The organism is Pseudomonas sp. DCA-1, assembly GCF_046523955.1.
GTDB classification, from domain to species: domain Bacteria; phylum Pseudomonadota; class Gammaproteobacteria; order Pseudomonadales; family Pseudomonadaceae; genus Aquipseudomonas; species Aquipseudomonas putida_Y.
This window is the reverse complement of the sequence record NZ_CP169881.1, coordinates 3,689,191-3,745,841: the sequence shown is the minus strand read 5'-3', so window position 1 is coordinate 3,745,841 and position 56,651 is coordinate 3,689,191. Positions and strand designations below refer to the sequence as shown.

The following is a 56,651-nucleotide window of genomic DNA, read 5'->3' as shown; positions in this document are numbered from 1 at the left end:
GCCTGAAAATGTTTATTGCCTCTCGACGGGTTTCGGTGTTTTCGGGCATATTTGTCCTACAGTAATGCGCACATGGATGCCAGGGCTTGTCTTCTTGCAGGCTCACTCCACTGGTTGCGTTTTCTGGCGAGTGATTTCAGGCATCACGCTTCCCAAGCCGGGAATGAGCCAAACGCCTTCGGTTGAGGGCGAGTCTGGCAAACCAGAGTAAAGATTCCTGCGCGCTGCATCGTCAGCGAGCACAGACATTTCGCATATCGCTTTATTACTCTTTTTGCCTATCGATAAGAAATGGCCGCGCCTCCCCGAGCTTGGGTGAGGGCGGGTTGTAACCGGTTGAGGATTACTTCATTGGCAGTCAGCACACTTGATACGCATGCGTTGTTCGCCCTGGGCGACTTGCGCGGTAAATTGGCCCAACTGTTTCAGGGCCGCTTCATCTATGTCACCGAACAGAGTCCCGAAGGCTTGTACATGGCCGAAATCGACACCGAGAGTGCACTGGTGGTCGATGACAAGCAGCGCCTTGAATTGAAAGTCGGCGACCACTTTCGTGCTGCCGTATTGCCTAGCCGCGAAGGTGGCAAGCTGGAAATGCGCTTTCGCGAAATCAAGTTGAATGTGTATGGCGTTGGCGACTACGCCTTCGTTTCTGTGCCGGAAGGCGAGGGCATCGTGTTTCGTGAAGGCCATGGCGTGATGCTGGTATTCGCCGCGCAGCAACAAGTGCAGGAAGGCCTGGGCAAGTTGCTTAAAGCAGTGACCGGCAAGGTCGCCAAATGGCGCAAGGGTGAACTGACCACCTTCAAGGCCAGTGAATGATCGACAGTGACGACGCACCGGCATCGCGGGCCGAGTTTCATCGGCAGCACCAGGCAGATGCCGTGGCTGAGGCAGAACGTTTGCTGGCCGGGCGTGAGAGGCTGCAAGGCGCCTGGTTGAACTGGGTGGCGGCTGAGATCTATCGCCTTAGCCCGCCGCCATATGCCGCCATGGTCCGGCGCGAGTTGCAGCGCCTGAGCCAAGGTTGAGACGGCAAACCTTCAATTGCCACGGTCTCGGCCGCTGCTGACTTCTTCAGGCACCGGCTCTTTCGCCATGCGCTTGCGGAACAGTGCCGCCCGTGCCAGCAACAGCGTGGTGATCGGCACGGTGATCGACAGCAGGATAGGAATCAGCCACGCGTGCAGCACAGGGGTGCCCTTGAGCCACGAAAAGTAGATGATCGAGGCCAGTGCAACGCACCAGGCGCCAAGGGTCGAGGCCAGCGCTGGCGGGTGCATGCGCTGGAAGTAGTCTTTCAGGCGTACCAGGCCTATGGCGCCGACCAGGGCGAACAGGCTGCCGGTGAGCAGCAGCGCGGCCGTGACCAGTTCCAGCCAGAACGGCAGTACCAGGGCTTCAGTCATTCGATCACCTCTCCGCGCAGCAGAAACTTGGCCAGGGCAAACGAGCCGACGAAACCAAACAGCGCAATCAGCAGGGCACCTTCGAAGTAGGTGTCACTGGCATAACGGATACCCAGCACCAGCATGGTGAGCATGGCCAGGATGTAAAGGTAGTCCAGGGCCAGCACGCGGTCTTGGGCGGAGGGGCCACGGAACAGCCGGATCAGCGTCAGGCCCATGGCCAGGGCGAAGATGAACAGGCTGGCGAGGACGGCATTGGCGAGCAGGCCTGTCATTGGAAAATCTCCATCAGCGGGCGTTCGTAAGTGTCCTTGAAGTGCTGTATGAAGGCCGCTTCATCGTCCAGCTCAAACACATGCACCAACAGCACACTGCGGTCCAGTGCCAGTTCGGACCAGACTGTGCCAGGCACCACCGTAGTGATCATCGACAGCGCTGCCAGGCCGTGGGGGTCACGCAATGCCAGTGGTATGTGAACGAACGCCGAGCGTAGTGGCTGCTTGCCGGCCCGCAGTACACCACGGGCCACCAGCAGGTTGGAGATGATCACATCGATGCCGACCCGACCGATCAGCCGGGCGATGACCAGGGGGCGCCGTACGTGGGCATGCTGCGGGCGCAGGGGCGCCATCAGCAGTGGCGCCAGTATGCCAAGTGCGGCGCCCAGCAGCAGGTTGCCGGGGCTGACCGAGAGGTTCAGCAGCAGCCACAGGCCGAACAGCGAGACCGATAGCAGTGGGGCGGGGAACAGTCGGTTCATGGCTGCACCTCTACGTCGCGCGAGGTGGGGCCAGGAATCGGCCGGGCGGCCATCACGGCTTCGATATAGGTATCGGGGGCCTGCAGGCTGGCGGCAGTGTCCTGGGTGTAGCGCAGCAACGGCTCGGCTTTGAGGCTGAGGATGAGGCACAGGCCGAGCAGGATGACGATGGGCAGGCATTCATAGCGCCGCAGCACCGGTGACGGGCGCTCTTCGGGCTTCCAGAAACGCTGGATGCCGACGCGGCCGAAGGCGATCAGCGAGGCCATGCCGGACAGGATCAGCAACGCTACCAGGCCCCAGCCGGCGGCACTCAGCGGCTGCTCGGCCGGCACGCCCAGGCCCAGTGGATTGAACAGCGCGCTGATCAGGTTGAGCTTGCCGACAAAGCCTGACAGTGGCGGCATGCCGATGATCAGCAGTGCGCAGGCGATGAAGCTGAGGCCGAGGAAGGCCATGGTCCACGGGATGATCTGGCCGATTACCACCTGCTGTTCATCATCGAGGTTGATGCCCTTGGGCGGGTGCAGCGATTCCAGTGGCGGGGGCATGGCGTCTTCTTCTTCGTCCAGCGGCGCTTCATTGGCCGAGCGCGAGCGCTCGACCAGTTCGGCGAGCAGGAACAGTGCACACAGCGCAAGGGTCGAGTTGACCAGGTAGAACAGCGCCGCGCCGGTCAGTGCCGCCTGAGCAAAACCCACCGCGCCAAGCAGGGTGCCGGCCGAGACCAGGATACTGAGTGCCGCCATACGTTCCAGGCGCTGTGCCGCCAGGATTGATACCGCTGCCACCGCCAGGGTAACCAGTCCGCCGTAAATCAGCCATTCGCCGCCGAAATGCGCAGAGGCCCCGGCCTGCCCGGAGAACAGCAGCGTCCACAGGCGCAGCACGGCGTACAGGCCGACTTTGGTCATGATGGCGAACAATGCAGCCACCGGTGCGCTGGCTGACGCGTAAGCTGGCACCAGCCAGAAGTTCAGTGGCCAGATACCGGCCTTGACCAGGAAGGCCACGGCCAGGATTGCCGCACCGGCATGCAGCAGGCCACGGTCGGCTTCCGGTACCAGTGGAACCTTCAGCGCTAGGTCAGCCATGTTCAGGGTGCCAGTTACGCCATACAGCATCGCTGCGCCGATCAGGAACAGCGACGAGGCAAACAGGTTGATGGCGATGTAGTGCAGGCCGGCGCGCACCCGCGCACGCCCCGAACCATGCAGCAGCAAGCCATAGGAGGCGGCCAGCAGCACTTCGAAGAAGACGAACAGGTTGAACAGGTCGGCGGTGAGGAAAGCGCCATACAGCCCCATCAGTTGAATCTGGAACAGTGCATGGAAGCTGGCCCCTGCACCGTCCCAGCGGGCACGGGCAAACAGCAGGGCGCTGAAACCGATGACCCCGGTCAGGCTCAGCAAGAGCGCGGACAGGTGGTCCACCACCAGCACGATGCCAAACGGCGCTGGCCAATTGCCCGGCAGGTACACGCCGATCGATGCTGCCTGGCCCTGGGTGCGCACCCACAGCAGCAGAGAGACCGCGATTGCAAGGCCGGTGAAGGTTGACAGCAGGTTCAGACTGGCCTTGATATGCCTGTGCTTTTCACCCAGCAGCAACATGATCGCCGCTGTAATCAGCGGCAGCAGGATGGGGGCGACAATCAGTTGGCTCATACCACTCATTCGTCACGCTCCCGGCCATCCACGTGGTCGGTACCGGTCAGGCCGCGCGAGGCCAGCAGCACCACCAGGAACAGCGCGGTCATGGCGAAACTGATGACGATGGCGGTGAGCACCAGTGCCTGCGGCAGCGGGTCGGTGTAGTGCAGCAGGTCCTGGGTAACGCCATCCTTGATGATCGGTTCCTTGCCGATGAACAGGCTGCCCATGCTGAAGATGAACAGGTTGACCCCGTACGAAAGCAGGCACAGGCCCATGATCACCTGATAGGTACGCGGGCGCAGGATCAGCCACACTCCGGAGGCAGCCAGTACGCCGATGGCGACTGCAATCACTTCTTCCATCAGGCGGCTCCTGCTTGGCTGGTTTTTGCCGGGTTGCCCGGGCGGTAGGCGCGCACCGACTGGTGCGCCAGGGCCGTGAGGATCAGCAGGGTCGAGCCGACCACAACGGTGTACACGCCGATATCGAAGAACAGCGCGCTGGCCACGTGTACATCACCCAGCAGTGGCAGGTGCAAGTGGGCGGTATGGGTGGTGAGGAACGGATAACCCAGCAGCATGGCGCCGACACCGGTCAGGGTCGCGCACAGCAGCCCGGTACCCATCCAGCGCAGCGGCCGCAGGCTCATCTGTGCTTCGACCCACTGGGTGCCGGCCACCATGTACTGGAGGATGAACGCCACCGACATCACCAGGCCAGCGACAAACCCGCCACCGGGCTGGTTGTGCCCGCGCATGAACAGGTACATCGACACCAGCAAGGCGATCGGCAGCAGCAGGCGCACCAGTGCTGCAGGCACCATCATGAACCCCAGCGCGGTATCGGTGGCATGCCGCGGGTTGATCAGGTCGGTGACCACGTCCGGCGCCAACTGGCGCTGTTGCGCTGGCAACTGCATGCTCTCTTTCGGAGGGCGGAAGCGCCGCAGCAGGGCGAACACAGTCAGTGCCACAGCCACCAGTACGGTGATTTCACCGAGGGTATCGAAGCCGCGGAAGTCGACCAGCATGACATTGACCACATTGGTGCCGCCGCCCTGAGGCAATGCCCGGCTCAAGTAGAACGAGGAAATGTCGTTGGGCGTCGGTCGGGTCAGCATGGCGTACGACAGCACGGCCATGCCGCCACCCACCAGCACGGCCAGCAGCAAGTCGCGCAGGCGGCGCATGCGCGCGCGCTCCAGGCTGCCAGGCAGCGGTGACACGCCTTCGATACGCCTAGGCAGCCAACGCAGGCCGAGCAGGATCAGCACGGTGGTGACCACTTCCACCACCAGCTGGGTCAGCGCCAGGTCCGGCGCAGAGAACCAGACGAAGGTAATGCAGGTCATCAGGCCGCAGACGCTGACCATGATCAGGGCCGCCAGACGGTGGTACTTGGCTTGATAAGCGGCGCCGATGGCGCAGGCAATCGCGATCAACCACAGGGCGACGAACACGCCCGAACCCGGAATCTTCGGGCGGTCACCCCAGCTCAGGCCGCTATAGAACATAGGAGTGAGGCCCGCGAGGAACGCGGCGAATACCAGCATGAATAGCTGCGACTGCAGGCGCCGGGTGGTGAGCAAGCGCTCGAGGCGACGCGCCAGCAGCATCAGATGAACCTGGCCATGCTCGAACAGCCGCTTGCCATTGAAACGCTCGATCACGGGGGGGGAGGGGAAGCGGCCCAGGCGCAGTTGCTTGCGCAGCAGCAGGTACAGGACGATGCCGCCGCTCATGGCTACCAGGCTCATGACCATCGGTGCGTTCCAGCCATGCCAGATGGCCAGGCTGTACTCGGGCAGGGTACCGCCAACCACCGGCAGGGCTGCAGCGGCCAACAGGGGGCCGACCGACTGGGCGGGGAAGATGCCCACTACCAGGCAGGTGAGCACCAGCAACTCGACTGGAGCACGCATCCAGCGTGGCGGCTCGTGCGGGGTATGGGGCAGGTCCTGAGCCGTCGGCCCGAAGAACACATCGACGGTAAAGCGCAGGGCATAGGCCACGCTGAAGGTGCCAGCCAGGGTGGCGATTACCGGCAGCGTGGCCTCGACCCAGGCGGTAGAACTGATGAACACCGTCTCGGCGAAGAACATTTCCTTCGACAGGAAGCCGTTCATCAGCGGTACGCCGGCCATCGAGGCGCTGGCGACCATCGCCAGGGTCGCGGTATAGGGCACCAGGCGGACGAGGCCGCTGAGGCGGCGAATGTCACGGGTGCCGCTCTCGTGGTCGATGATGCCGGCGGCCATGAACAGCGAGGCCTTGAAGGTGGCATGGTTGAGAATGTGGAATACCGCGGCAACGGCAGCCAGCGGGCTGTTCAGGCCAAGCAGCAGGGTAATCAGGCCCAGGTGGCTGATGGTCGAATAGGCCAGCAGGCCCTTGAGGTCATTCTGGAACATGGCGGCGAATGCGCCGAGCAGCAGGGTGAGGGCACCGGCACCGCCGACGATCCAGAACCACTCCTCGCTACCGGAAAGTACCGGCCACAGGCGTGCCAGCAGGAACACCCCGGCCTTGACCATGGTGGCAGAGTGTAAATAGGCCGACACCGGCGTGGGCGCTGCCATGGCGTGGGGCAGCCAGAACTGGAAGGGGAACTGTGCGCTCTTGGTCAGGGCGCCGATGAGGATCAGGGGCAGCAGCACCGGGTAAAGCGCATGCTGGCGGATGATGTGACCGGCAGCCAGGACCTTGTCCAGGTCGTAGCTGCCGACCACATGGCCGAGCAGCAGTGCCCCTACCAGCAGGCACAAGCCGCCTGCGCCGGTTACCATCAGCGCCATGTAGGCGCCGCGACGGGCATCGGCGCGGTGGTGCCAGTAGCCAATCAGCAGGAAGGAGAACAGGCTGGTCAGTTCCCAGAAGAACACCAGCTGGATCAGGTTGCCGGAGATGACCAGACCGAGCATGGCGCCCATGAAGGCCAGGAAGAACGCGAAGAAGCGTGGCACCGGGTCTTGCGGCGACATGTAGTAGCGGGCATACAGCGATACCAGTGTGCCAATGCCCAGTACCAGCAACGAGAACAGCCAGGCAAAGCCGTCCATGCGCAAGACCAGGTTCATCCCCAGGCTGGGTAGCCACAGGAACTCTTCGCGAATGACGCCACCATGGGCAATCTGAGGGTACAGAAGTGCTACCTGGACGGTACCGACCAGGGCTACGAGCCCGGCAAGAATGGACTCGGCGTTACGTGCGTTGTGCGGCAGCACAGCTGCCAGGCAACTGCCCAAGAACGGCAGAAGCAATAGCACTATCAAGGACATAGCGGCCTATTCTGGAGAAGTTTGCAAAGAATCATACGTGCCGAGGTGTTTATCACCAACACGCAAGCTGTCGCAGAATCCTACAAACAGGCTGTGACAAGCGGTTTTTTTATAACAGTTCTTTACAAAGAATAGCCGCTGTTGACCCTTTCACAGCCCGGCCTGGCGTTCGCCTTGATGCTGCACAGCGCGTGCTTCGACGCTTTCGCGTGGGCGCCGCACCTTGAGTTCACTGACCACCACCGCGACCACGATCAGCAGGCCGCCGAGCAGCGCCACGCCCGGCAGGCGCTCGCCGGCCAGGCGCCCGACGATGCCGGCCCACACCGGTTCACCGGCATAGATCAACGTGGCGCGGGTAGGCGAGACCGACTTCTGGGCCCAGTTCATCGCCACTTGAATCACCGCACTCATTGCGCCCAGGCCGACTGCGCTGGCCAGCAGCAGCCAGGAAAAGTCGGGGATGCGCTCCTGGGTCGGCACGATCATCAGAAACGCCAGCAGCGATGCGGTGGCAAGTTGCACCACAGTCACCCGGCGCACATCGACCTGGCCGGCGTAGCGGCTGATCAGGATGATTTCACCGGCGATGGCCACGGCGCTGACCAAGGTGACCAGTTCGCCCTCGCTGAAACGCAGACTGCCGCCTTCCGGGCCGGCCAGCAGCACCAGACCGATGAATGCAAGGCAGATACCCATGCTGGGCATCAGGCCGGGCCGCCGGCCCAGCACCAGCCACTGCAGCAGCGGCACAAACGGCACGTACAACGCAGTGATGAACGCTGACTGGCTGCTGCTGATGGTTTGCAGGCCCATGGTCTGCAGGCCATAGCCGAGCATGATCGACACGCCGATCAGCATGCCGGCCTTCAGCTCGGTGAAGGTCAGGCCGGGCAGCGCTCGCGCCGAGACCACGCCAACGAACAGCGCGGCTGCTGCAAAGCGCAGGCCGACGAAGAACATCGGGCCGCTGACGGTCATCACGTTATGCACCAGCAGGAAAGTGCCGCCCCACAACATGGTGATGAATACCAGCACCAGTTCGGCCTTGCTCAGGCGGAAGGTGACGGCAGGGGTAGGCTTGCTGCTGGGCTGGTTCATGGTCTTGCACACTCGGAAAGGGCGGCGCACAATCGCCGCAAAGTGGGCAGTATACTGCGCAATCTTGATCAGTGAGCAATATAGTGCACAAGGATTCTTCGCACCGGGCATCGGTGCTGCAACATGTCAGCCTCAATGTGCGCAGTCTGCGCAACGCCGCCGGCTTGAGTCAGGCGGCGCTCGCCGAGCGTTCAGGGGTCAGCCGGCGCATGCTGGTCGCGATCGAGGCGGGCGAGAAGAATGTCAGCCTGACCACATTGGACCTGATTGCCGAAGCCTTGGGCGTGGCCTTCAGTACTTTGATCCAGGCGCCAGACCTGCGCGACCCCGGGCGCATTGAAGAGCTGGCCTGGGCTGGCGAACACCCCCAGAGCAGAGCGGTGTTGCTGGGCACCAGCCCGGCAAGGCGCGAGGTGGAACTTTGGGAGTGGACCCTGGCACCGGGGGAGTGCTATTGCAGTGAGGCCGATGCCGAAGGATGGAGTGAGCAGATTTATGTGGTCGATGGGCAACTGACGCTGATCATCGAAGATATCGAGCATCGCTTGCAGGCGGGGCGGTTCCATGTGTTCCCCAGCAATTGCCGGTATGCCTACCGCAACGATGGCGTGACGGCTGTGCGGTTTGTGCGCAATGTGGTGATTTGAGTGTGCAGGTGTTGGGGCTGCTGTGCAGCCTCAACAGGTCTCAAGCCGATCAGTTTTTCAGCAGCTCATCGGTCTTCACCACATTGGCATAGGCAAACGCCAACGCCGCCATCGCCGAGTCATGCACATGAGCCGCCGGCACCTGTTTGCCGTCGAACGCCAGTGGCAGGGTTGCGCAGGCATCGTGCGCCACGGTCACTTGATAGCCCAGGTCGGCCGCAGCCCGGGTGGCGGCGTCAATGCACATGTGGCTCATGCTGCCGACGATGGTCAGCGCCTCGACGCCATGCCGGTCCAGCGTGTGCTCGAGATCGGTGCCGAGGAAGGCATTGACCTTGTGCTTGAGCACCACGGGCTCCCCCGGTAATGGCTCGACCTTGGCGTGGATGGCCGCGCCTTGCGAACCGGGGGTAAAGAATGGTGCATCGGCAGTGTCGAACTCATGCCGCACATGCACCACCAGATCGCCGCGCTGGCGTGCTGCTGCCAGTAAGCGGGCAGCGTTGTCGGCCGCCTGGTCGGCGCCATCGAGGGTCCATTTGCCGCCCGGGAAGTAGTCGTTCTGGATGTCGATGATGATCAGTGCCTGCTTGTTCATGCTGCCTCCTGTGGCAGTAGTCGTCGAGAGACGTTAGTTATAGGCTGTGTTCACTTACCTGAGGATTGGCGCGAACGACACTATGCGGGCAAAAACTGACACCTCAGCCAACCTCGATATCGGCTTGCTGCTGTACCCCGGCGTCCAGCGCGCCGCTGTGCATGGCCTGGCCGACCTGTTCCTGGTGGCCAACCGGGTTGCGGCCGAACTGGGGGCCGTCGAGCTGCCGCACATTCGGGTCAGTTGCTGGCAGGCAGATGAGGCAGGGCAGTTGTTGCCAGCATCGGATAGCTCTGCTGTCGCCGCATCGGGCTTGCGCGTACTGATCATTCCGCCAAGCCTGGAGTCGGCTCCGCAAGCTGAGTTGCTGGAGCGTCACCGTGCGTCGCTGTGTCTGATGCACGGGCGTGGTACGGTGCTGGCGTCGGTATGTATCGGGGTATTTTTCATTGCTGCCAGCGGTTTGCTCGATGGGCGCCCGGCCTGCACGCACTGGAACTATGTGCATGCGCTTGCCCAGCGCTTCCCCAAGGTGCGGGTAGAGGCCCAGCAGCCATTGCTGGATGACGGCGACATCGTGACCTCGGCGGGGTTGATGGCCTGGACTGACTTGGGCTTGCGTCTGCTGGAGCGCTTTGTGGGGGCAACGGTGGCACAGGAGACCGCCCGCTATCTGGCGGTCGATCCGGTCGCGGCGCCGCTGCCCGGAGCTGTCTTCAGCCCGCGCCTAGACCACGGCGACGAGGCCGTGTTGAAGGTGCAGCACTGGTTGCAGGGCAATGGCGGGCAGGATGCCGACCTGAGCACGATGGCTGCCTGCGCGGGGCTGGAGGAGCGCACTTTCTTGCGGCGCTTTCGTGCAGCTACCGGGCTGCGCCCGACCGAGTATTGCCAGCAGGTGAGGGTAGGTCGGGCGTGCCGTTTGCTGGAGTTCACCCGGCGCAACGTCGAACAGATCGCGTGGGGTGTCGGCTACCAGGACCCGGGTGCGTTTCGCAAGGTGTTCCAGCGTGTCACCGGCCTTACCCCGAGTGATTATCGGCGACGGTTTGCGGTGTCCGGTCAGGGTATGTAGAAACCACTTGACCTTGACTTTACTTGAGGTTTTACCCTGCACGGCATCGCGCTGCATGCGTCCGTAGCCAGGAGACTGTCGATGTTGGCAAAACCTCATGCCTTGTGGTTCACCCAGATGATCGAATACGAAGTGCCCAGCATGTGCCAGCAGGCATTGGCCCACGCCCTGGTGGTGCGTAGTGAGGCGCTGGCTGCGCGTTGCGAAGGGCTGCAGGGTGTGAGTATCCAGGCCAGCGACGATGGCAGCCGGGTGTTGCAATACCTGCAATGGCAGTCACGCCAGGCCTGGGCTGCGGCAGCCGTGCACTTCGTCGAGGCGTCGTTTCTTGACCTGCTGGGCAAGCATCAGGCGCGAAGCATCAACTTCGCCGCCTACCAGGCCCTGCGCAGCCTGGTGCGCGGTGACGATGGCGTCCTGCATTGCCAGGTGGGCGGGCATCAGGCATACCAAGGCGCGTAGCGCTGTGTGCAATGATTGTGCTGCATGTGAAGTCTTCGTCCTGGGGCGTTCAGCGGAACTTGATCAGTGATCCTGGCCCTGTTGTAGGAAGTGTCTTGTTGGCTCAGGGTGTGGCGGGCAATGCATGCCGTATCTTGGTCGTCGCGATTGCAGCGCTCTGGCGGCTGTTCCATTATCGGTTTATTGGATAAACCGTTATGAAGCCGCAGGAGAGCGCATGAACGTCCAGACCACCCTTGAGCAAAGCGTGCCGCAGCGACTGGTGCACGTGCGCCAAGTCATGGCGGCAGAGGGCATCGATGCCTTGCTGGTACCCTCTGCCGATCCCCATCTTTCCGAATACCTGCCCGGTTACTGGCAGGGGCGTCAGTGGCTTTCGGGGTTTCAGGGCTCGGTCGGTACGTTGGTGGTCACCCCCGGGTTTGCCGGCCTGTGGGTCGATAGCCGGTACTGGGAGCAGGCGGCTCACGAGCTGGAGGGCAGCGGCATCGAACTGATGAAACTGTTGCCGGGCAAACCCGGGGCGCTGGAATGGTTGGGCGAAAACGTCGAGCGCAACGGTCGCGTGGCAGTGGATGGCGCGGTCATGGCCCTGGCTTCGGCGCGCCAACTGGATGAGCGGCTGAAGGCGCGTGGAGCGCGGCTGGTGACTGACATGGACCTGCTGGGTCAGGTCTGGGACGGGCGCCCGGCGCTGCCAGGTAACCCGGTGTACCAGCACTTGCCGCCACACGCCACGGTGAACCGGGCGGAAAAGCTCGCGCAATTGCGCCAGGGCATACAGGCCAAGGGGGCCGACTGGCACTTCATCGCGACTCTGGACGACATTGCCTGGCTGTTCAACCTGCGCGGAAGCGATGTCTCCTACAATCCGGTTTTCCTGGCCTTTGCCCTGATCAATCAGCAGCAGGCCATCCTGTTCGTGGGCCAGGACAAGGTGGACGCGCACCTGCGTCACGTGCTGGAGGTCGACGGCATCGAGGTGCGTGACTATAGCGAAGCAGGCAAGGCGCTAGGCACCGTTCCCGCGGGGGCGCGGCTGCTGGTGGATCCGGCACGGGTCACCTGCGGCCTGCTGGACAACCTGGCGGCAGAGGTGGTGCTTGTCGAGGGGCTCAACCCCACCACGCTGAGCAAGTCTTGCAAGGGTGACAACGACCTGGTGCACATTCGCCAGGTCATGGAGCAGGACGGCGCGGCCTTGTGCGAATTTTTCGCCTGGTTCGAGGCGAATCTCGGCCGGGAGATCATTACCGAGCTGACGGTGGACGAGCAATTGAGTGCCGCGCGTGCTCGGCGCCCGAACTTCGTGTCGCTGAGTTTTTCTACCATCGCCGCCTTCAATGGCAATGGCGCGATGCCACACTACCGTGCCACCGAGCAGTCGCATGCGCTCATCGAGGGTAATGGCTTGCTGCTGATCGACTCGGGCGGTCAATACCTGGGCGGCACTACCGACATCACCCGCATGGTGCCGGTCGGTAACCCCAGCCAGGCGCAGAAGCAGGACTGCACCCGTGTGCTCAAGGGCATGATTGCCCTGTCGCGTGCCACGTTCCCGCGAGGGGTGTTGTCGCCGTTGCTCGACGCCATTGCCCGGGCGCCGATCTGGGCTGATCAGGTCGATTACGGTCATGGTACCGGTCACGGGGTGGGCTACTTCATGAACGTGCACGAGGGGCCTCAAGTGATCGCCTACCAGGCGGCACCTGCACCGCAGACGGCGATGCAAGCGGGCATGATCAGCTCGATCGAACCGGGTACGTACCGGCCGGGGCAGTGGGGTGTACGCATCGAGAACCTGGTGGTCAACCGCGAAGCGGGCAAGAGTGCCTTCGGTGACTTCCTGCACTTCGAGACCTTGACGCTGTGCCCTATCGACACCCGCTGTCTGTTGCCCGAGTTGCTGACCAGGGAAGAGGTGGAGTGGCTGAACGGCTATCACGCCCATGTGCGTGAGCGTCTGGCGCCCTTGCTCCAAGGGGAGGCACTGGCCTGGATGGAAGAGCGTACTGCACCGCTGTAAGGCAGATGAAAAAGGGCAGTTTTCGAGCTGCCCTTTTCTCTATTTACAGATGACGATCATGCTACGGCTGGTGTAACCCGCCGGGTTGATGCCGAACAAGTAGTCACCCGCTTCTTCATCGTTGTCGCCCGAGCGTGCAATGACCCGGTAGCCGCGCGTGCTGCAGGAGCTTGCCGCCTTGCTGTAGCAATTGTCCCACGAGGAAGAAAGGCCGGAGCAGTTGATATGCAGGCCCTTCTTGCCCCTTTTGACCTCGGTCTTGGCTGTGGCGGCACATCCAGCAATAGCCAAGATGGCCAGGATGAGAAAAATTCGTTTCATTCCTGTCCTTAAATGCAGGGCAAATCAGTTGTCTCGACCCTGTCGTTGTCGCTTTGGTTCTTCCTGAACCTTCCCCCAGTGTCCGTGTTCGGCCCAGTAGATAGCGTAAAGATGATGATTCTGTGACAGCTTAATCAGCGAGACGGGCTGCTACAATCACTAATCCCGTCTCAAATGAAAATATTTCTCATATCAGTCTGCCGCTATGGCTGGGCTGGGCGCCTTGCGCATGGACAGGGTAGTGCCGACCGAGGCGGTAATGATTGCCAGAATCGCAAGCCATTGGGTAAGCGTCAGCACCTCACCGAGGAACAGCAGCCCGGACAATGCGCCGAATGCCGGTTCGATGCTCATCAGGGTGCCGAACGTGCGCGCCGGGATTCGCGTCAGGGCAACCATTTCCAGGCTGTATGGCAAGGCGGTGGACAGTATTGCAACGGCCAACGCCATGGGGATCACGGCAGGTGTGAGCAGAGCGCTGCCAGCGTGGGCGATACCGATGGGGGCGACGAACAGGGCTGCGACTACCACCCCCAGGGCCGCGCTCTGAATGCCATGCTCGGCGCCTGCGCGTTGTCCGAACAGGATGTACAGCGCCCAGCACACACCTGCTCCCAGCGCATAGGCGGCGCCCAGTGGGTCGAGTGCCTGGCCGCTTTGGCCTGCCGGCAGCAACAGCAGCAGGCCGGCGATGGCCAGGGCAATCCACAGGAAATCGATCGGTCGGCGCGAGGAGAGGATCGCCACGGCCAGTGGGCCGGTGAATTCCAGGGCCACGGCGATACCGATCGGCACCGTTTGCAGGGCCATATAGAAGAGGAAGTTCATGCCGCCCAGTGCCATGCCGTAGATCACCACGTTGCGCAACGTGCTGGCGGTCATGCGTACCCGCCACGGGCGCAATATAAGTAGCATGATGATGCTGGCAAAAATCAGACGCAGGGTGGTGGTGCCTTGTGCGCCGATGATCGGGAACATGCTTTTGGCCAGAGAGGCGCCGGACTGAATCGATGCCATGGCGATAAGCAGTAGGCCGATTGGGAAGAGGGTGGCGGCCAGGCTGCGGGTCTGGGTGTTCATTTAAGTGCGGCAATCCTTGGGCGGGGGAAGTGATGAGCAATATAGTGCGCAATTGGTGGGGTGGGTGGTAGCCCTCAAGTGGGTTTACCAGAAATATTTCAAATCATTGAAATTAAAGGTTGACCTTCTCGATGGCCTCCCTATAATGCGCACCACTCCAACGCGGTAGCGAAGCAAAGCTAGCCACTGTGTTGAGTCAAGTGTTTGAAGCTAAACGAGTTTCTCGCAAAGAACTTCAAAATAAACGCTTGACAGGCTCTGAGGAAAGCGTAGAATGCGCGCCTCGGTTGAGACGAAAAGCTCTTAACCAAACGCTCTTTAACAAATCGAATCAAGCAATTCGTGTGGGTGCTTGTGAGTATGGACTGATAGTCAAAAAGATTATCAGCATCACAAGTGACCATGCGAGAAATCACATAGTCATTTGAGATTGCTGAGCCAAGTTTAGGGTTTCTTAAAAACCCAAGCAGTATTGAACTGAAGAGTTTGATCATGGCTCAGATTGAACGCTGGCGGCAGGCCTAACACATGCAAGTCGAGCGGATGACGGGAGCTTGCTCCTTGATTCAGCGGCGGACGGGTGAGTAATGCCTAGGAATCTGCCTGGTAGTGGGGGGCAACGTTTCGAAAGGAACGCTAATACCGCATACGTCCTACGGGAGAAAGCAGGGGACCTTCGGGCCTTGCGCTATCAGATGAGCCTAGGTCGGATTAGCTAGTTGGTGGGGTAATGGCTCACCAAGGCGACGATCCGTAACTGGTCTGAGAGGATGATCAGTCACACTGGAACTGAGACACGGTCCAGACTCCTACGGGAGGCAGCAGTGGGGAATATTGGACAATGGGCGAAAGCCTGATCCAGCCATGCCGCGTGTGTGAAGAAGGTCTTCGGATTGTAAAGCACTTTAAGTTGGGAGGAAGGGCAGTAAGTTAATACCTTGCTGTTTTGACGTTACCGACAGAATAAGCACCGGCTAACTCTGTGCCAGCAGCCGCGGTAATACAGAGGGTGCAAGCGTTAATCGGAATTACTGGGCGTAAAGCGCGCGTAGGTGGTTTGTTAAGTTGGATGTGAAAGCCCCGGGCTCAACCTGGGAACTGCATCCAAAACTGGCAAGCTAGAGTACGGTAGAGGGTGGTGGAATTTCCTGTGTAGCGGTGAAATGCGTAGATATAGGAAGGAACACCAGTGGCGAAGGCGACCACCTGGACTGATACTGACACTGAGGTGCGAAAGCGTGGGGAGCAAACAGGATTAGATACCCTGGTAGTCCACGCCGTAAACGATGTCAACTAGCCGTTGGAATCCTTGAGATTTTAGTGGCGCAGCTAACGCATTAAGTTGACCGCCTGGGGAGTACGGCCGCAAGGTTAAAACTCAAATGAATTGACGGGGGCCCGCACAAGCGGTGGAGCATGTGGTTTAATTCGAAGCAACGCGAAGAACCTTACCAGGCCTTGACATGCAGAGAACTTTCCAGAGATGGATTGGTGCCTTCGGGAACTCTGACACAGGTGCTGCATGGCTGTCGTCAGCTCGTGTCGTGAGATGTTGGGTTAAGTCCCGTAACGAGCGCAACCCTTGTCCTTAGTTACCAGCACGTAATGGTGGGCACTCTAAGGAGACTGCCGGTGACAAACCGGAGGAAGGTGGGGATGACGTCAAGTCATCATGGCCCTTACGGCCTGGGCTACACACGTGCTACAATGGTCGGTACAGAGGGTTGCCAAGCCGCGAGGTGGAGCTAATCTCACAAAACCGATCGTAGTCCGGATCGCAGTCTGCAACTCGACTGCGTGAAGTCGGAATCGCTAGTAATCGCGAATCAGAATGTCGCGGTGAATACGTTCCCGGGCCTTGTACACACCGCCCGTCACACCATGGGAGTGGGTTGCACCAGAAGTAGCTAGTCTAACCTTCGGGAGGACGGTTACCACGGTGTGATTCATGACTGGGGTGAAGTCGTAACAAGGTAGCCGTAGGGGAACCTGCGGCTGGATCACCTCCTTAATCGACGACATCAGCCTGCTGATGAGCTCCCACACGAATTGCTTGATTCATTGTATAAAGACGATCAAGACCCAAAGTTTTACCCTTAGGTCTGTAGCTCAGTTGGTTAGAGCGCACCCCTGATAAGGGTGAGGTCGGCAGTTCAAATCTGCCCAGACCTACCATTACATGGTATTCGCCGTTGAATACGGGGCCATAGCTCAGCTGGGAGAGCGCCTGCCTTGCACGCAGGAGGTCAGCGGTTCGATCCCGCTTGGCTCCACCACTTGCTGTACCTTGATCAAACTCAGAAATGAGCATTCGTATCGAATGTTGATTTCTGACTTTTGTCAGATCGTTCTTTAAAAATTCGGATATGTGATAGATATAGACTGAACACCAGTTTCACTGCTGGTGGATCAGGCTAAGGTAAAATTTGTGAGTTCTGCTCGAAAGAGCAACGTACGAATTTTCGGCGAATGTCGTCTTCACAGTATAACCAGATTGCTTGGGGTTATATGGTCAAGTGAAGAAGCGCATACGGTGGATGCCTTGGCAGTCAGAGGCGATGAAAGACGTGGTAGCCTGCGATAAGCTTTGGGGAGTCGGCAAACAGACTGTGATCCAGAGATCTCTGAATGGGGGAACCCACTCAGCATAAGCTGAGTATCTTGTACTGAATACATAGGTGCAAGAGGCGAACCAGGGGAACTGAAACATCTAAGTACCCTGAGGAAAAGAAATCAACCGAGATTCCCTTAGTAGTGGCGAGCGAACGGGGACCAGCCCTTAAGTTGATTTGAGATTAGTGGAACGCTCTGGAAAGTGCGGCCATAGTGGGTGATAGCCCCGTACACGAAAATCTCTTATCAATGAAATCGAGTAGGACGGAGCACGAGAAACTTTGTCTGAATATGGGGGGACCATCCTCCAAGGCTAAATACTACTGACTGACCGATAGTGAACCAGTACCGTGAGGGAAAGGCGAAAAGAACCCCGGAGAGGGGAGTGAAATAGAACCTGAAACCGTATGCGTACAAGCAGTGGGAGCCTACTTTGTTAGGTGACTGCGTACCTTTTGTATAATGGGTCAGCGACTTATATTCAGTGGCGAGCTTAACCGAATAGGGGAGGCGTAGCGAAAGCGAGTCTTAATAGGGCGTTTAGTCGCTGGGTATAGACCCGAAACCGGGCGATCTATCCATGGGCAGGTTGAAGGTTAGGTAACACTGACTGGAGGACCGAACCGACTACCGTTGAAAAGTTAGCGGATGACCTGTGGATCGGAGTGAAAGGCTAATCAAGCTCGGAGATAGCTGGTTCTCCTCGAAAGCTATTTAGGTAGCGCCTCATGTATCACTGTAGGGGGTAGAGCACTGTTTCGGCTAGGGGGTCATCCCGACTTACCAAACCGATGCAAACTCCGAATACCTACAAGTGCCGAGCATGGGAGACACACGGCGGGTGCTAACGTCCGTCGTGAAAAGGGAAACAACCCAGACCGTCAGCTAAGGTCCCAAAGTCATGGTTAAGTGGGAAACGATGTGGGAAGGCTTAGACAGCTAGGAGGTTGGCTTAGAAGCAGCCACCCTTTAAAGAAAGCGTAATAGCTCACTAGTCGAGTCGGCCTGCGCGGAAGATGTAACGGGGCTCAAACCATGCACCGAAGCTACGGGTATCATCTTACGATGATGCGGTAGAGGAGCGTTCTGTAAGCCTGTGAAGGTGAGTTGAGAAGCTTGCTGGAGGTATCAGAAGTGCGAATGCTGACATGAGTAACGACAATGCGAGTGAAAAACTCGCACGCCGAAAGACCAAGGTTTCCTGCGCAACGTTAATCGACGCAGGGTTAGTCGGTCCCTAAGGCGAGGCTGAAAAGCGTAGTCGATGGAAAACAGGTTAATATTCCTGTACTTCCAGTTATTGCGATGGAGGGACGGAGAAGGTTAGGCCAGCCTGGCGTTGGTTGTCCAGGTTTAAGGTGGTAGGCTGAAATCTTAGGCAAATCCGGGATTTCAAGGCCGAGAGCTGATGACGAGTTGCCTTTAGGCGACGAAGTGGTTGATACCATGCTTCCAAGAAAAGCTCCTAAGCTTCAGATAACTGGGAACCGTACCCCAAACCGACACAGGTGGTTAGGTAGAGAATACCAAGGCGCTTGAGAGAACTCGGGTGAAGGAACTAGGCAAAATGGCACCGTAACTTCGGGAGAAGGTGCGCCGGCGAGGGTGAAGGACTTGCTCCGTAAGCCCATGCCGGTCGAAGATACCAGGCCGCTGCGACTGTTTATTAAAAACACAGCACTCTGCAAACACGAAAGTGGACGTATAGGGTGTGACGCCTGCCCGGTGCCGGAAGGTTAATTGATGGGGTTAGCGCAAGCGAAGCTCTTGATCGAAGCCCCGGTAAACGGCGGCCGTAACTATAACGGTCCTAAGGTAGCGAAATTCCTTGTCGGGTAAGTTCCGACCTGCACGAATGGCGTAACGATGGCGGCGCTGTCTCCACCCGAGACTCAGTGAAATTGAAATCGCTGTGAAGATGCAGTGTATCCGCGGCTAGACGGAAAGACCCCGTGAACCTTTACTATAGCTTTGCACTGGACTTTGAATTTGCTTGTGTAGGATAGGTGGGAGGCTTTGAAGTGGGGACGCCAGTTCTCATGGAGCCATCCTTGAAATACCACCCTGGCAACTTTGAGGTTCTAACTCAGGTCCGTTATCCGGATCGAGGACAGTGTATGGTGGGTAGTTTGACTGGGGCGGTCTCCTCCCAAAGAGTAACGGAGGAGTACGAAGGTGCGCTCAGACCGGTCGGAAATCGGTCGTAGAGTATAAAGGCAAAAGCGCGCTTGACTGCGAGACAAACACGTCGAGCAGGTACGAAAGTAGGTCTTAGTGATCCGGTGGTTCTGTATGGAAGGGCCATCGCTCAACGGATAAAAGGTACTCCGGGGATAACAGGCTGATACCGCCCAAGAGTTCATATCGACGGCGGTGTTTGGCACCTCGATGTCGGCTCATCACATCCTGGGGCTGAAGCCGGTCCCAAGGGTATGGCTGTTCGCCATTTAAAGTGGTACGCGAGCTGGGTTTAGAACGTCGTGAGACAGTTCGGTCCCTATCTGCCGTGGACGTTTGAGATTTGAGAGGGGCTGCTCCTAGTACGAGAGGACCGGAGTGGACGAACCTCTGGTGTTCCGGTTGTCACGCCAGTGGCATTGCCGGGTAGCTATGTTCGGAAGAGATAACCGCTGAAAGCATCTAAGCGGGAAACTTGCCTCAAGATGAGATCTCACTGGGATCTTGAATCCCCTAAAGGGCCGTCGAAGACTACGACGTTGATAGGTTGGGTGTGTAAGCGCTGTGAGGCGTTGAGCTAACCAATACTAATTGCCCGTGAGGCTTGACCATATAACACCCAAGCAATTTGCTGACGCAGATTGCGGTGGTGAAGACGAAAGATCCGAAAATTCGTAAGACCACAAACATCACATATCCGGATTCGCCGGGCTGTCCATCTGGACATTCTGGCTACAGAATTTCTTGACGACCATAGAGCATTGGAACCACCTGATCCCATCCCGAACTCAGTAGTGAAACGATGCATCGCCGATGGTAGTGTGGGGTTTCCCCATGTGAGAGTAGGTCATCGTCAAGATTCATTTCGCAAAACCCCTATCTGCACATGCAGGTAGGGGTTTTGTCTTTGTGGGCAAAAAAGCCAGGGCTTGTTTGAATCACTGTGGGCATGCCGTGAAGCAGGCAACTCGGTGGAGGACACCGGCTTCGCCGGTGTTCGCGGGTAAACCCGCTCCTACAGGGTTCGCGGGTAAACCTGCTCCTACAAATCATGAAATGTGCGTCATTTATACCTGAGGCATGACGGTGTAATGCTACGCTCGCGGAAATACTCAGCACGGATACTTACCATGGAAATGAACTGGCATCAGGCCCTGCAAGAGAGCCTAAGCTGGCTGGCAATTGCCTCGTTCATCACCCTTGTCAGCTTCGCTGCAGCCGCGACTCTGGCGGTGCGTTGCACACGCTGGGGCAGCCAGTTCTGGCAGCTTGCCGGGCCCTATTTCAGTTTCAGGCGCAGTTGGCGGCCGTTGCTGGTGTTCGCACTGCTGTTGGTTCTGACGCTGTTTTCGGTTCGCCTTAACGTGCTGTTCTCGTTTTGGTACAACGGCTTCTACAGCGCTTTGCAAGGCCTTGACCAAACGGCGTTCTGGTACTTGCTCGGTGTTTTCGCGGTGCTGGCCACCATCCATGTGCTGCGCTCGTTGTTCACCTTCTATGTCAGTCAGGCATTCAGCATCAAGTGGCGGGTCTGGCTGACCGAGCGCCTGACCCACGACTGGATGCAGGGCGATGCCTATTACCGTGGCCAGTTCCTTGCCGAGCCGGTGGACAACCCCGACCAGCGTATCGAACTGGACGTCAACGCTTTCGTCACCAACTCGGTCACCCTTGCCTTGGGCGCAGTCAGTGCGCTGGTTTCGCTTGTGGCGTTCACCGGCATCCTCTGGGGGCTGTCAGCACCGTTGACGGTGGCCGGGGTGGAGATCCCTCGGGCGATGGTGTTTGCCGTGTACCTGTATGTCATCGCCGCCACCTGGGTGGCCTTCCGACTAGGGCGCCCGCTGATCCGGCTTAACTTCCTCAACGAGAAACTCACCGCCAACTTCCGTTACACGTTGATGCGTCTGCGTGAGAACGCCGAGAACATTGCCTTCTACCAAGGTTCGCAAGTCGAGCGGGGCACGTTGCTGGGCCGCTTTGCTTCCTTGATCGTGAATGTCTGGGCATTGGTGTACCGGAACCTGAAGCTCAGTGGCTTCAACTTGGGTGTCAGTCAGGTTGCTGTCGTGTTTCCGTTCATTCTTCAGGCGCCGCGCTTCTTCAGTGGGGCGATCAAGCTGGGCGATGTCATGCAAACTTCCCAGGCCTTTGGGCAGGTGCAGGATTCTCTGTCGTTCTTCCGTGAGTCGTACGATGCGTTCGCGCAGTACCGCGCGACCCTTGACCGCCTCACTGGCTTTCTGGATGCCAACCAGCAGGCAAGTGCGTTGCCGCGCGTCACGACCGAAGACCAGGCGCATGCGCTGCAGATCGCGGGCTTACAGGTGCTGCGCCCGGACGGACATGCCCTTATCGCCAACCTGGACCTGAGCCTGCACGCCGGTCAGGCGTTGTTGATCAAAGGGCCGTCAGGCAGTGGTAAAACCACGCTGCTGCGTGCCCTGGCGGGCCTTTGGCCGTATGCCGAAGGCAAGGTCAGGCGGCCAACGGGCCATCAGGCACTGTTCCTGTCGCAACGCCCGTACCTGCCGCTGGGTGACTTGCGTACCGTCATTGCCTACCCGGCAGCCAGCCATCCCAAGGATGAACTGCTGATGCAGCAGGCATTGCGCCAGGTCAACCTGGCCCACCTCACCGAGCGTCTCGACGTCAGCTGCGACTGGTCACACATCCTCTCGGTGGGCGAGCAGCAGCGCCTGGCGTTTGCCCGGGTGCTGTTCAACAGGCCGCAGGTGGTGTTCCTCGACGAGTCCACCTCGGCGATGGATGAAGGGCTCGAGCATGCCCTGTATGCGTTGTTGCGTTCGGAGATGCCGAGTGCATTGCTGGTCAGTGTCGGCCACCGTAGCACGCTGGCGGTGTTCCATACCCACCGGCTTGAGGTGGATGGGCATGGCGGTTGGTCGTTGCTGGAGCAGGAAGCTGCGCTGGCCTAGTCACCATGGGCCAGTTGGCCGCTTCGATCGCCCATGAGGTCAACCAGCCGATCACTGCTACGGTCACCAATGCCAATGCAGCCGTCCGCTGGTTGAGCGCAAAGCCACCGGCGCTGGATGAAGTAGGCCTGGGACTGATCATCAAGGATGCGGACCGCGCGGCACAGGTGCATACCACCCTTGCCGAGGGCTTGCCGCAGGTGCTGGTCGACCGTGTTGAGTTGCAGCAGGTGCTGCTGAACCTGATCCTCAACGCGCTGGAAGCGATGATCGAGGTTGAAGGCGTTCGTAAGCTGCAAATAAGCACGGCCCTCGACCAGGAGGGGGTGCGGGTAACAGTGGCGGACAGCGGGCCCGGATTTGCAGTGGAAAACGTAGAACAGGTTTTCGAGCCTTTTTACACCACCAAGGCGACCGGCCTGGGCATGGGGCTGTCGATCTGCCGCTCGATCATCGACAGCCACGGAGGCCGCTTCTGGGCCAGCCCCAAGCAAAGTCCTGGCGCCCAAGTGCAGTTCACCTTGCCGGCGCTTCTGGTTGATTCAGGTCAATAGTCATCAAGCTGTCGGTTGCATGTTTCTTTTAGTTCGTATCAGCTAGATGGCAAAGAGAACCTAAGCGTGACGAGCGATTTATCAGCATGCTGATACAGCGACGACCGCTCATGTCCACCTAAGCCCGTTACAGTCGAGCTGTGCGCACAGGGGAGTCTCATTGAAAACGCCGGTGGTCGACGCAGTCGTTGAGCAAACACCAATCCCTGCGCATTCCGTGGCCTGGCACACCCTGCCAGCCGAGCAGGTGACAAACCTGCTCGAGGTCAATGCGCCTGTCGGACTGGAGGTTGCCGAGGTTCAAGCCCGTCTTGACCGCGCTGGTTTCAATCGCCTGCCACAGGCAGCACGGCGCCCGGCCTGGTTTCGATTCTTGCTGCAATTTCACAACATCCTGATTTACGTGCTTTTGGGATCCGCTGCGATTACCGCGATGCTGCAACATCTGTGGGATACGGTAGTGATCCTGGCGGTGGTAATTGCAAACGCAATCATTGGCTACATTCAGGAAGGCAAAGCAGAAAAGGCGATGGATGCTATCCGGCAGATGCTGGCACCGCGCGCCGCAGTGATTCGCGCAGGCGAACGCTTGAGTATTGCGGGTGAGGAACTGGTACCGGGCGATATCGTATTGCTGGAGGCGGGAGACAAAGTCCCTGCTGATTTACGCTTGCTGCACGCGAACAGGCTTCACATTCAGGAAGCCATTCTTACCGGTGAATCCGTACCCGTAGAAAAACATACCCAATCAGTGCCCCTTGACGCAGCTTTGGGTGATCGAACTTGCATGGCGTTCAGCGGTACGCTCGTGACTTGCGGACAAGCAACAGGCGTTGTAGTGGCGACCGCAGCAGCAGCCGAGATCGGACGCATCAGCACTCTGCTTGCAGGTGTAGAAACGCTGACCACTCCGCTGGTGCAGCAAATGAACGTGTTTGCCCGCTGGCTGACGATCCTGATTTTGTTAGTGGGCGGCTTATTGCTCGTGTTCGGCCATTATGTCGGGCACTACGCCTTCAACGAGATCTTCATGGTCGTGGTGGGGATGTCGGTAGCGGCGATACCTGAAGGTCTGCCTGCCGTCCTTACCATTACGCTGGCCGTGGGCGTTCGGGCAATGGCTCGACGTAACGCCATCGTGCGCCGTCTGCCTACCATCGAAACACTAGGCTCGGTATCCGTCATCTGCACTGACAAGACCGGTACACTGACCCGCAACGAAATGATGGTGGCAACGGTCGTCACGAACGATCTGGTCTTCACGGTCGATGGCACGGGTTATCAGCCCGCGGGAAGCATCAGTCTTGCCGATCAGTTAATTGACCTATCGTCTCACCCCAAGCTGTCTGAACTGGGACGAGCAGCAGGTCTTTGCAACGATGCCGTACTGCGCCTGCATGACGATGTATGGACGGTGGAAGGTGATCCGATGGAGGGGGCATTGCTGGCATTCTCCGGGAAAACCGGAATTGATCGAAATGAGGATCGTCGGGCTTGGCCCCGCACTGATGCCATACCGTTTGACGCTAAACACCGCTTCATGGCGACACTGCATCACAATCATGATGGACATGCCTCCATCTACGTGAAAGGCGCGCCAGAGCAGCTACTGGCCATGTGCACGCATCAGCTTGCAAGCACTCGCGAGACTGAACCGCTCAATGTGGACTACTGGCACGCAAAGGCGAACGCCATTGCTGCCAAGGGGCAGCGTGTATTGGCGTTTGCAGTAAGGCCGGTTCGGCCCGAGCACACCGTGTTGGCGTTCGGGGACGTGCAAGGAAAGTTGACGTTGCTGGGCATGGTCGGTCTGATTGATCCACCTAGACCCGAGACGTTAAAGGCGGTTCAGCAATGCCAAAAAGCGGGCATTGCCGTAAAAATGATCACTGGCGATCATGACGGTACCGCCGCCGCTATCGGTCGCCAGATAGGCTTGCAAAATCCCGACAAGGTGCTGACTGGGGTGGACCTGGACGCCATGAACGATGCCGCCCTCAAGGAGGCGGTAAAGGGCATCAACATTTTTGCTCGCACCAGCCCCGAACATAAGCTCAGGTTGGTAATGCTGCTGCAATCGAACGGCATGACCGTGGCCATGACCGGTGATGGCGTTAACGACGCACCGGCGCTAAAGCGTGCAGACGCCGGTATAGCCATGGGTGGAAAAGGCAGTGAGGCCGCCAAGGAGGCCGCAGACCTGGTGTTGGCCGATGACAACTTCGCCTCCATCGTCGCTGCAGTACGCGAAGGCCGAACAGTCTATGACAACATCAAGAAAGTGTTGAGCTGGACGCTGCCTACCAACGCAGGCGAGACCATGACCATCATTGTCGCGCTGCTCCTCGGCATTACGCTGCCGGTGACGCCGATACAGATTCTGTGGATCAACCTGATAACCGCAGTGACCCTCGGCATCGCGCTCGCGTTCGAGCCCACCGAAGAAAACACCATGCTCAGACCGCCCCGTTCACGTAAGGAACCACTCATAAGCGCAGCCTTGGTCTGGCATATGGTGCTTGTTTCCATTCTTTTCCTCTGCGGTGTTTATGGCATTTTTTCGTATGCCCTCGACCGAGGCTACTCTGTTGAGTTGGCCCGAACCCTCGCGGTGAACACGTTAGTCGTGATGGAAATATTCCACCTGTTCTTCATCCGTAACCTCTACAGCACATCGCTTACCTGGAAGGGGATTCGCGGCACCAAGGTCGTGTGGATCACCGTCATGGTGATTACCTTCGCTCAGTTCGCCATCACGTATGCGCCACCGCTGCAAAAGGTATTTGCAACGCAGGCAATCCCCTTCCTTGATGGCCTGCTGATCATCGGGGTTGGCGTTGCGCTATTTGCGGTTATCGAGATAGAAAAACAGATTCGAATCCGCTTGTCCGAGTAGAACGGGTTGAATGCTGGCGGCACCCGGAACGACAAGCACCTTCATGACCTGAAAGAGGATTTGGAACATGCACAAAATACTGGTTGCGGTCGACGGTTCCGAGCATTCGGAACGCGCCGTGCGTTACCTTATTGGGCTTATCCAAGAGGGTGGGTTGCTGGGCGGTAATGTTGAGGTACATCTGTTGAATGTACAGCCACTTTTACCCACTCGAATCGCAAATGGCATGAGCGAGGATGAGCGTGATCGCTACTATGGGGATAGAAGTGCCGAGGATTCACGAAAGGCTGAGGTGCTTCTGAAGCAAGAAGGGATTGCATTCACACTCCATAGCTTGCAAGGCGATGCAGCCAGTCAAATTGTGGCGTGTGCGCATTTCCTTGCATGTGACAGCATCATCCTGGGTTCGCATGGCAATGGTTTTTTGGCAGGGATTTTTCTGGGGTCTGTCGCGGCAAAGGTGATTCAGCTCTCGGATTTACCCATCACCTTGGTCAAATAAGAGATCGGACAAGGCACGCAGCGCTGGCGCTCCGATTTTTCTCGCGCGCCACATCGGGCCTGCGGGATCTCCAATCGAACCAGACAGCCCGTTGACGATGGTTGCGCAAGAACTGAAGCTTCTGGGTGGAGAGGTGGTATTCGAAAAGCGGCGAGCCAACGCCTTCGAAATGACTGGCCTGGCGGACAATTTGCGGTCTCGCGGGGCTACCGGTGTGGTCATCACTGGCATGAAAACTCAATACTGTGTAGACAGCACCTGCCGTGCTGCTCGTGACCTTGGCTTTGATGCGGTACTTGTCGCCGAAGGTCATACCTGTTCAGACACGCCAATGATGAAAGCTAAGGACATCGTTGCCCATCACAATGCAACGCTTGACGGGCCGTTCTGCCGGCTAGTTCGGGCTGAGGAGTGGAACTTCTAGCGGAGCCCGAAACTACAGGAATGCACTTTACTTGCCATCCTGAGCAACTCATCGAACCCAACCGTGGATCTGTCACCTTTACTCGATACGGTGGCAGACCCAAGTCCTAAAGGCCGCTCAATGGGAATGCCGCGGCGTCCCACCTTCACGGGCGATCACACGCATGTGCAGGGTGGCCGGTTCCAGGCAACCACCGGTGGACAACTGCCCGACCAATTGGCGGTAGAGCTCTTGCCACGGTGTCTGAGAGGCTGGGATGTTCGGCTTCCAGGCAGCGCGACGGCGCGCCACTTCGTTATCGTCTACCAGCAGGTCGACGCGACGCTGGTTGAGGTCGACACGCAGCAAGTCATTGGTCTGAAGGAGTGCCAGGCCGCCCCCGACCGCCGCTTCCGGCGACATGTTAAGAATCGACGGGCTGGCCGAGGTGCCGCTCTGGCGACCGTCGCCCAGGCACGGCAACGAGTCGATGCCTTTTTTGATCAGCGCCGCCGGTGGCGCCATGTTGACCACTTCAGCACTGCCCGGGTAACCCACGGTGCCGGCGCCACGGATCACCAGGATGCAACGCTCGTCGATGTCCAGTGCTGGGTCGTCGATGCGGGCGTGGTAGTCCTCGGGGCCCTCGAACACGATGGCCCGCGCCTCAAAGCTGTTTTCCTTGCCTGGCTCGGACAGGTAGGTCTTGCGGAAGGCTTCGCCGACTACCGACATCTTCATGATCGCGCTGTCGAAGAAATTGCCGCTGAGAACGATGAAACCAGCGCTGTGCTTGAGTGGCTCGTCGAACGGCAGGATAACGTCGCGGTTGCTGGTGACGGTGTCGCTGACCACCTCGCCGATGGTCTTGCCGCTTACCGTAGCGCAGGCTTCATGCAGGCGACCGGCCTTGCGCAGCTCGTGCATCACCGCCGGTACGCCGCCGGCACGGTGGAAACCTTCGCCCAGGTACTTGCCGGCCGGCATGCAGTTGACCAGCAGCGGCACGTCTTCACCGATGCGCTGCCAGTCGTCGAGCGACAACTCGATGCCCATGTGCCGGGCAATGGCGATCAAGTGGGGCGGGCAATTGCTTGAGGCGCCAAGGGCCGAGGCTACTGCGATGGCGTTCTCGAATGCTTCGCGGGTCATGATCGATGAGGGGCGTACGTCTTGCATTACCAGTTCGCAGATGCGTCTGCCGGTGACGTAGGCCATTTGCCCGCGTTCCCGATAGGGCGCGGGGATGCTGGCGCAACCGGGCAGCGACATGCCCAGGGCTTCGGCCAGGGCGTTCATCGACAGCGCCGTGCCCATGGTGTTGCAGTGGCCTACCGACGGTGAAGCAGCGGTGGTCATTTCCATGAAGCCTTCGTAGTCGATTTCGCCGGCAGCCATCAGATTGCGCGCATGCCACAGCACCGTGCCCGAGCCGATCAGTTGGCCCTTGTGATGGCCGTCTAGCATTGGTCCGCCGGACAGCACAATGGCCGGCAGGTCGGTGGTGGCGGCGGCCATCAGGCAAGCTGGAGTGGTCTTGTCGCAGCCGGTGGTCAACACCACACCGTCCAGCGGGTAGCCGTGGAGGATCTCCACCAGTCCCAGGTACGCCAGGTTGCGGTCGAGCGCGGCGGTGGGCCGACGGCTCTGTTCGGCGATCGGGTGTACCGGGAACTCCATCGGAATGCCGCCCGCATCACGGATACCGGCCTTGACCCGCTGAGCCAGTTCCAGGTGATGGCGGTTGCAGGGCGTCAAGTCGCTTCCGGTCTGGGCGATGCCGATGATCGGCCGCCCCGATTGCAGTTCAGCGCGGGTCAGGCCGTAGTTCATGTAACGCTCCACGTACAGCGCAGTCATGTCGGCGTGGCTCGGGTCGTCGAACCATTGCTGACTGCGTAGCGAGCGTTTTGGGGTATCGGTCATATCGATCTCTCTTGTATTTTTTGGCCACTGGTTAGCGTTGCGGCACACCGACGCCTAAATGGTTGTGTTGGGATGAAGCAGCACTTCCCACTGCGTCGTCCAGCGCCGTCAGGTCGCGGCCACGGGTTTCGATGGACAGGCAGGTGCCGATCAAGGTCAGCCCAGTCAGCGCCAGGGTGTATAGCGCCAGCACCCAGTAGGCACCACCGGCCAGACCGACCAGGAATATGCCCAGCAGCGGCGCTACGCCGCCGGACAGCATCGCGCCGATTTCTCGGGACAGAGCCACACCGGAGTAGCGGTAGCGGTTGCCGAACAGTTCGGTGAAATGCGCACACTGTGCCCCGAGCATGCTATTTGCAGCCAGAGTGAAGCCACCTATCACCGCGATGTACACCAATGTCGAATTGCCGCTGTCGATCATCCACCACGAGGGGAATGCCCATAACGCGCCGAACAATGCGCCGCCACGGTACACCGCCAGGCGTCCGATACGATCGGACAGAGCGCCGAACAATGGGGTGGTGAATACGCTGAGGATACTGGCGACGAGCACCGCATTGGTACCAATGGTGGCCAGGTTGGCACCTTCCTCGCTGAGATGGCTGCTGGCGAAACCGGTAAGGAAGGCGATGGATACAGTGGCATAGAGGGTCGAGCAGCCTGTTTCGGCCATGCGCATCAACGTAGTCGCTGCCAGTGGCCGACGTGCATTACGCAGCACGGCGCGCATCGGCGATTCGATCACTTGCTGGTTCTGGCTGAGCTGCTGGAACACCGGGCTTTCCTTGAGCTTGAGGCGGATCCAGATGGCCATGAATATCAGCACTACGCTGGCCAGGAAGGGGATCCGCCAGCCCCAGTCGAGCAACTCTTCCTGTGTCAGCGAGCTCTGCATCACGCGGAAAGTGATAGTGGCAAGGGCCAGGCCGCTGAATACCCCAATGAAGGGCAGGGCGGCATAGAACCCTCGTCGCTCACGCGGAGCCAGTTCGGCCATGAGTGTCGCCGCGCCGGTCTGTTCGGCACCCGCACCAAAACCTTGCAGCAGGCGCAGCAGTACCAGTAGCACAGCACCCGTGGCGCCAGTCGGTAGCAGGCCGATCAGGGTAGTAGCGGTACCCATCAGGGCGATGGTCAGCAACAAGACCAGCTTGCGCCCTTTGCGGTCACCCAATGAGCCAAAGAAAAGCCCGCCGAACGGTCGCGCCAAGAATCCTGCGCCATAGGTGGCGAAACTGGCGAGCAAGGCGCCTGTGGTGCCGAGGGTGGGGAAGAATATATGGCCGAAGACCAGCGCCGCGGCTAGCCCATAAATGGCGAAATCGTAGTACTCCAGAGCACTGCCGATTGCGCCGGTATAGATCGCCCGGCGCAGCTGACGCGGGTCGGGCACGGCGTCCTTGGCTTGGGTTTGCATGTCTTGCCTCGCTTTTTTGTTGTTATGGGCCCGGCGGAAATCCTGAGTGTTGCTACTTCAGGAGTCCTCGAGCGGCTAGGTTGTGCATCATCGCGCCGAGACCGAAGGTCCAAGGGCGAGCTTGGTCGCTTGTCGTGACTTGGTTATGCAGTTGGCCCAGAAACGGGCTGGCAATGCGCACGTGATCGCCGGGTTTGTGCGTGAAGCCGGCACCCGGCTGGTCGCGGTCCTCGGTGGGGGCGAAAAGCGTGCCGAGAAACAGCATGAAGCCGTCTGGGTACTGATGATTTTCGTTGAGGGTCTGCCGCACCAGATCTTCGGGGTCGCGGCTGATCTGGTCCATCGAACTGCTGCCAAGCAGGCGGTAGCCATCGCGACCCTGGACTTCCAGATCGACCACGCAGCGGCGCACAGTGTCCAAGTCGAAGGTCTCATCGAACAGGCGAATGAACGGGCCGACGGCGCAAGAGGCATTATTGTCCTTGGCCTTGCTCAGCAGCAGTGCGCTGCGGCCCTCGAAGTCGCGCAGGTTGACGTCGTTGCCCAAGGTCGCGCCATGAATCCGGCCGCGGCTGTCGACCGCCAGCACCACCTCCGGTTCGGGGTTGTTCCATGCCGATTTCGGGTGCACGCCGATTGCGCTGCCGCTGCCGACAGCAGCCAGCACAGGTGCTTTGGTAAAGATTTCCGCATCCGGACCGATCCCGACTTCCAGGTATTGGGACCACATTCCCTTTTCCAGCAGCAGTGCTTTCAACGCCATTGCCTGTTGAGAGCCTGGCCGCACCGCACGCAAGTTGTCACCGATCACCGTGCGTACTGTGGCACGCACCGCTTCGGCTTTGCTGGCGTCGCCGCCGGCTTGCTCCTCGATCACCCGTTCGATCATGCTGGCGGCGAATGTCACGCCTGCGGCTTTGATGACTTGCAGGTCGACTGGCGCGAGCAGATAGGGCTTGCTGGCATCGAAGGCGGCACCGCTGTTGCTCAGCAGCGCCTCGACGCTACCCAGAAACTGGCCCGGCGTGCTGCGTACTGCCTGTAGCGGATCTTCATGCTCAAGCAACTGACTGAGGGTGGCGAAGCGTTCGGAGAGGTCGAACACACCGTCATTACGCAACACTATCGGCGAGGGGCCGCCGGGTTCACCGGGCGTCCAGGCGCGGCCGACAAGGGTGCCGGCCAGGTTGTCCTCGGGAAGAGTATTAGCGGAAGTGAGCGTTATCGGCATGGCATCTAGGTCTCCTGGATCTGAAAGCTGAACGCTAGGGCAAACCGTGCGATAAACTCCAATGGCATCTTTTCACTATTCGATAACATGTGGTTATTGCCCCAAGGTGGATTCATGTCGGACCTATCTTTTTCTCACGTCTGCAACTGGCTTAAATTCCGCCACCTTCTGCTCATCGACACACTCGGTCGCACACACAACATGCATCTGGCAGCTCAGCAGATGAACCTCAGCCAGCCGGCGATCAGCAAGATGCTCAAGGAGATCGAGAACCTGCTCGGCTTCGCCCTGTTCGAGCGTCTGCCACGCAGCATGCCGCCCACCGCCCTGGGCGAGCAGGTGGTGCGCTATGCCCAGGTCGCACTCAATGATGCGCGCACCTTCGTCGACCAGATCGACAGCCTGCGCCAAGGCGGCCACGGGCATCTGAAGATTGGCGGCATCTTTGCCGCCACCGCCGTAGCGCTGCCAGAAGCCATCGTCGAGATAAAGCAGCGCAAGCCGTTGCTATCGATTGAGGTGGTGGAGCAGACCAGCGACCATCTCATGGCGATGCTGGAGGACAAGAACCTGCACCTGGCGGTAGCACGATTCACCGATGTGGCGCAGCACCAGCGCTTCGACTTCCAGCCGCTGGCGCCGGAGCCGTTCTGCTTCGTGGTCAACGACCAGCATCCTTTGAGCGATGCCGGGCCGGTGACGCTGCCTCAGTTGCTCGAGTGGCCGTGGATCCTCTACCCGAAGGGCACGCCAATTCGTGGTCGCATGGAACGCGCGTTCGCCGAGGCCGGGGTCGCGGTGCCGCGCAACACCATCGACACCATTTCGATGCAGACCTTCCTCAAGGTGCTGTTGGGCGGCCCGATGATCGGCATGCTGCCCCAGGCGATGGTCGAGCCACATCTTGCCAGCGGGGTACTTATCAACCTCGATACGCCGCTGCACCTGGATCCCCAGGATTACGGCATCTTGACCCGCAAAGGCGAGCCCTTGACCGGCGCGGCGTTGGAGTTTGCCGAGATACTGCTGGCCAACGCACGAAGGGTGCAGTTGGACTGATAACAAGCGGTTATCAGATGATCCCCAAAAGCCATTGGGCAAGAATCGCAGAGCCGCATAGATTAGTGCCCACTGTCTTACGCGACGCGAAGGGACCCTTCATGACTTCATTTGCAGGCCAACAATTCATCGGCGGTAGCCGCCGTGCTACCGGGACTGCTTCATTGCATAGCGTGGATGCGCACACCGGGCAGGCGCTACCTGGTGCGTTTTTCCAAGCTACCGAGCAAGAAGTGGATGCGGCTGCTCTAGCCGCTGCCGCTGCCTATCCGATCTACCGGGCGTTGCCCGCTCTGCGCCGGTCCGAATTCCTCGATGCCATTGCCGATGCGCTGGATGCGCTGGACGATGACTTCATTGATACCGTATGTAGCGAGACCGCCTTGCCAGCAGCAAGAATCTTGGGCGAGCGGGCGCGGACCAGCGGTCAGTTGCGGTTGTTTGCCTCTGTGTTGCGCCGAGGTGATTTCGCCGGTGCGCGTATCGACCGCGCACAGCCCCAGCGCACCCCGCAGCCACGGCTGGATATCCGCCAGTGCCGCATGGGCCTGGGGCCGGTGGCGGTATTTGGCGCCAGTAACTTCCCTCTGGCGTTTTCCACCGCCGGTGGCGATACCGCCGCAGCCCTGGCTGCAGGCTGCCCAGTGGTGTTCAAGGCCCACAGCGGCCACATGGGGACTGCGCAATGGGTGGCCGAGGCGATTGTAGGGGCCGCCGAGCGTTGTGGCATGCCTGCCGGCGTGTTCAACATGATTTTCGGTGGTGGCGTGGGTGAGGCCTTGGTCAAACACCCTGCCATTCAGGCGGTTGGCTTCACCGGCTCGCTCAAGGGCGGCCGTGCCCTTTGCGACATGGCCGCGGCGCGGCCACAACCGATCCCGGTTTTCGCCGAAATGAGCAGTATCAACCCGGTGCTGGTATTGCCCGGCGCGCTGGCGGTTCGCGCCGAGGCCGTGGCCTGCGAGCTGGTCGCCTCGGTGGTGCTTGGGTGTGGGCAGTTCTGCACCAATCCCGGTTTGGTACTGGGCGTGCGCTCTCCCGAATTCAGCACCTTTGTCGAACACATGCGTGCGCAGGTAGCCGACCAGTCACCGCAAACCATGCTTAACAAAGGCACCTTGGCCAGCTATGCCCACGGTGTGGCTACCCTCAAGGCACTGCCCGGCATTCGCCATCTAGCGGGTGCCGAACAGCAGGGCAACCAGGCCTGGCCGCAACTGTTCGCGGCGGATGCGCGGTTGCTGCTCGAGGGTGAGCCGTTACTGCAAGAAGAAGTCTTTGGCCCGGCCACGGTGGTGGTAGAACTGGCCGACCAGGCCCAGTTGCTTGCTGCACTGCATGCACTGGGTGGGCAACTGACCGCCACGCTGATCGGCGAGCAGAGCGATCTGGCCGCTGCCGCCCCACTGGTAGCGGTACTGGAACAGAAGGCCGGTCGGATCCTCGTCAACGGCTACCCGACCGGTGTCGAGGTCTGCGACGCCATGGTGCACGGCGGCCCGTACCCAGCCACTTCTGACAGCCGTGGCACCTCAGTTGGCACACTGTCGATCGACCGCTTCCTGCGCCCGGTGTGCTACCAGAACTTCCCCGATGCGCTGTTGCCCGAAGCCCTGCGCGACGCCAATCCACTAGGGCTGCTGCGGCTGGTCGATGGTCAGCCCAGCCGCGAACCGATTCGCTGACAGGTACTACCATCGGGCACTCGTGCCCGATGCTCTCTAAATAAGAACAATCAGGCGTGCACGACATGCCAAGAGGTTGGTTATGGCTCATCAAGTTGTCGACCCCATGCGCGATCAGGCTTTCGAAGATCGCACCTATCGCAAGGTAATCATACGAATCCTGCCTGTCCTGTTGCTGTGTTACATGGCGGCCTATCTCGACCGGGTGAATATCGGCTTCGCGAAACTGAGCATGCTGGAGGATCTGCAGTTCAGTAATACGGTCTACGCCTTGGGCGCGAGCGTTTTCTTCTGGGGCTACTTTCTGTTTGAAGTCCCGAGCAACTTGTTGCTGCATCGATACGGCGCGCGGTTCTGGATCGCCCGCATCATGCTGAGCTGGGCCATCATCTCCATGGCTGTGGCATTTACCCAGCCACTTGCCGCGTTCTTCCATGTCGAGTCCAGTACCATGTTTTACGTGCTGCGCTTCCTGCTCGGTATCTGTGAGGCAGGCTTCTTCCCGGGAGTGATTCTTTACCTCAACTACTGGTTCCCGACCCATCGGCAAAGCCGGGTGATGTCTGGTTTCCTGATGGCAATGCCTGTCAGCCTGACGCTGGGCGGCATTTTGTCTGGCTGGCTCATGACCAGCATGGATGGCTGGCACGGTATGGCCGGTTGGCAGTGGATGCTGCTGGTCGAGGGTGTACCGTCGGTGATCATGGCGGCCATCGTTTATTGCTGCTTGTGCGACAACATCGACAAGGCGGCTTGGTTGTCCCAGCAGGAAAAGGAACTGCTCAAAGCCAACTTGAAGCAAGAGGAGCACGGCAAGGTTTCACGCCTCAAAGATGTCTTCTTCAGCCCACGTGTTTGGCTGCTCGTATTCATCTTGCTCACGTTCAACACAGGTTTTTATGGCCTGGCCTTCTGGATGCCGTCGATCATCAAGAGCGCGGGAGTGACCAGCACCCTGGAAATCGGCTTGCTGACCGCCATCCCTTATGGCGTTGCGGTGATCGCCATGTTCCTCAACGCGCGCCACTCCAACCGCACTGGTGAACGCCGGCTGCATGCCGCGATCCCGGCGTTCATCGGTGGCTGCGGGTTGATCCTGAGTGCTGTTTTCGCACACAACGTTGTCCTTTCAATCGTGTTCCTGACCGTGGCGGCATCCGGGGTGCTCAGCCTGATGCCTATCTTCTGGACGTTGCCGGGCACGGTGCTCTCAGGTGTCGCAGCTGCGGCAGGCATAGGCATGATCAACGCGTTCGGCAACCTGTCTGGTTTCACCGGTTCGATGATTACAGCAGTGGCGGAGAACCTCACCGGCGACATCAACAACGGCACTTATGTCTTGGGCCTGTGCCTGTTCATCAGTGGAGCATTGATCATGGCGATCCCCGCCGCGATGTTGAAGCGGCCCGACTCGCAGCCCCGCGCGCAGTTGAACCTGGAGGCAGCATGAACATCAATCACGGAGCAAGCCCGCGCCAGGCCCTGCTGATGCTGGCGCCGTTGCTCGACGAGCACGAAAGTCAGCTCGCCAGGCAGTTCGACTTGGTACGTGCTTTTGATTCGCATGCCCTGGAGGCTGTTCTAGCCGACCGGCCGGAACGTTTCCGTGCGGTGGTGACCAACGGAGTAGTGGGGGTGCCAACCCCAGTCATGCGCGCACTGGTCAACCTGTCATTGATCGCTGTCAACGGTGTGGGCGTTGATTGCATTGATCTGGACCAGGCGAAAGCCCGCGGCATTCGGGTCGAGACGACGGTCGATATCCTCACGGATGCCGTGGCGGACCAAGCAATAGCTTTGCTCTTGAGCTTGCTGCGTCAGGTTTGCGTGGCTGACCGCTTCGTTCGGGCGGGCCAGTGGCGCGAGGCCGCATTCCCATTGCTAGGCACCACGTTGCGAGGGCTGCGCGTCGGCATCATAGGTCTCGGCCGTATCGGCCAAGCGATTGCCAGTCGCCTACTGCCGTTCGGAGTCAAGCTGGCGTATCACAACCGCAATGAGCTGCAGGGCTGCAGTTACACCTATTACCCCGACGCTGGCAGCCTGGCCGCGGACAGTGACATTCTTATCCTCGCTGCCGCAGGAGGAAGTGCGACGTCACGCCTGGTCAATGCGCCAGTGCTGGAAGCGCTTGGCGCGAAAGGGGTGATTGTAAACGTGGCGCGGGGAAGCGTGATCGACGAAGTGGAACTGGTTGCTCGCTTGCAGGATGGGCGACTTGCAGGGGCGGCCTTGGACGTGTTCGTAAATGAACCGCAAGTGCCCACCAGCTTGTTTGACCTGGATAACGTAGTGCTTCAGCCGCACATAGGCAGCGCTACGCTGCAGGCTAGGAAGGCTATGGGGGACTACGTCGTTACTGCGATTTGTCGAAGTACACTTTGAAGGAGAGGCAATACGGCAAGCTTGGGCCATTGAACATGACTGCTTGTTCAAATCGATGTCCAGTTTGGGTCGTATAGCGACGGTCATACCTCGACCGTCGCTATACATTTTGAGACCTCTGTTTGTTCCGCCATCTCCAATGCGTCATCGACTTCAACCCTCGCTATGGAGCCGTCTCAGCAGCTACCAGACACATTGAAGATCTGAGTGAGCCCTTGATGGTAAGTCGTGACTTTGAAATCGGGAAAACGCTGCTTGTACTTCGAAGAGTCGAACAGGTTGTCGTGCTCGTACCGTGGCAGCAGCTCCCGCAGCTCACGAACTTGCTTGGATATCAGGCCTACAGCTGTCAGGGTCAATTTGCCTAGAATTTTATAAGTAGCGTCCTTGCCAGAGATCTGAGAAGCCAGCGTGACAAGTTGTTTGTAGGTCAGCCGCTCATCGTCACAGGGCAGGTGCCAGGTTTGCCCGAACGCATCTGGCGTGTTCCCCAGCGCTGCCAGTGCCCGGCTTGCATCCGGCGTCCAGATGAGTGTTCGCTGAGTATCGTCTCGCACAGGGACGCGTGGCGTCTTGCCGGCCTTCATGTTGTCGAGGACCAGGGTATTGGTAATGCTCTGCGTTTTGCCGGGCCCATAGAACTCTGGAGCTCGCCCTATGACCACAGGAATGTCGCCTCGCGCCATCTCCTGCAACACCATCGATGCCATTCGCGCACGAACCTGCCCTTTACGACCGACCGGTTCGAAGGGCGTGTCCTCCGTCAGCAGACGATCATCCTGCGGGTACATATACGTGTTGTCGAAATAGACGAAGCTGGCATCGGATGCGCGAGCCGCATCAAGCGCGTTCCGCAGCATCACTGGAAACTGCGTTTCCCAAAGCTGTGTATCTGGCGGGAGTCCGGCTGTGAAATAAACGATGCTGCTACCCTTGACTGCCTTGGCCGCCTGGCTGGCGTCTAGCAGGTCCGCCGCAATCAGCGTGTCAGAGTCGCTGACTTTGCGCGGATTACGGCTGACTAGCCTGATATCTTCGGTAAATGTCCGGTTCAGTTCCCGTGCCAGCTCTATGGCGATCTGGCCAGTTGCGCCTAAAACGGTTTGCATTTGGTCTCCTGGAAACCTCGGTAGAAGGTTTCTCTCTACTAACTGCGATGATGATGGCCCGTTTACGTATGCCGGGCGCGACGCTGTGGCTGTCGCCCTTGGGCGCGGTACAGCAAAGTCCATGTAGCCCAGATATTTACCTTAGGCTTAAAGTAAACTTTAAGGTCAAGTCCTTATCGTAAGAGTAGGAGCGGGATGGCGGGTTGGGCCGATTTGATCAGGCCCAATTGGAGATCCGTAATGGAAGTTGGCTCTCGGGTGCCCGGGGGTTAAAGTGAGCTTCAAGGTCAGAACTTCTGTGAAGGTGTGGTATGAGGATTGGAGCGCTTGCGAAAATCACGGGTCTTGCCGCTTCGCGCATTCGTTTCTACGAGGCAAGTGGGCTGATTCAATCAGTTGAGCGCAAGGCCAATGGCTACCGCGACTATTCCGATGATGCCGTCTGGATACTGGAGATGATCACCAGCGCCCAGGCAGCAGGGTTTACCCTGGAAGAAATCCGGCACCTGTTGCCGATGAGTTCGCAAGGTTGGCGTCATGACGAGCTACTTTCCGGGTTGAAGCGCAAGGTCGAGGAGATCGAGGTGCTGCAGCAACGCTTGGCTCGCAACAAGGAACAGTTGCTGATGGTGATCGACGGCATTGAAAGCAAGCCAGACGGCATGCCGTGCGTAGACAACACCCAACGGGTGCTTGGCCGTCTGCGCGAAGACATCGCTTTGAACAAGGTGGGCGCTTCACCTGCCAAGTGAAGCATGCCAGCGTCTGATGCGGAGCAGGGCGCCGGCTCAGGGGCCGGCGCTGATAGAGCGTTCAGTTACCGCTATTCAATGCTGCCAGCGGCTTTGGAGCATAGAGGGCGCTCTGGAACTCGGGCACGTATTCGTATTTCACCATCTTGCCCAACTTTAAAGAACGGATGTACGTCGACAGGCTACCGTCGCCGAGCACCAGGTGAGCCGAGTCAGCGCTCATGCTCGATCCATGACGGGTCTGCCGAGACGTCGCATAGCCATAACTCAGCTGTCCAGCGTGATCGAGGTTGGTGAAGCTGTTAGTCACCAGGTCGGCTTCATTGGATACGTCCTCGAGCTTTTTTACCCTAAAGACGACATCGATATTGCCAGTTTGCGCGTCGACGATGTCATAGGATACGGTCGCGGCGTCCTCTCGGCGGTTGATCTCTGTCAGCCATTTCGGCAGGTTGTAGCCCACTACGCCACGGACACGGGCAAGCTCGGTATTCACCGGCAATTTGAGCACGTAGCCCCAAAAGTCCTTGGACATGGATTGCCCGATCAAGCTGAATGGCCCGAGATTGGACTTGCCTGGTTTGTTGGTGATGATCGACAAGGCAATTTCGTTGTAGCTGTCGTTGTCGCAATAATCGTAGGTGTAAGCCGTGAAAGCGATCAGGCCGCGGCCCGGCCAAACTTGCAAGGGTTGAACCTGCTTGAGTACTTCGGCAGGCATCAGCTCGCGCAGGCGATCGAGGTCTGCGGTGTAAACGGCTGTAAACCGGCTGTTCTTGTAGTAGAAGTTGGGCGAGTACGACTCGAAGCCCATATCGACCTTGGTCTTTTCCAGGCCTTTGAACCAACTGAGGTCCATGCCTTGCGCTTCGGCCTGGATCACCGACAGGGGAGGGTTGGAGCGGTATCGGTCGTACAAACCGCCTTTGACGACGGGTACCTGGTGGCCTGCGATCTCTATCATCGCGGTTTCGGCATGTTTGGGGATGCCGGTCGTGTCCGCCAGGGTGGCGTTGGCGATGGGGGTCAGGAGTGCACCTGCCACTGCGGCGACGGTTCCGAGTTTCACTTTTCAGTCTCTCCGGTGAATTGCATCACGCATTGATGAATGCGACCAGGCATCTCGCTTGGCGGCGAACTAGATGGACCTTACACATGCACCTTAACTTTAAACTTAACTTTAATGTCAAGGCGCCAAAGAGCCGCTTTTCCAGCTACTGGGCGTGGTGTCAGGGGCGGGGCCGCAGGGTGAAGGCGAGGGCAAAATCAGCCAGTTTTCCGAATGGTGCCCGGAGCAGCTTTGGCAAGTTCCAGCGACCTTGGACGAACACGCCCTTGGCATGGCTCATCGAGCGAAAACCCTCGATACCGTGGTAAGCCCCCATGCCACTGGGACCCACGCCCCCGAACGGCAGGTCGTCCACCGCGACGTGCATCAGGGTGTTGTTGATGCCGACGTTGCCGGAGGTGGTGCACCTGAGCAGCGCTTCGCTGTCGGCCCCCACATTGCCGAAGTAGTAGAGCGCCAGCGGACGTGGCCTGGCATTGATATAGCCAATAGCTTCGTCGAGGGAGCGGTAGGTACGCACGGGTAGCAAAGGCCCGAAGATTTCTTCGTGCATGACCCGTGCATCGTCACCAGCCCCCACGATCAGCACCGGAGCCAGTGTCCGCGGTCGCTCTGTCGCGCGCTCTGGCGTCACGCCAGTCTCGATCACCTTGGCGCCCCTGGTGCGGGCGTCTTCGACCAGCGACTGCAACCGCGTGTAGTGCCTGTCGCTGACGATGGAGGTGTAGTCCGGGCTGGTCGGGCCTTGCGGATAACCACGGGCGACAGCCGCACAGTACTGGGAGATGAATTCATCCAGGTCATCCTCATGGACCAGCGCGTAGTCCGGTGCCACGCAGGTCTGGCCGGCGTTGGCCAGTTTGCCGAAGACGATGCTGTCGAGGGTGCTGCGTCCGGCATGCCCTGGGGCCACGATCACAGGGCTTTTGCCGCCCAGTTCAAGGGTCAGCGGCACAAGGTTGTCACTCGCCGCCCGCATTACCATCCGGCCAACCTGGGTACTGCCGGTGAACAATAGGTGGTCGAAGGGGAGAGCGCTGAAGCTTGCGCCTGTCTCAGGGCCGCCGAGTATCACCGCCACCTCTTCGACGGTAAAACTGCCCACCAGAATGCGCTGAATCAGCTCACTGGTGCGTGGCGTCAGTTCGGAGGGCTTGATCATCACCCGATTGCCAGCCGCCAGTGCGGTGGCCAGGGGGATGAAGGTCAACGCTATTGGGTAGTTCCACGGCGCCATGACGCCGATCACGCCTTTGGGCTGGTACTCCACATGCGCGCGGCCAGTGCGGTGAAACGCCGCGACGTGACGACGCTCGGGTTTCATGAAACGGCGCAGGTGCCGCAGCAGGTAGTCGATCGACTGGACCACGCCAAGCAGTTCCATGATGTCTGTCTCATGCCTTGAGCGGTTGCCGAAATCGGCGCTGATCGCTTCTTCCACGTCGCGGCGATGGGCAAGCACAGCCGCGCGCAACTTGACCAGGTTGGTTTTGCGTCGCTCAAAACCGGGTGGCCCGTCATTGAGAAACGCACGACGCTGCTGCTCCAGCGTGGTTGCGGCGTAGATAGCCGGGATGGACGTTGCGGCGATAGTCATCTTGCACCTCTCAAGGTTATTGCAATGTAGACACTGTAAACTTGATTTCCGCCGATCATAGGAAGACAATGTTTTCACTGTCAACATGAGGGGAGCAGCCGTATGTCAGCCGATGAAATTTGCGAAGCAAAGCCCTACCACCATGGCGATTTGCGCCGCACCATCATCGACACTGCTTTGGCAACCCTGAAAGAACAGCAAGGCTGGCAATTCACCTTGCGCGAAATAGCCCGGCGAGCCCAGGTGAGCCACTCGGCGCCATATCGGCATTTTCCGGACAAGGGGGCGCTGCTCCACGAGTTGGCGCTACTGGGCTTCGAGCGATTGAATGCGGCGATGCAAGACGCGATGGGGCCAGCGATGTCAGCACCAGAGCGCTTGCGGGCGATGGCCTACGCCTACCTGGCGTTTGGCGAGGAAAATCCGGATTTGTACCGGTTGATGTTTTCGACACAGGCGGGAGACCCCGCGCAGATCCATGTCGACCCCCGAGCCCAGGCACCGTTCTACCTGGTGATCGAGGTGCTGGAGCGTGGTCAGGAGGAGGGTACGATCCGCGCCCGTTCTGCCCTGGGACAGGCCACCGCAAGCTGGGCGCACCTTCACGGGTTGACCCTGCTTTCGATCGATAGCCGGTTGGTGCCGGCGAAGGTCGGCGACCATGCCATTGAGGATGCCTTGACGACCTTGCTTGACGGGTTGGTCAGTGATCAGACGGCTCGATGACCTGCGACTCTACAGAGAACTGCTCGCCCGTATGAAGGCGATGCTTGGCCCAACCACCTACGATCAGGTACTCAGGCATGACCAAACGCATCCTGCACGTCGTTACCAACGTTGCCCATTACAGCGACCCAAGTCATCCCACGGGGTTGTGGTTGAGTGAGCTGACGCATGCCTGGCATGTGTTCGCTGGCAGAGGTTACGAACAGCACTTGGTGAGCCCGCAGGGTGGAAAATCCCCACTCGAGCCGCGTTCGCTCAAGTGGCCATTGCTCGATGGCACGGCCAAAGCCTGGTTGAACGACCCGGCGGCAATGGCACGTCTTGCCAACACCTCAAGTCCGCAAGCGTTAGTGTCATCAGACTTCGACGCCATCTATTTTACCGGTGGCCATGCGGTGATGTGGGACTTCCCTGAGGACGATGGTTTGCAGCGACTGACCCGCGAGATCTACGAGCGTGGTGGCGTTGTCTCTTCGGTTTGCCATGGCTATTGCGGGTTGCTCAATACTCGGCTGTCTGATGGTCGTCTCCTGGTCGAGGGGCGTCGTCTGACGGGCTATGCCTGGATCGAAGAAGTGCTGGCGGGCGTGGCGAGCAAGGTCCCATACAATGCCGAGCAAGAAATGAAACGCCGTGGGGCGCGCTACGAGAAAGCACTCTTGCCATTCACTTCCAATGTGGTCGTCGATGGCCGCTTGGTGACAGGCCAGAACCCACAATCTGCCAAAGCAACTGCCGAGCAGGTAGCTGCACTGTTACAGGAGAAGACTGCGTGAGATCCCTCGCTTAACGAGAGGAACGACGTCTTCGCCATAGAGTGGTACGTCTGACACTACGGTGATTCGGCACAGGCCTTTGTAGGAGCGGGTTCACCCGCGAAAGGGCCAGGCCTGCCGGCAATTTCCACCAGCCGTTCACTGTTGCCGCCGCCACGCGGGTAAACCCGCTCCTTGCAGGCGACCGCGCACGCCTTTCAAATGTTGAGCAAGACAGTTGCTCTCACAGCGGGGCGGGTAAGCCTCGCGATGCCAAAGATCAGGGTTCAGCAAAGTTCAGTTACAAACATGTAAACTTCGTAAGTAAGATTTACTCGCATTTGCGATTCTCTATATTTACCAACCCTGTTGGCCGCCAGACTGAGTGTGCGGGGCCGGTGGGCGAGGGCTCCCGGTTTCCGACAGGGATGTGCCTTTTCGCTCATGAATCGCAGGAGATGTACCCATGCAGTGTAGAACTTCACCCAACAGCCTGGCCCTGGCGTTCGTCGCGCTGGCGTCGCCGGCCATGATGGCGACCGCGGCAGAGTCCGAGGAGCGACGTGCGGGTGAGGTACTGGAAGTGCCCGTCGCCGACAACGCACTGGTGATCCAGGACACCCTGATCACCGCCGAGCGCGAGGCGCGACAGGCCCTGGGCACGTCGATCATCACCGCCGAAGACATCAAGCGCCACCCGCCAGCCAATGACCTGTCCGACATCATCCGTCGCGAGCCTGGGGTTAACCTGACCGGCAACAGTGCCAGTGGCGCACGCGGAAACAACCGCCAGATCGACCTGCGCGGCATGGGCCCGGAAAACACGCTGATCCTCATCGACGGCAAGCCATCCAGTGCGCGTAACGCCGTGCGCTATGGTTGGAACGGTGACCGTGATACTCGGGGTGAAACCAACTGGGTGCCGGCCGAAGCGGTCGAGCGCATCGAGATCTTGCGTGGCCCGGCCGCCGCACGCTACGGCTCCGGCGCCATGGGCGGGGTGGTCAACATCATCACCAAGCGCCCTTCCGACGAGCTGAAAGGCAGCGTCAGCCTGTACACGCAGCTGCCCGAAGACAGCGCGGAAGGCGCCAGCCGCCGAGCCAACTTCAACCTAGGTGGCGGCCTGACCGATAACCTTGGTTTCCGCCTGTACGGCGGCCTGGCCAAGACTGACGCCGACGATCTGGACATCAACGCCGGGCATGCCACCAGCGCCCTGGTAGCGGGGCGGGAGGGGGTGCGCAACAAGGACATCAACGGCCTGCTGAGCTGGAAACTGAACGACGAGCACCGCCTGGAAGCCAGTGCCGGCTACAGCCGTCAGGGCAACATTTTTGCCGGTGACACCATGAACAGCAACGGCGGCGGCGACGTCGACTTCGTCTCCAGCCTCTACGGCCACGAAACCAACGTGATGCAGCGCAGTACTTACGACCTGACCCACCTCGGTGATTTCACCTGGGGTACCAGCAAGACCACGCTGGCCTACGAGTACGTGCGCAACTGGCGCCTGAACGAGGGCCTGGCAGGCCGCACCGAAGGTGCCCCCAACGACGAAGGTGGGGCCATGTCACGTTTGCGCAACACACGTTTGAGCAGTGAAGTGAACCTGCCGTTCGCCATGGGCAGCGCAGAACATGTGCTTACCGTGGGCGGCGAGTACCTGTACGAAGCCCTCAACGACCAAGGTTCGTTGCGCCCGCAAAGCTCCGACCCCGCCAACAATGACGGCCTTGTCGGCTTCGATCGCAGCAGCTCGAAGATGACCGCACGCAGCTATGCGCTGTTTGTCGAAGACAACATCATCGTTGGCGACACCACCCTTACGCCGGGCCTGCGTTTCGACCACCACGAAACCTTCGGTGACAACTTCAGCCCCAGCCTGAACCTGTCGCACAAGCTCACCGAAGCGCTGTCGGTAAAAGGCGGCATCGCCCGTGCCTACAAGGTTCCGAACCTGTACCAGTCCAACCCCAACTACCTGCTGTACAGCCGCGGTAATGGCTGCAGCGTGCAACAGACCAACAATGGTGGCTGTTACCTGCAGGGCAACGCCGACCTCAAGCCCGAGATCAGCGTCAACAAGGAAATCGGCCTGCTGTACGACCGTGGTACCTGGCGCACCAGTGCCACCTACTTCCGCAACGACTACAAGAACAAGATCATCGGTGATACCGATGTGCTTTACACCATAGGTACCGGCAGCCGCGTGACGCAGTGGGACAACGCTGGCAAGGCGCGGGTGGAAGGTGTCGAAGGCAACTTCTTCATCGAGGTGACTCCGACCCTGGACTGGAACACCAACCTGACCTGGATGCTCGACAACGATAATCGCGAAACGGGCGAGCCGCTGTCGGTGATCCCGGAATACACCGTCAACACCAGCCTCGACTGGCGCGCCACCGAACAATTGTCATTCCAGCTGGCAGGTACTTACTTCGGCAAGCAGAAATCACCGACCTACAACTACCGCACCCAGCAGGACTACGACAAGACCGCCCAGCAGGACGTCGAGGCCTATGGCCTGGTGGACGTGAGCGCCGGGTACAGGTTCAACGCCAACTACGATGTGCGTGTAGGTGTGAACAACGTGTTCGACAAGCAGATCCTGCGTGGCGGCAATGCCAGCAGCTCGGGGGCAAACACGTATAACCAGCCGGGCAGGGCGTTGTTTGCTGCGCTGAATATCAGCTTCTGATCCGAGGGGCTGCTGTGCGGCCCATACGCGGGCAAGTCGGGTCGACGACATTGTTGCAGCCAAAAGTCTCGCAGCATGCTAAACCATGCGCCCCAGCCCGCTGCGAGAAATGCCTGGTGAAAGCCGTCCGCCTGACCCTGATCTGCCATGCCCTGACCCAGGCCCAGAAGACCGGGCGCCTGCACCATTCTGACGATGGCATCCTGCCGCTAGAGCAAGAGTCAGGCGCCGACCGTTCAGGCGCGCAGTTGCTGAGTGCGCCAGAGCGGCGGGCCTGCGAGACGGCGGCGTGGTTAACGGGGGCGGTACAGATCGAGCCGGGATTGGCCGATTGTGACCTCGGGCGTTGGCAGGGTTTGTCGCTGAAACAGCTGCAAGCCGAGCAACCGCAGGCGTTGGCAGAATGGCTGCAGGATCCGGCCAGTGCCGTGCATGGTGGCGAGTCGTTCACTGCGCTATGCCAGCGCCTGGCCGCCTGGCTGGCGGCCTTCGACAGGCCGGGTGACTGGCTGGCGGTGACCCACCCGATGGTTATACGGGCCATGCTGGTACAGGTGCTAGGGTGTCCGTTGAGTGCCGGGCAGCGTATCGACGTGCTGCCGTTGTCACGCCTGGAACTGAGCTTTACCGGGCAGTGGCGGTTGCGCCTGGGCTAAGGCTCAGAACGCCAGCTTGTAACCGATCAGCAGCAGCATCGCTGCCAGGCAAGGGCGCAGCACGCGGTCGGAAATTCGCCCGGTGAGGTGGCTACCCAGATAGATGCCCGGCAGCGAGCCCAGCAGCAGATAGCCCAGCAGCGACCAATCCATGTTGCCCATGCCCGCGTGGCCCAGGCCTGCTACCAAGGTCAGTGGCACGGCGTGGGCAATTTCGGTACCGACCAGGCGACGGGTGACCAGGAACGGGTACAGCAGGAACAGCGCCACCGTACCCAGGGCGCCAGCACCGATGGAGGTGAGGGTGACCATTACCCCAAGCACCACGCCGGTCAGCACTGTGAGGGTGTTCAGGCTGCGGTTGCTGAGGTGGTAGTGATCACCGGCGTGGCGGCTGGCGAAGGCCTGCAGGCGCGATTTGAACAGGATGGCCAGCGCGGTCAGGATCAGCACCACCGCCAGGCCTTGCTTGATGATGGCGTTGAGCGCCGAGGTATCGGTGTGCAGGGTGCTGAGGAACCACAGGGTCAGCGCCGCTGCGGGCACGCTGCCCATGCTGAGCAGGCCGGTGATCTTCCAGTCGATGTTCTTGTTGCGCGCGTGCACCCAGACACCACTGGCCTTGCTGATCGCTGCATACAGCAGGTCGGTGCCGACAGCGGTCGCCGGGTGGATGCCAAACCACAACAGGATCGGGGTCATCAGCGAGCCGCCACCGACGCCGGTCATACCGACGATGAAGCCCACGACCAGGCCAGCAATGGTAAAACCGAAAGAACCTACATCCATACGCTACTCGACTGCCCAACTTTGCCCGTTATCGGATGCCAGTCAGCATATAGATTTTTTTATAGCCAAATAGACTTGTTCGTTATTAGGTTATAACCGCGCTTGCCTTGGCAGGTGCGCCCGATCAACGATCAGTCATCACTACCATGACATGGGCATCACCACCGTCATCGCTTTCCGACAGGTAGATGTGGCCCACCTGGCTGTCGAAATACGCCGTCTCCTGCGGCCCGATACTCACCGCTTCTCCGGTCTCGAACTCGATGCGCACGCGCCCACTCAGCACCAGAGCGAATTCTTGCCCGGGGTGGCGGATAAAGTCGTCGAACTGGCCGCGCTCGCGGGCCATGATGCGGGCATAGGCCGGTGTCATGCACCGTCCGGGGAAGTCCCCGGCAATCGGATAATAGTCGTAGGTGCCGGTCGAATAGCCCGCCGCAGCGGGCAGTGAATCGACCACCACGGTCACCGGCACCGGCGCGCTGACCGTACCACTGGCGCGAAACAGCTGGGCAATATCGACATTCAGCGCCCGCGCAGCAGCGGCGAGTTTTTCATAGCTGACCGACACCTGCGCCAGTTCCATCTTCGACAACGTGGACAGCGGCACGCCACTGGCTTCGGACAATTGCTTGAGGGTCATCTGGCGAGCCTTGCGCACCTGGCGCAGACGCTGGCCGACGACGGCACGGTCAAGCTGGGGTAGAGCTGCGGGCATTCAGGGATCTCGGCATGCGGCGGTGGTCGGGCATCTTACCTTGGACACTTGCGCATTTCTAAATTCTCATATATTAGAATTCTCATAAATGATAATTGGCTGGCAGGAGCGTGCATGACCCCGACCTACGACACCCTGATCATCGGTGCTGGCATTGCCGGCGCCTCACTGGGCTATCGCCTGGCCGGCGAGCAGCGTGTGCTGTTGCTCGAGCGTGAATCGCAGCCTGGCTACCATTCCACCGGGCGTTCGGCGGCCATGTTCATGGAGGCTTACGGCACCCCACAGATCCAGGCGCTGACCCGCGCCAGCCGGGCCTTCTACGAAGCGCCACCGCCGGGCTTCTGCGAGCACCCGCTGCTGGAGCCGCGAGGTTGTCTGTATGTGGCCGGCCTGGAGCAGCGTGAACTGCTTGAGCAAACCTACGCGCAGAACCTGGCCAATGGCACAGAAGTCAGCCTGCTTGACCGGGACGCGGCCTTGGCACTGGTACCCAGCTTGCGTGGCGAAGCCTTGGCCGGCGCGGTGCTTGAGCCGGGTGCGATGGACCTTGATGTACATGCCTTGCACCAAGGCTTCTTGCGTGGTTATCGCACTGCTGGCGGTGAACTGCGCTGTAACGCCGAGCTGATCAAGGCCTGGTACCTGGACGGCATGTGGCAGGTGGAGTTGGCGGATGGCAGCCGGCTGCAGGCCCGCCGCCTGGTCAATGCTGCAGGGGCCTGGGCGGACCGTGTGGCCGAGCAGTGCGGGGTGGCGCGTATCGGCTTGCAACCGTGCCGCCGTAGCGCCTTCACCTTCCCCGGCCCGGCAGAGCAAAACTTTGCCCGCTGGCCGGCGGTGATTGGCGTCGATGAAAGCTTCTACTTCAAGCCTGATGCCGGCCAACTGTTGGGGTCGCCAGCCAATGCCGACCCGGTTGAGCCACAGGATGCCGCGCCCGAGGAGTTCGACGTGGCCTTGGGTATTTACAACATTGAAGCCATGACCACCCTGGCGATCCGCCGCCCCAGCCACACCTGGGCCGGGCTGCGTTCGTTCGTTGCCGATGGCGACCTGGTGATCGGTTTCGATGCGCATGCACCCGCGTTTTTCTGGCTGGCGGCCCAGGGAGGCTATGGCATCCAGTCGGCAGCGGGCGCCTCGCGCCTGGCCGCCGATCTGCTGCTGGGCCAGCCCTTGTGTCCCGACCTTGTCAGCCAGGGCGTGGCGCCCGATCGCCTGTCCCCGGCCCGTTTCCAGCAACCCTGAAAGGAGCATCCCATGAGCAATGACATTCAGCGTTTCCCCAGTAGCCTGCCGTTCCCGTTTTCCCGCGCGGTAAAGGCCGGTGGCTTTCTGTTCCTCTCCGGGCAGGTGCCGATGAACACCGACGGCGAAGTGGTGCGCGGTGATATCCAGACTCAGACCCGTGCTGCCTGCGAGCGCATCGCCGAAAGCCTGGCGGCCTGTGGTGCGCGTTTCGACCAGGTGGTAAAGGTCACGGTCTGGCTGTCGGACATGCGCCATTTCGCCGGCTTCAACGAGGTGTACAAGACGTTCTTCGGCGCGGCGCTACCGGTGCGCTCCACCGTGGCTTCGGCGTTGGCCCTGGGCGTGGATGTGGAGATCGAAGTGCAGGCGTTCGTCGGCGACGCCTGACCGGGCAAAGCGCCCGTGTAGAGGCGACCGTGTGTCGTGATGGGCTGCAAGGCCGCCCCTGCGACAGGTATGCGACGGCAATGAAAAAACAACAATAAATCCAGAGGTTCACATGCAAGAGCAGCTGAAGATTGCCGGCGCATTTGTCGGCGTGATCGTGGGGGCGGGGTTCGCTTCAGGGCGGGAACTGTTGTTGTTCTTTGTCGATTTCGGCGTGTGGGGGTTGGCTGGCGCGTTGGTCAGTGCCGCCTTGTTCACCTTCCTCGGCATGGCGTTGGCGGGGCTGGGCAATCGCCAGCAGGCCACCTCGCACAAGGATGTGATCCTGGCCATCTGCGGCCGTCACCTGGGCATGTTCGTCGACTGGTTGATCACCTTTTTCATGTTCGCCGTCACCGTGGTCATGCTGGCCGGCGGTGGTGCATTGCTGGAGCAGCAGTTCGGCATCCCGGCCCTGACCGGCAGCGTGCTGGTGACGCTGGTGGTGGTCGGCATCGTGTGCCTGGACGTGCGCAGGATGATTCTTGCAATCGGCGCGATCACCCCCTTGCTGATCCTGGTGGCTTCAGCGATAGCGCTGTATGCCGTGATCACCCGCGAGCAGAGCTTTGCCGCGCTCGATCAGGTGGCTAGCCAGCAACAGGCCGGCACCCGTCATTGGTTGCTGGGTGCGTTCCTGTATGTGTCGTATAACATCGTGGCGGGCGCGCCGATCCTGGCCATCCTGGGCGGTTCGGCCAAGGGCGAGAAAGCGGCGGTGTGGGGAGGCCTGCTCGGCGGTGCGGCACTTGGCGGCCTGATGCTGGTGATGAGTGCCGGGCTGTTGTCGCGCCTGGACAGTGTGGCCGACCAGCCGATGCCGATGCTGTCGATTGCCAACGAGGTGTCACCACTGCTGGGGCTGGTGATGTGCCTGATCATCTTCGGCATGATCGTCAACACCGCGGTGGGCACGCTGTTTTCCTTCCTCTCGCGGCTGTTACCGGCGGGCACGACGACGTTCCGCTGGGGCTCGGTGGTGACCGGGGTGGTGGCGTTCGCCTGTAGCCTGGTGGGGTTCATCAGCCTGGTGGGCGAAGTGTACCCGTTGTTTGGCTACCTGGGCTTTGTGCTGATGGCGGCGGTGCTGCTGGCCTGGGTACGGCGGGGCAAGGCTGCGAAGGCAGTGGCTGCATAAGGGGCCGGTTCAGGCGACAACAGGCATAGGCCGTTGCCGCCTGAACCCGGCGTTTAAATCCTGAAGCTGCCCACCAACTGCTTCAAACGCCCGGCCTGCTGGGCCAGTTGGTCGCAATGGCGCAGGGTCTCGTTGAGGTTCTCCACCCCCTGCTGGTTCAGGGCGTTGATCTGGGTGATGTCCAGGTTGAGGCTCTCGACCACGGCGGTCTGTTCTTCGGTCGCTGTCGCCACCGACTGGTTCATGCCATCGATCTCGCCAATGCGCTGGGTTACGCTGGCCAGGCGTTCGCCGGCCTGGTTGGCCACCTGCACGGTCTGCTCGCTGGAGACCTGGCTGGTGTTCATGGTATGCACCGCTTCGCGCGAGCCGACCTGCAGGCTGGTGATCATGCGGTGGATTTCTTCCGCCGACTCCTGGGTACGGTGCGCCAGGTTACGCACTTCGTCGGCCACCACGGCAAAGCCACGGCCGGCTTCACCCGCACGAGCTGCTTCAATGGCCGCGTTCAGTGCCAGCAGGTTGGTCTGCTGAGAAATGCCCTTGATCACGTCGAGGATCTTGCCGATTTCGTCGGTGCTGGCGTTGAGGGTTTCGATTTGCGCGCACGACTCGCTGATCCGTTGTGACAGGGCAGTCATGGCGCTGATGGCTTCTTCAACCACTTCACGGCCACCGTGCGCCTGCTCGCTGGCACCGCTGGCATGTTGCGAAGCATCTGCGGCGTTGCGGGCGATTTCCTGGGTGGCGGCGCCCAGTTCGTTGATGGCCGCAGCGACGCTGTTGGTGCGCATGCTCTGTTCTTCAGAGCCGCTGATCGACGCATTGGAGGCGCTGACCACTTTCTCCGAAAGGTCATGTACCAGGCGGGTGGCCGAGGACACTTCGCTGATCGAGGCATGGATGCGCTCGACAAAGCGGTTGAACGAGGTAGCCAGCTCGCCGAACTCGTCCTTGTTCTGCACGGCCAGGCGGCGGGTAAGGTCACCTTCACCCTCGGCGATGTCGCGCATGGCGCGGCCCATGGTGGTCAGCGGGCTCATCAGCACAGGAATCAACAGGCCGAGCAGGCCGGCAATCGCGGCCACGGCGATCAGCATGGCGATGATCGCCGAGGTGCGGAACTGGCTGAGCGCGGCATAGGCCTTGTCCCTGTCGATCGACAGCCCGATGTACCACTGCGCCGAAGGCAGGCCGGCCACCGGGGCGAACGAGATGATGCGGTCCTGGCCGTCGAGCGTGACATCCTGCATGCCGGCGGCGACCCGCAGGTTGCTGCCTGGGTAGATGTCCTTGAGGTTCTTCATCACCTGGTCTTTGTTGGGGCTGACTATCACCTGGCCATTGGCGTCGGCCAGGAAGGCGTGACCGATGCCGCCGAAGTCGACCGAGTTGATGATCTCGACGAGGGTATCGAGGGTCACGTCACCGCCGACAACACCGATCAGTTCGCCATTGCGCTTGCTCTTCACCGGGGTGGCGATGGTCACCATCAGGCCACCGACTGCACCTTGGTACGGGGCGGTCAGCACGGTCTGCCCGGCGCTGGCGGCGGCGCCGTACCAAGGGCGCTGGCGCGGGTCGTAACCGGCGGGCATCTGGGTATCCGGGCGCTGGGTGAATACGCCGTTGGCCTGGCCCAAGTAGGTGAACAGGAAATTACGCGTGTAGGACGGCTGCTCGATCAGCCCTGCCAGAGTATCGCCGGCACCTTGCTGGCCGATGTCCTGGGCCAGGTTTTCCAGCACCAGGATGCGCCCGCTCATCCAGTTCTGGACGCTGCTGGCGGTCAGTGCCCCGGCCTGCTGCACCGAGGCTTCAATGTTCTGGCGGATGGTGTTGCGTTGCAGGTAGTCGTTGTAGAGCGTGAACAGGGCAAATGCCAAAACCACGACGCCGCAGGCGCTGAGCAGGATCTTGTGGCGAAATTTCAGGTTCATGTTTCGAGACCTTGAGCCAATGAGGGGAGGTCGCAGCGCGCTCATGACGCGATGCGAGGCCTGTCGCCCGAGATATCGGCTCAAGGGGTAAAAGATTGAAGTGCTTAGAGAAAATTCTTACAGACGTTGCGACGGACGGCAGTCACTGGTCAGCCAACTGCTCGATCAGCAGGCGGGCGGCCTGCTGCAGCGGCTGTTGTTTGCGCCACAGGATATGCACGGGCAGTTGCAACTCGTTGCGTGTATTGCGGAACTCCAGGCGTATCAGACGCCCGCTGGCCAGCAGCGGCGCGACCCGCGACAACGGCAGATCGCCCCAGCCCAGGCCCGCTTCCACCATCTGCAAAGCCAGGTCGAAGCTGTCGCTGGACCAGTGCGTGGCACCGATCAGCGGGCGAGGGTCAGCCAGCGGCAGGTCGCGGCTGCGCACCAGAATCTGACGCACCTGCGTCAGGTCTTCAAGGTAGTGGATACGCCCCTCACGCAATGCCGGGTGGGCCGGCGACAGGGTGGCTACCAGCGACTCCATGCCAATGTGCTGGAAGCCGCGTCGGGCATCGACCTGCAAACCGGCAAAGGCTACACAGAGGTCGGCACGGCCGCTGTCCAGCAAGTGCAGGGCCTCTTCCTGCGGAGCGCTGAGCAGGGCAATGTCCAGCAACGGGTAGCGCTCACCGAGGTTGGCGATGGCCGCCAGCAGCGGGCGGTGATCGATGTCGGGTACCACGGCCAGGGTCAGGCTGCTCTCCAGCCCTTGGGACAGCTCCAGGGCATGAACCTGCAGCAGCCCCAGTTGTTCGGCAATCAGCCTGGCGTGTGGCTTCAGGGCCAAGGCCTGTGCGGTTGGGCGAACTTCACGCGGGCCGCGTTCAAACAGGCTGTAGCCAAGGTCTGCCTCAAGGTTGCCAATGGCCATGCTCACCGCTGAAGGCACCCGCTTGAGGGCGCGCGCCGCGGAAGAAAACGAGCCGTGGTCGAGCACGGCCAGAAACAGCTGGATGTTGTCGCTGGAAAAGTTCATGGCAGCCTCCTGTCAGTTAATCTGATAGCTGCTGACTTTTGCTGTCAAGTGTATTGAAGCATGATCGCCCCCGTCGCTTTTTGTCTTTGGAGGTAACCCTCGGTGCAGGGATTGAAACGCAAGCTGGTCTACGTGACTTTCTATGAACTGATCGGGCTGTGCATGTCGACCCTTGGGCTGGCCTACCTGTCAGATACGCAGGCCTCCCATACCGGGCCGCTGGCGGTGATGATCACCACCATCGCCATGCTCTGGAACCTGGTCTATAACACCCTGTTCGAGTACTGGGAGAGCCGCCAGGCCAAGCGGGGGCGCAGCGTGGCGCGGCGGGTGGTGCATGCCATCGGCTTCCAGTTGACCCTGGTGGTGTACTTGATTCCGCTGATTGCCTGGTGGCTGGACATGACATTGCTGGAGGCGCTGCTGGTGGATATGGCGTTCATCATCCTGGTGCCGTGCTACACCTTTGCCTACAACTGGGCGTTTGATCGGGTGTTTGGTTTGCCACGCTCTGCCCTGGCTGCAGCTTGATATAGCCTTGCGCGGCGAACAAGCCAGCACAGGCCGCCACTAAGGTGGCAGGCGAATGATCAAAGGCGCCTGCTGCTGCTCAACCTGCTGTTCCATCGGCCGCGGCGCACTGGCCAGCAAGCTGTCCTCAACCTGCCCCGACAGGTAATAGACCCCCGCCATGGCGCCGCTCTGGCGGTTCTCCATCAACTCCTGCCATTCCTGGTTCAACGCCACGTTGAGAATCACCCGCAGCTGTTCGACCATCTGCGGGTGTTCACGGTCATGTGTCATCATCCCGTAACCGGCCGTAGCAATCGAAATCATCGCCCCCGCCACCTTGCCCACTGCCGATGCCACGGCACTGGCGATACCGCGTGGCGCCAGGGTGGCGCCGAGCTTTTCGCTGGCCTGGGTGGCCACCGAGTTAAGCCCGACATCGGTTCTGCCAGGGCCTTTGCTGGCCTGCTGATGCAAGTGCTGGCGCATGGCTTGCCAGGCCGGTTGCTGGTCCAGTGACTTGGCCCGCAGCAGCTGATAGAGGCTGGCATTGCGCGCATCCGGTGGCCCCAGGGCGATGGCGGGGATACGGTTGAGGCGCTGGCTGAACTGCTCGGGCGGCGCGTTGTAACGGCTGATGATGGCCGGCAGTTGCTGGCCGAGCAGTTGCAGATACAGTTCACAGGCGCGGTCACGGATGCCCTCGGGGTTGATCTGCTCGGCTACCGGCTCGATCACCCGCGCGTGATACTGCTCCTGCAGGTACAGGGCCAGGCGTTTTTCTGCCGGTTCCCGACCCTCGCCGCTGTCGAGCTTGTACCAGGCCACCTTGAGGGTGAGCCATTGCTGGGTCCAGTAACCCGTGAACCAGGGGATGAAGTCGCGCTCGGTGCGTTGTTGCACCTGCTCCTTCCACACCCGCATCGAGCGACGGGCATAGTCATTGGCCGAACCGGCGGCGCCGGCCGAGGCGTCGATCAGTTCCTGATCGATGCGTTGCCACGCCGCAGGGCTGAGTATTGTGGGCGGGGGCGGGGCAGGGGGACGCTTGCTGGCACAACCGCCGAAGGCCAGTAGAAGGCATAGCAACAGGAAGATTCGAGAACTCACGCGACCGCCTCCCTGGTAGAGGCTGGGCTGGTTCTCGCAGTATAGGGTGGGGTTATCGGGGCTGCTGTGCAGCCCATCGCCCGCTCAGCGCAGCTGCAAATGGTGCGTGAACGCGGCCTGAGCAGGAGCGATCGCGTAGTCTGATCGGATTATTCCAGGTCCAGCTTTTCCTCCAGGCGGTCAAGGTGCCTGTGCATCAACCCCAAGGCCGCTTCGGCATCACCTTGCTCCACGGCATCGATGATCGCCGCATGCTCTTGCCACGCGCAATGATCGCAGCACGGCGATTCGTAGCGAGCGATGATCAGCGAGGTCATCGGTACCAGCCCATTGAGAAATCGCGCCAGCGGCGCATTGGCCGCTACCTGCGCCAGTTTCAGGTGGAACTCGCCGCCCAGGCGGATCGCCGCGCAGCGTTCACCACTCTCATGGTGCTGGCGCTCGCGCTCCACCAGTTGCCGTAGCTGGCGTACCTGCGCCGGCCGGGCGCGTTGCGCGGCCAGTGTGATCAGCGTGGTTTCGGCCAGGCGCCGGGCACTGAGCACCTGGCGTGCCTGGTCTGGGTCAGGCGCGGCCAGATGGGCGGTGTGGCTGGGGCGCTGCACCACCACCTGCTGGTCGGACAGGCGCCCGAGCACGCGGCGGATCACCGTGCGGCTGACACCAAATGCATGGCCCAGCGCCTGCTCGGGCAACAGGCTGCCCGGGGGCAGGCGCTGTTCGAGAATGGCGTCGAACAGCCGCGGGTAAATCTGCTCGGCCGACAGACGGGTTTCGCCGGCCGCGAGCAGGGCAGGCAAGTGGGGGGCGGCGTTCATGGTCACTCTCCTGAGGTCATGGATGTGGATGTTCGTCCGGGATATTCAGCGCGATGCCCATGCGCAGCCCTTCGGCCACGATATGCTGACGCATCTGGGCACTGGCCTGGGCGCTGCTGCGTTCGCGAATGGCACGTACCACCGCTTCGTTCTCCTTCAGCCGCGCGGCCAGGTGCTCTGGCGAGTTGCGCAGCATGTCGGCGCTTTGCTTCAGGGCATTGCCGGTTTGCTGCACCACGCTCTGGAAAATCGGGTTGGTGGTCAGGGCGAACAGCGCTTCATGGAAGGCAATGTAGGCTTTGACCCCGGCTTCGCTGTCATCGGCCTCCAGCGCTTCGCGCATGTCCATCAGGGTCAGGCGCAGCTGGCCGATGTCCTGGCTGTTGGCCGATTGCGCCACCAGGCCGACGATGAACGGTTCGAGTGTGTAGCGCAGTTCCAGTACGTCGGCCAGGCTGGCCGCGGCACTGACTTCCCCACCCGACGCCTGGGCATCGGCGTCCAGCACCAACACACCCTTGCCGGGCAACGAGCGCACCAGGCCCAGTGTTTCCAGCACGGTTACCGCTTCGCGCAGGCTGGGGCGGCTGATGCCCAGTTGTTCGGCCAGTTCGCGCTGGCCGGGCAGCATGTCGCCGGTGCGCCATTGGCCGCGGGCCAGGGCCTGGCGGAGTTTTTCCACCACTGAGTTGACGACGGTTGATGAGCTGATCACGTTTCGCTCCTGGAAGGGCCGGCGTCAATGCCGGCCACGTTCGCTCAGAATTCCTGTTGATGGGCGTTGGGTTGCTTGCGTGGCGCGGGGGCAAAGCCAGGCTTGCCGTCGAGCACGTTCTGCGCGCGCTCCAGGTCAATGTCCTTCTCCCAGCGGGCAATGGCCACGGTGGCTACGCAGTTGCCGATCAGGTTGGTCAACGCCCGGCCGATACCCATGAACCAGTCCACCGCCAGCACCAGTACCAGGCCTACCACAGGGATCGCCGGTACCGCAGTCAGGGTGGCGGCAAGAATCACCAGTGCCGAGCCTGGGATGCCGTGAGCCCCCTTGGAAGTCACCAGCGACACCAGCAGGATGGTCAGCAGGTCGGTCATTTCCAGTGGCGTGCCGGTGGCGTTGGCGATGAACACGATGGCCAGGGTCAGGTAAATGGAGAAACCATCGAGGTTGAACGAGTAGCCGGTAGGGATCACCAGGCCAACCGTTGAACTGCCAATACCCAGGTGCTCAAGCTTGCGCATGATCTGTGGCAGCACGGCGTCGGAAGAGGCGGTGCCCAGGACGATGGTCAGCTCTTCACGCAGGTACTTGATCAACGGCAGCAGTTTAAGGCCCGACAAGCGCATGACGGTGCCCAGCACG

Annotated in this window: 46 protein-coding genes, 2 tRNA genes, 3 rRNA genes and 4 pseudogenes (2 of these 55 only partly in view); 30 read left to right on the top strand and 25 right to left on the bottom strand. The window is 60.3% G+C overall.

Annotated elements, in window-relative coordinates; genetic code table 11:
• The 3 genes from ACE4QZ_RS17670 to ACE4QZ_RS17660 all read left to right on the top strand — a co-directional run.
• Window positions 1-6: the final stretch of a hypothetical protein gene (locus ACE4QZ_RS17670; protein ID WP_021783195.1), read on the top strand. 189 nt of this gene lie to the left of the window's left edge; only the last 6 of its 195 coding nucleotides appear in the window; its start codon lies beyond the left edge, outside the window; its stop codon occupies window positions 4-6.
• Window positions 7-351: 345 nt separating this feature from the next.
• Entirely contained in the window at window positions 352-822 is a 471-nt protein-coding gene (locus tag ACE4QZ_RS17665) for a hypothetical protein (RefSeq protein WP_003250101.1), read from the top strand.
• A complete protein-coding gene (locus tag ACE4QZ_RS17660) occupies window positions 819-1,031 on the top strand; it encodes a hypothetical protein (protein ID WP_021783194.1) in 213 nt (70 codons plus the stop codon). Before ACE4QZ_RS17665 ends, ACE4QZ_RS17660 begins: the two co-directional genes overlap by 4 nt.
• 12 nt (window positions 1,032-1,043) lie before the next feature.
• Here the strand turns inward: ACE4QZ_RS17660 and ACE4QZ_RS17655 are convergent, their stop codons facing one another.
• From ACE4QZ_RS17655 to ACE4QZ_RS17625, 7 genes are all read right to left on the bottom strand, one after another.
• Window positions 1,044-1,409, bottom strand: a complete 366-nt coding sequence (locus ACE4QZ_RS17655; protein WP_021783193.1) for a Na+/H+ antiporter subunit G — start codon at window positions 1,407-1,409, stop codon at window positions 1,044-1,046.
• Window positions 1,406-1,684, bottom strand: coding sequence for a K+/H+ antiporter subunit F (locus ACE4QZ_RS17650; protein WP_021783192.1), 279 nt, complete (start codon window positions 1,682-1,684; stop codon window positions 1,406-1,408). Before ACE4QZ_RS17650 ends, ACE4QZ_RS17655 begins: the two co-directional genes overlap by 4 nt.
• Entirely contained in the window at window positions 1,681-2,169 is a 489-nt protein-coding gene (locus ACE4QZ_RS17645) for a Na+/H+ antiporter subunit E (protein WP_021783191.1), read from the bottom strand. The genes ACE4QZ_RS17650 and ACE4QZ_RS17645 overlap by 4 nt, the downstream gene beginning before the upstream one ends.
• Complete coding sequence (locus ACE4QZ_RS17640) at window positions 2,166-3,845, bottom strand: monovalent cation/H+ antiporter subunit D (RefSeq protein WP_021783190.1); 1,680 nt, start codon at window positions 3,843-3,845, stop codon at window positions 2,166-2,168. The genes ACE4QZ_RS17645 and ACE4QZ_RS17640 overlap by 4 nt, the downstream gene beginning before the upstream one ends.
• Window positions 3,842-4,186 (bottom strand): Na+/H+ antiporter subunit C, encoded by a 345-nt coding sequence (locus ACE4QZ_RS17635; RefSeq protein ID WP_003250128.1) that lies wholly within the window; start codon window positions 4,184-4,186, stop codon window positions 3,842-3,844. The genes ACE4QZ_RS17640 and ACE4QZ_RS17635 overlap by 4 nt, the downstream gene beginning before the upstream one ends.
• Complete coding sequence (locus ACE4QZ_RS17630; RefSeq protein ID WP_021783189.1) at window positions 4,186-7,101, bottom strand: monovalent cation/H+ antiporter subunit A; 2,916 nt, start codon at window positions 7,099-7,101, stop codon at window positions 4,186-4,188. The genes ACE4QZ_RS17635 and ACE4QZ_RS17630 overlap by 1 nt, the downstream gene beginning before the upstream one ends.
• 150 nt (window positions 7,102-7,251) lie before the next feature.
• Window positions 7,252-8,202, bottom strand: a complete 951-nt coding sequence (locus ACE4QZ_RS17625) for a DMT family transporter (protein ID WP_021783188.1) — start codon at window positions 8,200-8,202, stop codon at window positions 7,252-7,254.
• An 83-nt stretch (window positions 8,203-8,285) separates the two neighbouring features.
• Between ACE4QZ_RS17625 and ACE4QZ_RS17620 the strand changes: the two genes are divergently transcribed.
• Complete coding sequence (locus ACE4QZ_RS17620; RefSeq protein ID WP_028697079.1) at window positions 8,286-8,849, top strand: helix-turn-helix domain-containing protein; 564 nt, start codon at window positions 8,286-8,288, stop codon at window positions 8,847-8,849.
• A gap of 49 nt (window positions 8,850-8,898) precedes the next feature.
• Here ACE4QZ_RS17620 and ACE4QZ_RS17615 read toward each other — a convergent pair whose 3' ends face one another.
• Window positions 8,899-9,447: a cysteine hydrolase family protein gene (locus ACE4QZ_RS17615; RefSeq protein ID WP_021783186.1), complete on the bottom strand. Its 549-nt coding sequence runs from the start codon at window positions 9,445-9,447 to the stop codon at window positions 8,899-8,901.
• A gap of 82 nt (window positions 9,448-9,529) precedes the next feature.
• Here ACE4QZ_RS17615 and ACE4QZ_RS17610 point away from each other — a divergent pair, with 82 nt between their 5' ends.
• From ACE4QZ_RS17610 to ACE4QZ_RS17600, 3 genes are all read left to right on the top strand, one after another.
• On the top strand, window positions 9,530-10,522 hold the full coding sequence (locus tag ACE4QZ_RS17610) for a GlxA family transcriptional regulator (protein WP_021783185.1): 993 nt from the start codon (window positions 9,530-9,532) through the stop codon (window positions 10,520-10,522).
• Between the two features lie 81 nt (window positions 10,523-10,603).
• On the top strand, window positions 10,604-10,984 hold the full coding sequence (locus tag ACE4QZ_RS17605) for an antibiotic biosynthesis monooxygenase (RefSeq protein ID WP_021783184.1): 381 nt from the start codon (window positions 10,604-10,606) through the stop codon (window positions 10,982-10,984).
• Window positions 10,985-11,201: 217 nt separating this feature from the next.
• Window positions 11,202-13,010 (top strand): aminopeptidase P family protein, encoded by a 1,809-nt coding sequence (locus ACE4QZ_RS17600; RefSeq protein ID WP_410480096.1) that lies wholly within the window; start codon window positions 11,202-11,204, stop codon window positions 13,008-13,010.
• A 39-nt stretch (window positions 13,011-13,049) separates the two neighbouring features.
• Here the strand turns inward: ACE4QZ_RS17600 and ACE4QZ_RS17595 are convergent, their stop codons facing one another.
• Together ACE4QZ_RS17595 and rhtA are read right to left on the bottom strand one after the other, a co-directional pair.
• Window positions 13,050-13,331 (bottom strand): hypothetical protein, encoded by a 282-nt coding sequence (locus ACE4QZ_RS17595; protein WP_021783182.1) that lies wholly within the window; start codon window positions 13,329-13,331, stop codon window positions 13,050-13,052.
• Window positions 13,332-13,523: 192 nt separating this feature from the next.
• Complete coding sequence (gene rhtA / locus ACE4QZ_RS17590; protein WP_021783181.1) at window positions 13,524-14,411, bottom strand: threonine/homoserine exporter RhtA; 888 nt, start codon at window positions 14,409-14,411, stop codon at window positions 13,524-13,526.
• Window positions 14,412-14,885: 474 nt separating this feature from the next.
• Between rhtA and ACE4QZ_RS17585 the strand changes: the two genes are divergently transcribed.
• The 10 genes and pseudogenes from ACE4QZ_RS17585 to ACE4QZ_RS17540 all read left to right on the top strand — a co-directional run.
• A 16S ribosomal RNA gene (locus ACE4QZ_RS17585) occupies window positions 14,886-16,422 on the top strand.
• An 87-nt stretch (window positions 16,423-16,509) separates the two neighbouring features.
• A tRNA-Ile gene (locus ACE4QZ_RS17580) sits at window positions 16,510-16,586 on the top strand.
• A gap of 25 nt (window positions 16,587-16,611) precedes the next feature.
• A tRNA-Ala gene (locus ACE4QZ_RS17575) sits at window positions 16,612-16,687 on the top strand.
• 234 nt (window positions 16,688-16,921) lie between these two features.
• Window positions 16,922-19,814 (top strand): 23S ribosomal RNA (locus ACE4QZ_RS17570).
• 131 nt (window positions 19,815-19,945) lie between these two features.
• Window positions 19,946-20,061, top strand: a 5S ribosomal RNA gene (gene rrf, locus ACE4QZ_RS17565).
• Together the 16S, 23S and 5S rRNA genes with 2 tRNA genes alongside form the textbook arrangement of a ribosomal RNA operon.
• 271 nt (window positions 20,062-20,332) lie before the next feature.
• The gene (locus ACE4QZ_RS17560; RefSeq protein WP_021785544.1) at window positions 20,333-22,141 is read left to right on the top strand and encodes an ABC transporter ATP-binding protein/permease; all 1,809 of its coding nucleotides are present in this window, start codon (window positions 20,333-20,335) and stop codon (window positions 22,139-22,141) included.
• Window positions 22,138-22,695 (top strand): annotated as a pseudogene (locus tag ACE4QZ_RS17555) (sensor histidine kinase); the annotation flags it as partial. The gene ACE4QZ_RS17560 and the pseudogene ACE4QZ_RS17555, both read left to right, overlap by 4 nt.
• A 160-nt stretch (window positions 22,696-22,855) precedes the next feature.
• Window positions 22,856-25,591: a cation-transporting P-type ATPase gene (locus tag ACE4QZ_RS17550; protein WP_223271145.1), complete on the top strand. Its 2,736-nt coding sequence runs from the start codon at window positions 22,856-22,858 to the stop codon at window positions 25,589-25,591.
• Between the two features lie 67 nt (window positions 25,592-25,658).
• On the top strand, window positions 25,659-26,093 hold the full coding sequence (locus tag ACE4QZ_RS17545; RefSeq protein ID WP_021785541.1) for a universal stress protein: 435 nt from the start codon (window positions 25,659-25,661) through the stop codon (window positions 26,091-26,093).
• Window positions 26,089-26,517: pseudogene (locus tag ACE4QZ_RS17540) on the top strand (isochorismatase family protein); the annotation flags it as partial. The gene ACE4QZ_RS17545 and the pseudogene ACE4QZ_RS17540, both read left to right, overlap by 5 nt.
• Window positions 26,518-26,634: 117 nt before the next feature.
• Here the strand turns inward: ACE4QZ_RS17540 and ACE4QZ_RS17535 are convergent.
• From ACE4QZ_RS17535 to ACE4QZ_RS17525, 3 genes are read right to left on the bottom strand one after another with little or no spacing between them, the layout of a single operon-like run.
• A complete protein-coding gene (locus ACE4QZ_RS17535) occupies window positions 26,635-28,422 on the bottom strand; it encodes an IlvD/Edd family dehydratase (RefSeq protein ID WP_021785539.1) in 1,788 nt (595 codons plus the stop codon).
• Between the two features lie 31 nt (window positions 28,423-28,453).
• Window positions 28,454-29,842 carry an MFS transporter gene (locus ACE4QZ_RS17530; RefSeq protein ID WP_021785538.1) on the bottom strand — a complete coding sequence of 463 codons (1,389 nt, stop codon included), beginning with the start codon at window positions 29,840-29,842 and terminating at the stop codon, window positions 28,454-28,456.
• A gap of 52 nt (window positions 29,843-29,894) precedes the next feature.
• Window positions 29,895-31,073, bottom strand: coding sequence for a fumarylacetoacetate hydrolase family protein (locus tag ACE4QZ_RS17525; protein WP_021785537.1), 1,179 nt, complete (start codon window positions 31,071-31,073; stop codon window positions 29,895-29,897).
• A 114-nt stretch (window positions 31,074-31,187) separates the two neighbouring features.
• Here ACE4QZ_RS17525 and ACE4QZ_RS17520 point away from each other — a divergent pair, with 114 nt between their 5' ends.
• The 4 genes from ACE4QZ_RS17520 (at window position 31,188) to ACE4QZ_RS17505 (ending at window position 36,202) form a co-directional block, all read left to right on the top strand.
• Window positions 31,188-32,132 carry a LysR family transcriptional regulator gene (locus ACE4QZ_RS17520; RefSeq protein WP_021785535.1) on the top strand — a complete coding sequence of 315 codons (945 nt, stop codon included), beginning with the start codon at window positions 31,188-31,190 and terminating at the stop codon, window positions 32,130-32,132.
• 101 nt (window positions 32,133-32,233) lie between these two features.
• Window positions 32,234-33,817, top strand: coding sequence for an aldehyde dehydrogenase (NADP(+)) (locus tag ACE4QZ_RS17515; protein ID WP_021785534.1), 1,584 nt, complete (start codon window positions 32,234-32,236; stop codon window positions 33,815-33,817).
• An 82-nt stretch (window positions 33,818-33,899) separates the two neighbouring features.
• Window positions 33,900-35,267, top strand: a complete 1,368-nt coding sequence (locus ACE4QZ_RS17510; RefSeq protein ID WP_021785533.1) for an MFS transporter — start codon at window positions 33,900-33,902, stop codon at window positions 35,265-35,267.
• The gene (locus ACE4QZ_RS17505; protein WP_021785532.1) at window positions 35,264-36,202 is read left to right on the top strand and encodes a 2-hydroxyacid dehydrogenase; all 939 of its coding nucleotides are present in this window, start codon (window positions 35,264-35,266) and stop codon (window positions 36,200-36,202) included. The genes ACE4QZ_RS17510 and ACE4QZ_RS17505 overlap by 4 nt, the downstream gene beginning before the upstream one ends.
• A 176-nt stretch (window positions 36,203-36,378) precedes the next feature.
• Here ACE4QZ_RS17505 and ACE4QZ_RS17500 read toward each other — a convergent pair whose 3' ends face one another.
• Window positions 36,379-37,311 (bottom strand): NAD-dependent epimerase/dehydratase family protein, encoded by a 933-nt coding sequence (locus ACE4QZ_RS17500; protein ID WP_021785531.1) that lies wholly within the window; start codon window positions 37,309-37,311, stop codon window positions 36,379-36,381.
• 311 nt (window positions 37,312-37,622) lie between these two features.
• Here ACE4QZ_RS17500 and ACE4QZ_RS17495 point away from each other — a divergent pair, with 311 nt between their 5' ends.
• On the top strand, window positions 37,623-38,063 hold the full coding sequence (locus ACE4QZ_RS17495) for a MerR family transcriptional regulator (RefSeq protein WP_021785530.1): 441 nt from the start codon (window positions 37,623-37,625) through the stop codon (window positions 38,061-38,063).
• A gap of 61 nt (window positions 38,064-38,124) precedes the next feature.
• On the opposite strand, the gene ACE4QZ_RS17490 is transcribed toward ACE4QZ_RS17495, so the two are convergent.
• Together ACE4QZ_RS17490 and ACE4QZ_RS17485 are read right to left on the bottom strand one after the other, a co-directional pair.
• The gene (locus ACE4QZ_RS17490; RefSeq protein WP_253249175.1) at window positions 38,125-39,027 is read right to left on the bottom strand and encodes an acetoacetate decarboxylase (ADC); all 903 of its coding nucleotides are present in this window, start codon (window positions 39,025-39,027) and stop codon (window positions 38,125-38,127) included.
• A 265-nt stretch (window positions 39,028-39,292) separates the two neighbouring features.
• Complete coding sequence (locus ACE4QZ_RS17485; protein ID WP_021785528.1) at window positions 39,293-40,729, bottom strand: coniferyl aldehyde dehydrogenase; 1,437 nt, start codon at window positions 40,727-40,729, stop codon at window positions 39,293-39,295.
• Window positions 40,730-40,831: 102 nt separating this feature from the next.
• Here ACE4QZ_RS17485 and ACE4QZ_RS17480 point away from each other — a divergent pair, with 102 nt between their 5' ends.
• From ACE4QZ_RS17480 to ACE4QZ_RS17465, 4 genes are all read left to right on the top strand, one after another.
• On the top strand, window positions 40,832-41,455 hold the full coding sequence (locus tag ACE4QZ_RS17480; RefSeq protein ID WP_021785527.1) for a TetR/AcrR family transcriptional regulator: 624 nt from the start codon (window positions 40,832-40,834) through the stop codon (window positions 41,453-41,455).
• A gap of 77 nt (window positions 41,456-41,532) precedes the next feature.
• The gene (locus tag ACE4QZ_RS17475) at window positions 41,533-42,231 is read left to right on the top strand and encodes a type 1 glutamine amidotransferase domain-containing protein (protein ID WP_021785526.1); all 699 of its coding nucleotides are present in this window, start codon (window positions 41,533-41,535) and stop codon (window positions 42,229-42,231) included.
• Window positions 42,232-42,676: 445 nt separating this feature from the next.
• Window positions 42,677-44,911: a TonB-dependent siderophore receptor gene (locus ACE4QZ_RS17470; RefSeq protein WP_021785525.1), complete on the top strand. Its 2,235-nt coding sequence runs from the start codon at window positions 42,677-42,679 to the stop codon at window positions 44,909-44,911.
• A 116-nt stretch (window positions 44,912-45,027) separates the two neighbouring features.
• On the top strand, window positions 45,028-45,567 hold the full coding sequence (locus tag ACE4QZ_RS17465; RefSeq protein ID WP_021785524.1) for a histidine phosphatase family protein: 540 nt from the start codon (window positions 45,028-45,030) through the stop codon (window positions 45,565-45,567).
• Window positions 45,568-45,570: 3 nt separating this feature from the next.
• Here the strand turns inward: ACE4QZ_RS17465 and ACE4QZ_RS17460 are convergent, their stop codons facing one another.
• Complete coding sequence (locus ACE4QZ_RS17460; protein ID WP_279935304.1) at window positions 45,571-46,356, bottom strand: sulfite exporter TauE/SafE family protein; 786 nt, start codon at window positions 46,354-46,356, stop codon at window positions 45,571-45,573.
• A 124-nt stretch (window positions 46,357-46,480) separates the two neighbouring features.
• Complete coding sequence (locus tag ACE4QZ_RS17455) at window positions 46,481-47,074, bottom strand: helix-turn-helix domain-containing protein (protein WP_021785522.1); 594 nt, start codon at window positions 47,072-47,074, stop codon at window positions 46,481-46,483.
• Window positions 47,075-47,188: 114 nt separating this feature from the next.
• Between ACE4QZ_RS17455 and ACE4QZ_RS17450 the strand changes: the two genes are divergently transcribed.
• The 3 genes from ACE4QZ_RS17450 to ACE4QZ_RS17440 all read left to right on the top strand — a co-directional run bounded on the left by ACE4QZ_RS17450 (window position 47,189) and on the right by ACE4QZ_RS17440 (window position 49,892).
• Window positions 47,189-48,325: an NAD(P)/FAD-dependent oxidoreductase gene (locus ACE4QZ_RS17450; RefSeq protein ID WP_021785521.1), complete on the top strand. Its 1,137-nt coding sequence runs from the start codon at window positions 47,189-47,191 to the stop codon at window positions 48,323-48,325.
• A 12-nt stretch (window positions 48,326-48,337) separates the two neighbouring features.
• Window positions 48,338-48,715, top strand: a complete 378-nt coding sequence (locus tag ACE4QZ_RS17445) for a RidA family protein (RefSeq protein WP_021785520.1) — start codon at window positions 48,338-48,340, stop codon at window positions 48,713-48,715.
• A gap of 112 nt (window positions 48,716-48,827) precedes the next feature.
• A complete protein-coding gene (locus ACE4QZ_RS17440) occupies window positions 48,828-49,892 on the top strand; it encodes a hypothetical protein (RefSeq protein WP_021785519.1) in 1,065 nt (354 codons plus the stop codon).
• 53 nt (window positions 49,893-49,945) lie between these two features.
• Here the strand turns inward: ACE4QZ_RS17440 and mcpA (ACE4QZ_RS17435) are convergent.
• The 3 genes and pseudogenes from mcpA (ACE4QZ_RS17435) to ACE4QZ_RS17425 all read right to left on the bottom strand — a co-directional run.
• A pseudogene (gene mcpA, locus ACE4QZ_RS17435) lies at window positions 49,946-50,542 on the bottom strand (methyl-accepting chemotaxis protein McpA); the annotation flags it as partial.
• 306 nt (window positions 50,543-50,848) lie between these two features.
• Window positions 50,849-51,832 (bottom strand): annotated as a pseudogene (mcpA, locus tag ACE4QZ_RS17430) (methyl-accepting chemotaxis protein McpA); the annotation flags it as partial.
• Window positions 51,833-51,974: 142 nt separating this feature from the next.
• Window positions 51,975-52,853 (bottom strand): LysR family transcriptional regulator, encoded by an 879-nt coding sequence (locus ACE4QZ_RS17425; protein ID WP_021785517.1) that lies wholly within the window; start codon window positions 52,851-52,853, stop codon window positions 51,975-51,977.
• 102 nt (window positions 52,854-52,955) lie between these two features.
• On the opposite strand from ACE4QZ_RS17425, the gene ACE4QZ_RS17420 reads away from it, so the two are divergent.
• Window positions 52,956-53,384 (top strand): PACE efflux transporter, encoded by a 429-nt coding sequence (locus ACE4QZ_RS17420; protein WP_021785516.1) that lies wholly within the window; start codon window positions 52,956-52,958, stop codon window positions 53,382-53,384.
• Between the two features lie 39 nt (window positions 53,385-53,423).
• Here ACE4QZ_RS17420 and ACE4QZ_RS17415 read toward each other — a convergent pair whose 3' ends face one another.
• The 4 genes from ACE4QZ_RS17415 to ACE4QZ_RS17400 form a co-directional block, all read right to left on the bottom strand.
• A complete protein-coding gene (locus ACE4QZ_RS17415) occupies window positions 53,424-54,473 on the bottom strand; it encodes a hypothetical protein (protein ID WP_021785515.1) in 1,050 nt (349 codons plus the stop codon).
• Between the two features lie 149 nt (window positions 54,474-54,622).
• Window positions 54,623-55,291: a GntR family transcriptional regulator gene (locus tag ACE4QZ_RS17410; RefSeq protein ID WP_021785514.1), complete on the bottom strand. Its 669-nt coding sequence runs from the start codon at window positions 55,289-55,291 to the stop codon at window positions 54,623-54,625.
• A gap of 16 nt (window positions 55,292-55,307) precedes the next feature.
• Window positions 55,308-56,006 carry a FadR/GntR family transcriptional regulator gene (locus ACE4QZ_RS17405; RefSeq protein ID WP_021785513.1) on the bottom strand — a complete coding sequence of 233 codons (699 nt, stop codon included), beginning with the start codon at window positions 56,004-56,006 and terminating at the stop codon, window positions 55,308-55,310.
• Between the two features lie 44 nt (window positions 56,007-56,050).
• Window positions 56,051-56,651, bottom strand: the end of a protein-coding gene (locus ACE4QZ_RS17400) for a C4-dicarboxylate transporter DctA (RefSeq protein WP_021785512.1). It continues 710 nt past the right edge of the window; the window shows 601 of its 1,311 coding nt (coding positions 711-1,311); its start codon lies beyond the right edge, outside the window; its stop codon occupies window positions 56,051-56,053.

Excerpts from the sequence above, each read along its gene's own strand:
- ACE4QZ_RS17475 (WP_021785526.1), top strand. The coding sequence starts at position 41,533 with ATGACCAAACGCATCCTGCACGTCGTTACCAACGTTGCCCATTACAGC.
- ACE4QZ_RS17480 (WP_021785527.1), top strand. The coding sequence starts at position 40,832 with ATGTCAGCCGATGAAATTTGCGAAGCAAAGCCCTACCACCATGGCGAT.
- ACE4QZ_RS17530 (WP_021785538.1), bottom strand. The coding sequence starts at position 29,842 with ATGCAAACCCAAGCCAAGGACGCCGTGCCCGACCCGCGTCAGCTGCGC.
- ACE4QZ_RS17445 (WP_021785520.1), top strand. The coding sequence starts at position 48,338 with ATGAGCAATGACATTCAGCGTTTCCCCAGTAGCCTGCCGTTCCCGTTT.
- ACE4QZ_RS17595 (WP_021783182.1), bottom strand. The coding sequence starts at position 13,331 with ATGAAACGAATTTTTCTCATCCTGGCCATCTTGGCTATTGCTGGATGT.
- ACE4QZ_RS17615 (WP_021783186.1), bottom strand. The coding sequence starts at position 9,447 with ATGAACAAGCAGGCACTGATCATCATCGACATCCAGAACGACTACTTC.
- ACE4QZ_RS17450 (WP_021785521.1), top strand. The coding sequence starts at position 47,189 with ATGACCCCGACCTACGACACCCTGATCATCGGTGCTGGCATTGCCGGC.
- ACE4QZ_RS17655 (WP_021783193.1), bottom strand. The coding sequence starts at position 1,409 with ATGACTGAAGCCCTGGTACTGCCGTTCTGGCTGGAACTGGTCACGGCC.
- ACE4QZ_RS17625 (WP_021783188.1), bottom strand. The coding sequence starts at position 8,202 with ATGAACCAGCCCAGCAGCAAGCCTACCCCTGCCGTCACCTTCCGCCTG.
- ACE4QZ_RS17500 (WP_021785531.1), bottom strand. The coding sequence starts at position 37,311 with ATGCAAACCGTTTTAGGCGCAACTGGCCAGATCGCCATAGAGCTGGCA.
- ACE4QZ_RS17505 (WP_021785532.1), top strand. The coding sequence starts at position 35,264 with ATGAACATCAATCACGGAGCAAGCCCGCGCCAGGCCCTGCTGATGCTG.
- ACE4QZ_RS17510 (WP_021785533.1), top strand. The coding sequence starts at position 33,900 with ATGGCTCATCAAGTTGTCGACCCCATGCGCGATCAGGCTTTCGAAGAT.
- rhtA (WP_021783181.1), bottom strand. The coding sequence starts at position 14,411 with ATGAACACCCAGACCCGCAGCCTGGCCGCCACCCTCTTCCCAATCGGC.
- ACE4QZ_RS17470 (WP_021785525.1), top strand. The coding sequence starts at position 42,677 with ATGCAGTGTAGAACTTCACCCAACAGCCTGGCCCTGGCGTTCGTCGCG.
- ACE4QZ_RS17640 (WP_021783190.1), bottom strand. The coding sequence starts at position 3,845 with ATGAGTGGTATGAGCCAACTGATTGTCGCCCCCATCCTGCTGCCGCTG.
- ACE4QZ_RS17650 (WP_021783192.1), bottom strand. The coding sequence starts at position 1,684 with ATGACAGGCCTGCTCGCCAATGCCGTCCTCGCCAGCCTGTTCATCTTC.
- ACE4QZ_RS17630 (WP_021783189.1), bottom strand. The coding sequence starts at position 7,101 with ATGTCCTTGATAGTGCTATTGCTTCTGCCGTTCTTGGGCAGTTGCCTG.
- ACE4QZ_RS17525 (WP_021785537.1), bottom strand. The coding sequence starts at position 31,073 with ATGCCGATAACGCTCACTTCCGCTAATACTCTTCCCGAGGACAACCTG.
- ACE4QZ_RS17605 (WP_021783184.1), top strand. The coding sequence starts at position 10,604 with ATGTTGGCAAAACCTCATGCCTTGTGGTTCACCCAGATGATCGAATAC.
- ACE4QZ_RS17490 (WP_253249175.1), bottom strand. The coding sequence starts at position 39,027 with ATGATAGAGATCGCAGGCCACCAGGTACCCGTCGTCAAAGGCGGTTTG.
- ACE4QZ_RS17425 (WP_021785517.1), bottom strand. The coding sequence starts at position 52,853 with ATGAACTTTTCCAGCGACAACATCCAGCTGTTTCTGGCCGTGCTCGAC.
- ACE4QZ_RS17600 (WP_410480096.1), top strand. The coding sequence starts at position 11,202 with ATGAACGTCCAGACCACCCTTGAGCAAAGCGTGCCGCAGCGACTGGTG.
- ACE4QZ_RS17645 (WP_021783191.1), bottom strand. The coding sequence starts at position 2,169 with ATGAACCGACTGTTCCCCGCCCCACTGCTATCGGTCTCGCTGTTCGGC.
- ACE4QZ_RS17545 (WP_021785541.1), top strand. The coding sequence starts at position 25,659 with ATGCACAAAATACTGGTTGCGGTCGACGGTTCCGAGCATTCGGAACGC.
- ACE4QZ_RS17520 (WP_021785535.1), top strand. The coding sequence starts at position 31,188 with ATGTCGGACCTATCTTTTTCTCACGTCTGCAACTGGCTTAAATTCCGC.
- ACE4QZ_RS17410 (WP_021785514.1), bottom strand. The coding sequence starts at position 55,291 with ATGAACGCCGCCCCCCACTTGCCTGCCCTGCTCGCGGCCGGCGAAACC.
- ACE4QZ_RS17535 (WP_021785539.1), bottom strand. The coding sequence starts at position 28,422 with ATGACCGATACCCCAAAACGCTCGCTACGCAGTCAGCAATGGTTCGAC.
- ACE4QZ_RS17455 (WP_021785522.1), bottom strand. The coding sequence starts at position 47,074 with ATGCCCGCAGCTCTACCCCAGCTTGACCGTGCCGTCGTCGGCCAGCGT.
- ACE4QZ_RS17495 (WP_021785530.1), top strand. The coding sequence starts at position 37,623 with ATGAGGATTGGAGCGCTTGCGAAAATCACGGGTCTTGCCGCTTCGCGC.
- ACE4QZ_RS17635 (WP_003250128.1), bottom strand. The coding sequence starts at position 4,186 with ATGGAAGAAGTGATTGCAGTCGCCATCGGCGTACTGGCTGCCTCCGGA.
- ACE4QZ_RS17460 (WP_279935304.1), bottom strand. The coding sequence starts at position 46,356 with ATGGATGTAGGTTCTTTCGGTTTTACCATTGCTGGCCTGGTCGTGGGC.
- ACE4QZ_RS17485 (WP_021785528.1), bottom strand. The coding sequence starts at position 40,729 with ATGACTATCGCCGCAACGTCCATCCCGGCTATCTACGCCGCAACCACG.
- ACE4QZ_RS17610 (WP_021783185.1), top strand. The coding sequence starts at position 9,530 with ATGCGGGCAAAAACTGACACCTCAGCCAACCTCGATATCGGCTTGCTG.
- ACE4QZ_RS17440 (WP_021785519.1), top strand. The coding sequence starts at position 48,828 with ATGCAAGAGCAGCTGAAGATTGCCGGCGCATTTGTCGGCGTGATCGTG.
- ACE4QZ_RS17560 (WP_021785544.1), top strand. The coding sequence starts at position 20,333 with ATGGAAATGAACTGGCATCAGGCCCTGCAAGAGAGCCTAAGCTGGCTG.
- ACE4QZ_RS17515 (WP_021785534.1), top strand. The coding sequence starts at position 32,234 with ATGACTTCATTTGCAGGCCAACAATTCATCGGCGGTAGCCGCCGTGCT.
- ACE4QZ_RS17660 (WP_021783194.1), top strand. The coding sequence starts at position 819 with ATGATCGACAGTGACGACGCACCGGCATCGCGGGCCGAGTTTCATCGG.